This window comes from Bizionia saleffrena (assembly GCF_008086175.1).
GTDB classification, from domain to species: domain Bacteria; phylum Bacteroidota; class Bacteroidia; order Flavobacteriales; family Flavobacteriaceae; genus Bizionia; species Bizionia saleffrena.
Genome location: NZ_VSKM01000009.1, coordinates 57672 through 115342 on the forward strand (window position 1 = coordinate 57672; position 57671 = coordinate 115342).

Below are 57671 nucleotides of genomic sequence, written 5' to 3' on the forward strand. Positions count from 1 at the left end.
ATTATAACGCGAAATACCACTAAATTTTATTTTTTATTACGTTTGTTGTAATTTTTATCACCTCGAGTTTTTGGCTTTTTATACTTGGCAGCAATTTTAAATTTATAAGAACCTCCTAAGTTTTCTTTAGAGTTTTTTGCCGATCTTTCGTGGAAAGCTTCCCCGCGCTCTTCTAACGTTTTACGTTTATGAGGATTATTTCTTTCTTTTATTTGCGGACGTTCCTCTTCGATGAGTTCGGTAGAAATCTCTACGGTTTCAGGAATTTCTAATCGCTCGATTTTCATTTGCATTAAATCTTCAATAGCTTCTAAAGATTCCTGCTCTTTTTCAGTTGAAAATAAAATAGCCTTTCCTTCGCGTTCTGCACGACCGGTTCTACCAATTCTGTGCATATAGTTTTCAGGGTATTCTGGCGTATCAAAATTAACAACGTGTGTAATATTATCAATATCTAATCCACGCGCCATAACATCGGTAGCGACCAAAATTCTGTTAAATCCTTCTCTAAATTGTTCAATACTTCGCAGTCTGTAATTTTGTGTTTTGTTAGAGTGAATCACACACAATTCGTCGTGATAAAATGCGTCTAAACTTTCGAATAGACGATCGGCCATTTTTTTGTAAGCCACAAACACCAACACTTTATTATAGGTCTCTTTATCGCGAAGTAATTCTTTTAATAAATTAAATTTCGTGTAGTAATTGGGTACATCATAACGTGTTTGGTTAATGTTTTCTAATGGTGTCCCAGAAGTCGCAACCGATACTTTTTCAGGATGAATAAAGAAATCTGAAATTAACTCATCCACATCTGTCGTCATCGTTGCCGAGAACATAATATTTTGACGACGCTCTGGTAAAATATCGAAAATATTAATGAGTTGGTGTCTAAACCCTAAGTCGAGCATTACATCCACTTCATCAATCACTAATTTTTTAATCGATTTTAATTGTAATACACGGCTTAATGCCAAATCGTATAAACGCCCAGGAGTCGCCACAATAATGTCTTGACCTTGCGCAATCGCTTGTTTTTGCGTATTAATATTGGTGCCTCCATAAACACCAAGCACGCGCGTATTAATATATTTCGCTAGTTTTTCGATTTCGTCTACTACTTGCACCACCAATTCTCGGGTAGGCACTAAGATTAAAATACGCGGGTTTTCTTGCTTAGAATACGGTAAACTTTTAAGAATAGGCAGCATATACGCAAAGGTTTTACCCGTTCCGGTTTGTGCAATTCCCACCATATCTTTCCCGCCAGCGATAACGCCGTAAGCTTCGGACTGAATGGGCGTTGGCGTGGTAAAGCCTAAGTCGTTAAGTCCGTTGTATAATGAGGTATTTAAATTTAAATCTTGAAAAGTCACGCTATTATATTTTAATTATGCTGCAAAGGTAACTTTTAAAACTTAATCTGTTTTACATTCTTGCGTTTTTGGTGAAAATGGTGTTAAATACTATTTAAAATGGTAGTATGCGTTATATTCTATTCCATTTAAAATCCAAAATAAGGCAATCTCTAAACGGTTTAGACCTACAAATATTGAAACGATTATACCATAAATCACAAATGTCCGATTTTAAATAGTTTAATTTTATTAATCTTAGTAAAATCCGGGAGTGCTAAGCTCTTAAAAGAATAACTTTCTTAGTAGTAATTGATTTAAGTAGGATGGCGTGCACATTTTTTAAAAATTCTATTTACTTTTTGGAAATTTAGAACCCCGTCGTCATTCTTGATTTTAAAAGTGAAGCGGTATTGTGTCTTTTATTGGACAATAATGAGCATAAATAGCTTAATTCTTAATAAATTTGTCATCAACAGTTATAAAATAGTAGTATTGAGGAATAAGTCGGTATATAATAAGGAGGACATTGCTGCCTTTAAGTGTAAACTTTTAGTATGGTCGCAACAATTTGACGATGTCGTTTGGTTAGATTCTAATAACTACACGCAACAGTATTCTAGTTATGACGCCGTTTTAGCGGTCGATGCGTTTACAGCCATCCAAACCGATTATCAAGAGGCCTTCAATACTTTAGATGAGTACCAAAAAAGTACTAAAGATTGGATTTTTGGCTATTTAACCTACGATTTAAAGAATGATACCGAAGCGTTACAATCTCGTAATTTCGACGGATTAGGCTTTCCTGATTTGTATTTTTTTCAGCCGAAGAAACTCTTTTTAATCAAAGGAAATACCGTAGAAACACAATATTTAAAGGCTGTTGAAGACGAGCTGGAAAAGGACTTGTTAGCGATTGAAGACCAAAAAGAAAATCCAACAACTTCCGAAACGTCTACGCTAAAAATGAAGCAACGCATTCCTGAAAAGGCTTATTACGATAAGTTAAACACACTGTTAACTCACATTCACCGTGGCGATATTTACGAGGCTAATTTTTGTCAGGAGTTTTATGCCGAAAATGCCACCATAAATCCATTAGAAACGTATTTAAAACTGAATGCCATTTCAAAACCGCCATTTGCAACCTTCTTAAAATCGGGAGATAAATTCTTACTATCGGCAACACCAGAGCGGTATTTAAAAAAGGAAGGCACCAAAATAATTTCGCAACCTATAAAAGGAACTTCAAAACGAGAGCAAGATAGTACTAAAGATGAAGCTTTAAAAAACGCATTAGGGTCCGATGAAAAAGAACGCAGCGAGAATATAATGATTGTCGATTTAGTACGTAACGATTTATCGCATACAGCAAGGCGTGGCAGCGTAAAAGTGGAAGAATTGTGCAAAATATATTCTTTCGAGCAAGTGCATCAAATGATTTCTACGGTAGTTTCAGAAGTTGAAGAAACCACAAGCCCTATAAAAATTCTTCAAACGACGTTCCCAATGGGAAGTATGACAGGCGTTCCAAAAATTTCAGCCTTAACTATTATTGAAAAACTTGAAGAAACTAAACGGGGATTGTATTCTGGAGCCGTAGGTTATATTACGCCAGATGGTGATTTTGATTTTAATGTGGTAATCCGGAGTATTCTATATAATACAACCAAAAAATACGTCTCCTATTCCGTTGGTGGTGCGATTACAGCAAAAAGCAATCCTCAAAAAGAATATGAAGAGTGCGGTATTAAGGCTAAAGCAATGCGCGACGTACTCGAAAACTAGTTTAACTTACAATGCTTTCTTACATTTGTAATAGGGATAATTAATTCTAATATTTAAATCCATACCGTGGAAAACACCTTTAAAAACCATATAAACAAACAGCTCCCTTTTTTAAAAGACAGCCGCCTATTAATCGCTATTTCTGGGGGATTAGATAGTGTGGTACTTACACATTTGTGCAAAAATGCAGGATTGAATGTCGCTTTGGCACATTGCAATTTTAATTTACGACCCGGAGATTGCGACCAAGACGAAACTTTTGTGGTGGCCCTTGCCGATGCCTTGGATACAGAAGTGTTTGTACAAAGTTTTGATACCAATGCGTTTTCCGAGGCACATAAAATATCGACGCAAATGGCAGCGCGTGACTTGCGTTATACGTGGTTTAACGAACTCATTACGTTGTTAAAATTCGATTATGTATTAACTGCGCATCATGCGGACGATGCTCTAGAAACGGTTTTGATTAATTTATCTCGGGGCACTGGCTTAGATGGTTTAACGGGAATCCCGGAAGTTAATGAGACTGTTGTAAGACCATTATTACCCTTTTCAAGAGCTGAAATTGAAAATTATGCTAAAATAAATAATATAGAATGGCGAGAGGATAGCAGCAATGCATCTACAAAATATCTACGCAATAAATTACGTCACGATATTATTCCACAGTTAAAAGAAATTAATCCGCAATTTTTAAGCAATTTCAAAAATACGTTGTCGCATTTGAAAGCGAGTCAGGCGATTGTAAACGAGAGTTTAGATTTAGTATTAAAAGAAGCGGTGTTGTTTTCGGATGCTGTTACCACGAAATTCAGTATTTCTGTTTTACAAGACTTAAAGTCTACAGAAGCCTTCTTATATGAAATATTTAAAGATTTTGGGTTTAATAGTGGTGCTGCAATTGGCGATTTAATGACAGCGCAATCTGGAAAGCAATTATTAAGCGACACACATCTCCTTTTAAAAAATAGAGCGGAATTAGTATTGACGTTAAAATCGGAAAGCGATGGCGAAGATTGTATTACAATAACACAAGGTGTCGAGCGGATTAAAATAAATAGTGGAACTTTAGTTATTACGGAAGTCGCTTCTATTTCAGAGCATAACGCAAACACTGTTTTTGTTGATAAAGACTCACTTCAATTTCCATTAACTGTTAGAGCTTGGGAAAATGGGGATTACTTTTATCCTTTAGGAATGCAAGGGAAAAAGAAACTGAGCAAATTTTTTAAGGATGAAAAACTATCTGTTTTAGAGAAAGAAAGAGCTGAATTATTGTGCACTAACGACGACATTGTCTGGGTGATTAACAAGCGCTTGGATAACAGGTTTAAAGTGACAGAAAATACAACCCAGATTTTAAAAATAACCATTGAAGCGTAAACAATACTGCGCATTTATAAACACTGTCTTAGTTTAAACGGCAGTAATAATATAAAAATTACCGAAAATGACACTACAAGGGCAAATCGTCGATATACAAAATAAACGCATATACAAAGGAGAAATTACAATTGAAGGGGGGAAAATAGCAGCGATTGAAGCGAAAGATCACGCCATTGAGACTTACATTTTGCCTGGCTTTGTAGATGCGCATATTCATATTGAAAGCTCGATGCTAGTGCCTAGTGAGTTCGCAAAATTGGCAGTGACACACGGTACCGTTTCTACAGTTTCCGATCCTCACGAAATCGCCAATGTGTTGGGTGTTAAAGGTGTGGCGTTTATGATTGAAAACGGAAAGCAAACGCCCTTTAAATTTAATTTTGGCGCTCCGTCTTGTGTGCCAGCAACCGATTTCGAGTCGGCTGGCGCCAGTATCGATGCCGATGCGATTAAAACCTTAATGGCGAATCCAGATATAAAATACCTCGCCGAAATGATGAATTATCCGGGTGTTTTATTCGATGATGCGCAGGTTTTAGAAAAAATAAAGTGGGCAAAACACTATAATAAACCCGTCGATGGACACGCGCCAGGTTTAAAAGGAGAGGCGATTACAAAGTATATTGCGGCAGGAATTTCTACCGATCACGAATGTTTTACGTACGATGAGGCTTTAGAAAAACTTCAAAAAGGAATGACAGTGATTATTCGCGAGGGGAGTGCCGCTAAAAACTTTGAAGCTTTAATCGATTTGCTACCAGAGCATTTTGAAAATATGATGTTTTGTAGTGACGATAAGCATCCGGACGATTTAATAGTGAGTCATATTAATGCGTTGTGTGCTCGCGCGGTGGCAAAAAAAATGGATCTATTTAATGTTTTGCAAGTGGCATGCATTAATCCGGTGAAACATTACAATCTTGATGTTGGCTTACTTCAAAAAGGCGATGCTGCCGATTTTATAGTAGTCGAAGATTTAAAGGACTTCAAAACAGTAACGACTTACATTAATGGAAACGCCGTCTTTTCAGAAGGTGTCGCACATATTAAAGACGTGGCCTTTCAAAATCTGAATAACTTTAATACCGACCCTAAAACGGTTCAGGAATTTAAATACACGTCTTCAGCAAAAAAAATAAGAGTTATTGAATGTTTAGATGGCGCATTAGTCACCAACGAAATTATTGCCGATGCCGTAATTGAAAATGGAAATTTGGTGTCTAATACCGAAAATGACGTCTTAAAAATGACAGTTGTTAACCGGTATCAAAATCAAAAACCGGCGATTGCGTTTATAAAGAATTTTGGATTAAAAGAAGGAGCGATTGCGAGCTCCGTGGGGCACGATTCTCATAATATAATTGCAGTTGGCGCTACAGATGCCGCCATTTGCGAAGCGGTAAATGCTATTATCGACGCCAAAGGTGGTATTTGCGCGGTTAAAAACGATACTGTTAAAACCGTCGCTTTACCCGTAGCGGGAATTATGAGTGATAAAGATGGGTACACGATTGGTAAGCAATACGCAGCACTGGATGCGATGGCAAAAACAATGGGGTGCACGCTAAATGCACCATATATGACCTTATCTTTTATGGCGTTGTTGGTTATTCCAGCTCTAAAATTAAGTGATAAAGGCTTATTTAACGGCACCGATTTTAAATTTACACCATTAGAAGTGTAAGCAAATAGTAGTATCTTAACCGTTTTAAATACAGGAGTACAATGCCCATTATTACCTCGCAATACAAGCCGCCATTTTTTACTAAAAACCCGCATATAGCGACCATATATTCTGGCCTATTTCGCAGGGTTCGTGGTGTTGTACAAAAGCGTGAACGCGTGACGCTTGCCGATGGCGATTTTATGGATTTAGATTGGAGTTTTTCAAAACAAAAATCTAATAAATTAATTGTTTTGCTTCACGGTTTAGAAGGTGATGCTCAACGACATTATATGTTGGGTGCCGCAAAACTGTTTAATGAAGCGGAAGGCGATGCGGTTTGCGTCAATTTTAGAGGATGCAGTGGTGAGGAAAATAGTAAATTTCGCTCGTACCATTCTGGGGTTGCCGAAGATTTAGAAGAAGTTATTCAATTTATTTTAAATGAAAAGCAATACACTCATATTTACTTAAATGGCTTTAGTTTAGGTGGTAACGTTATCTTAAAATACTTGGGCGAAACCCCTAATATACCGTCTGAAATTAAAGGAGCTGTCGCCGTTTCTGTGCCTATTCATTTAAAAGGGTCGATGCTAGAGCTGCACACCTTTAAAAACATCTTGTACAACATTCGCTTTAAACAGCATCTTTTAGATAAATTGAAACGGAAACATAAATATTTTCCCGAAGAATTATCCGCAAAAACCATTAAGAAAGTGAAAACACTAAAGGATTTTGATGATGTTTATACCTCTAAAGCACACGGTTTTAAAGATGCTTACGATTATTATAAAAAAAGTAGTAGCCTTCAATTTTTGCCAAATATTTCGGTACCTACGTTATTGCTAAATGCCTTAAACGATTCTTTTTTATCTTCCGAATGTTATCCCATTAAAGAAGCAATGGCCAATCCGAATTTATACTTAGAAATGCCTGATTACGGAGGACACGTTGGGTTTTATGAAAAAAACAGCTTGTATTACAGCGAAAAACGCACATTAGAATTTATTCAATCTATTTAAATCTTATTTTTTACTAACTTTAAGGGAATCAATACGTTTCGCTATGTTAGTGCTTTTAGATAATGGTCACGGCGGTCTTATAAATGGTGTTTACCAAACTGCTGGTAAGCAAAAAGATTGGTGTGAAAATGGTGTGTTTTATGAAGGTGAATTTAATCGCGCCATTGTAAATGGTATTATCGAACAGCTTACACGGTTAACTATTTCTTACGTTAATATTGCTCCCGAATATCGCGACGTCACCTTACGAACACGCGTAAATAGAGCGAATGTCTATAATTCTAATAACGCTTTTTTATTAAGTATTCACTCTAATGCTGGAGGAGGTTCCGGTTTCGAAGTATTTACCACGCCCGGAGAAACACGCAGCGATCCTATCGCGACTATTTTTGGCCATGCTTTTAAATCTGAATTTCCAGAGCAAACGCTTCGAGAGGACTATACCGATGGTGATTTAGATAAGGAGCGCCGCTTTTATATATTGAGGAAAACCAATATGCCCGCAATATTAACCGAGAATTTCTTTATGGATAATATTAAAGACTTCCAATCCTTTTTAGACACTAGAGAAGGTCGGCAACGCATCGTTAATTTTCACGTTAATGCGATAGTAACCGTTAAAAATAATCTATACAAAACCTAAATAGTATGCTTTTAAAAAAACAATATTCTCGGTCTCTTTTAGTAGTTGTATTAACTTTTTTAGCGCTGTCGTGCCAGAGTTTAAAAACGGCTGTTTACGACCAATATTCGTATCAACAAGCGATTTCTTTAAAAGTAGAAAGTGATGCGTTAATAGATCAAGCGACAAACATTTTTTCCGATCACGAAGAAGCGGTAGCAACTTTACGTTTAGAATTGAAGAAATTAGTAGAGTACGAGAAAAATAAACCGAGTAACTCGATTTCGTATGCTATGCTTCAGTTAATGGCTAATGAAGACAGAAATCTTTTAGCCGGTTTTTTAAAACGATGGGAAGATGAAGAGCAATTGTCTGAAGCTTTTACTACTGAAGCTAAAGCACAAATTAGGGAAGCTTTCGATTTAATTATTAAGTACGAAGCTGATAAAAATAAAACCAACACGACCAATATTCTTGATTTTTTAGAAGACTAACCGCATGTAAAATACTTCATTTAACACCTTAAACTTATGGATTTCGAAGAACTATTAAAACTGATAAAAGAAGAATTGATTCGCGTTTTAGGTGAAAGCTATTCAGAATATAAAGAAGAAACAAAGGAAGATATTGAAGCTTTTTTGGCCGCTTCACGCGTAAAATTAGAACGTTGGACAACACTTTTAGTGTCTGAAGATTTAACCGTTACGGATTATGAATGGTTAGTGAAAAGTCAAAAAGACATTTTAGTATTGGAAGCTTTGTATAAAGCAGGCGCTTCAAAACGCAGATTGGGGCATTTAAAAAATAAAATAATTAAAACGGTGGTCGATACCGTTGTTCGTGCAGTATTATAAAATTTTTCTTACATTGTTATCAAAACCAACCGTTTATGCTGAAAAAAGTTTTTGGAAGTGCCGTTTTTGGTGTCGAAGCGACAACAATTACCGTAGAAGTTAATGTGAATGGCGGCATTGGCTATCATTTAGTAGGCTTGCCCGATAATGCCATTAAAGAAAGTAATTACCGTATTGCTGCGGCACTGCAAAATAACGGCTATAAAATACCCGGAAAGAAAATAACAATTAATATGGCGCCTGCCGATTTACGCAAGGAGGGAAGTGCCTACGATTTAACGTTGGCTATTGGCATTCTCGTAGCGTCTAAGCAAATTAAAGCCGACGCTTTAGGCGATTATATCATTATGGGAGAATTGTCTTTAGATGGCGGTTTACAGCCTATTCGGGGTGTGTTACCAATCGCTATTAAAGCAAAAGAAGAGGGGTTTAAAGGGTTTATTTTACCCACGCAAAATGCTAAAGAAGCAGCCATTGTAAATGGACTCACGGTTTACGGCGTGGATAATATAAATCAGGTCATTCAGTTTTTTGATAAGAATGAACCGCTGGAGCAAACCATAATAGATACGAAAGAAGAGTTCGAAAAGAATTTAAACTTCCCTGAATTCGATTTTAGCGATGTTAAAGGTCAGGAATCCATTAAGCGTTGTATGGAAATTGCGGCTGCTGGCGGACATAATATTATTTTAATTGGACCGCCGGGTGCAGGAAAAACGATGCTAGCGAAACGCTTACCCAGTATTTTACCACCAATGACATTAAACGAAGCATTAGAAACAACCAAAATACATTCGGTTGCTGGGCGTATCAAAGCAAATATTGGTATTATGGCGCAACGGCCATTTCGGAGCCCACACCACACAATTTCTAATGTAGCCCTCGTCGGTGGAGGAAGTTATCCGCAACCCGGAGAAATATCATTATCGCACAACGGCGTTTTATTTCTTGATGAATTACCCGAATTTAAACGCGAAGTCCTCGAGGTAATGCGGCAACCGCTAGAAGATAGGGAGGTGACAATCTCTAGAGCGAAATTTACGGTAACCTATCCCTCGTCTTTTATGTTAGTAGCGAGTATGAACCCGAGTCCCAGTGGTTATTTTAACGATCCTAGTGCGCCGGTCACTTCTAGTCCTGCCGAAATGCAACGGTACCTTAGTAAAGTTTCTGGGCCGTTGTTAGACAGAATAGATATTCATATTGAAGTGACGCCAGTGCCGTTTGAAAAATTAAGTGACGAGCGCAAAGGGGAATCTTCAGTAGAGATTAGAAAACGCGTTACACTGGCGAGAGCACTGCAAACACAACGTTTCGAAGACTCTTTAACGGTGCATTACAACGCGCAAATGAATACCAAACAGATTAGAAAACATTGCGAGCTAGACGAACCGTCCAAAGGGCTCTTAAAAACAGCTATGGAACGTTTAAATCTTTCTGCTCGTGCGTACGACCGTATTTTAAAAGTATCGCGAACCATTGCCGATTTAGAGGGCGCTACTTCAATTAACGGCGCACATATAAGTGAGGCCATCCAATATAGAAGTTTAGACCGCGAAGGCTGGTTAGGATAAAAGCGTATTAAACTAGAACTGTTAAAAAAAACTTTTCTATTTTTGGTCTCTAAATAATTAACAATTAAACGCTATTAATCAATTATGTTGACATTAGGGATTTTAGTACTCGGTATTATTATAGGAGGAGGAATTACTTACCTATTATTAAAAAACTCATTAAGCTCTCAAGGTCCTGGAGTGCCTATTGTTCCTGCGGGAGTAATTACGCCAGTACAAGCAAGAGATCTTGACGAAAACTGGACAACATTAAGAAAAGTAGCAAACGATACCGCTGCAGCAAAACCAGACAATCGCTCGTCGTGGTATTCGTTGGCAGATATGGAAAATTTTATTACGCTTACAAAATCTGAAAACGCAAAAACAAATGGGTTTCGTATGTATTTAGGTGTTAAAACCACAGAAACTGACGAAACAGGTTACACAACAATTTTTATGGTAGCTACCGAAGATGATCGCGGTGCAAATAAAGATATTCCAACCGCTAAAGTTCTAGATATGGGTGGTGCTGGTTACCCACCACAAGCTAATTACCCACAATAATTTAATTTTGGAAGATTTTATACTAAAAAATTACATCTCTTTAGTTTATTTTTTTGAAGCAACGGTGATTGTAATAGGATTAATAAATTTCAAGAAATATAAGGGTACTGCGGCTAAATATTTTATATACTTTACAATCTACGCTTTAATTGTAGAGTTATTAGGGCTTTATACGGAATGGATTGAACAAAATGATTCTTTATGTTGGATTTATTATCTTGTAGAAGGTACTATTTTTAGTAGAAACTATTGGTTCTTTCAATTTTTTTGGATTATTGTTAGTCCTTTATTTTATTCTTTTTATTATTTCAAGGTTGCTAAAAGCGCTCTCTTAAAAAAAAGCATTAAATATGTCGCTCTTATTTTTGCTGTAGTATCGATAGCATTGCTTTTTATTAACTATAAGGTGTTTTATACTAACTTTTATTCCCCAATAAGTTTATTAGGGTTGCTTATTATTTTGTTTTTAGTGTTCTCTTTCTTTATAGAACTTATACAATCAGATTCGATTTTGGTTTTCTATAGGTCGTTGTCTTTTTATATAAGTGTAGGGATTTTAGTCTTCTGGTTATTAACAATACCACTAGAATTTTATGAAAAGTATTATAATATTTATGACTATGGTTATATTTATTTAAAATTTAAAGTGTATCTCTTTTCAATTTTATTTATGAATTTAAGTTTTGCAGTAGGTTTAATTGTTTCAAATACTAAAAATGAATAACGTTTTACTTTTTTTTATAAATCAAAATGTGTCTACTGCTTCCGAGCGATACTTGCTCGTTTATATGATTGGCGTTTTGTTTACCGTCTGTGCACTTATTATAATCTTTTTTATAGTGTTTCAAAAGCGGAAAAATAAATTGCTTTTAGAAAAAATAGAACGTGAGCAAGCATTTCAAGAGGAGATTTCTATTACCCAAATTGAAATTCAAGAGCAAACACTAAAAAATATAGGTCAAGAATTACACGATAATGTGGGCCAAATTTTATCGGTTGCGAATATGAATATGAGTATTTTGGCGATGCAAGTACCTGCAGAGCTTAAAGGATCATTTTCCGATACTAAAAATGCCGTAAAAGATAGTTTAAGCGAATTACGTGCCTTATCTAAAACCTTGAATAGCGATGTCATTTCTAATCGAGGATTTCAAGAGTCTATTACAGGTGAAATTAACCGATTAAATAAATTAAAATTAGTAAACGCCACTATAGAAATTGTGGGCGATCCAATGCTTTTTACGGAAGGGAAACAGAGTATTATCTTATTTAGAATTCTTCAGGAATGTATTTCAAATACCGTAAAATATGCCCAGGCAACAGTCTTTAAAGTGGTTTTAAACTATACTGAAGAAGCGCTGCTAATTTCAGCAGAAGATAACGGAAAAGGTTTCGACATGGCTTCCGCGGAAAAAGGATCGGGTTTAATTAATATGAAAAATAGAGCAGAACTTATAAATTCAGAATTTAAGTTAACGTCTTCTGAAGGTAATGGAATGCAATTACAATTAGAATACCCGTATCAAGAAGCTTTTTTAAATGTCTCGAAAAGATAAACGCTCTTTTGCAAAAGATGCAAGAGTGCTTTGCATTTAGAGTCAAGAATCAACATTTTTATAAGACACAAAATAGTTTTGCATTTAGAGTCAAAATGTAACTAGCTTAAAATAGTGTCTACGCTAGCGCAGTTGGGAGATTTTTAAAGACGAAAAATACTAATGTATCGCTGAAGACTACAACCATTTTAGAATTCGTTTTATAAAACTAAGCTTGTTATTATAGGGCGCATAACGCAACGGTAAATCCAGCCAATTCGATTTTTTAACAATCGCTTTTTGATGCGAAAAAGTATCGAAAGATAATTTACCATGATAGGCTCCAATACCGCTATTTCCTACACCTCCAAATGGCAATCTGTGGTTTATAAAATGGATAATCGTATCGTTAATAACCCCGCCACCAAAACTGTATTTAGCAATAATTTCTTTGTAAAAAGCAGTGTTTTTGGTAAATACGTAAAGCGACAGCGGTTTATCGTAGCTTAAAATAATAGCGTCTAATTCTGAAGTCTTTGTATACGAAATAACCGGAAGAATAGGGCCGAAGATTTCATCTTTCATCACTTCGCTACCCAAAGTCGGTTCGTCGATAATAGTCGGAGAAATGTATAATGCCTCACTAGAGGTTATTCCGCCAATAACGCAGTTTTCATTTTTTAGCATTGTGTTCAACCGCTCAAAGTTTTTAGCATTAATAATGCGTGCATAATCGTGAGACGCTTGTGGGTTTTTAGAATATGCTTTTTGTATTTCGGCTTTTAGTGCGGTGTAAAACGCCTCTTTTTTGGAGTGATGGATTAAAACATAATCGGGAGCAATACACGTTTGGCCTGCATTTAAAAATTTACCCCAAACAATACGTTTTGCCGTTAATGCGATAGGAGCGGTTTCGTCTATAATACATGGGTTTTTACCACCCAGCTCTAAGGTGGTAGGCGTTAAATGATGGGCAGCAGCTTTAGCCACAATTTTACCCACGTTTACGCTGCCGGTAAAAAAGATATAATCCCAACGCTGTGCCAGTAATTCTTCCGAAACGTCTACGCCACCTTCAATCACTACCACGTGTTCCGGTTTAAAGACTTTAGAGACGATCTCGTTAAGTAATGCTGAGGTGTTTGGCGTGAGTTCGCTAGGTTTTAATACGGCAGTGTTTCCGGCGGCTATTGCAGCAATTAACGGTGCCATTGCCAATTGATACGGATAATTCCACGGCGCGATGATTAAAACGGTACCGTAAGGCTCAGAATAAATTTTATCGGTAGAAGGGAAGTTCAATAACGATGGGAACACGCGTTCCGGTTTTGCCCAGCCGCTTAGCTTTTTCAACGTCATATCAATTTCTGAAATGACAACAGCAGTTTCAGATAATACACTTTCAAACGCAGGCTTATTAAAATCTTTTTTTAAGGCTGAAATTATGGCGTCTTCCCGTTGAATTAATGTCGTTTTTAAAGCTTTTAACTTCTCTTTTCTAAAGGAAACAGATTTGGTTTCACCCGATAGAAAATAGCTTTTTTGAGACTGCACACTGTTTGAAATCATACTCGTTTTATTAACTGAATTAATTGTGGTAGTAATCGCTGTTTTAACTGAGGAAAAGATACTGATTTAAAGTTTAATGTGCTTAAAAGGAACAGAAATCAAAACTATTCACCAATAACCATTCACTTTTAAAGCTTCTAGTGTTTCGCAAAAGCATTCAAAATGAAGAGGAAATTAAATAAAAAAAGAAACTACAAACACGCGTTCCAAATCGGATCGTTTGGTAACGGTGCTTCAATAGTTAAATCGACATTAGATACCGGATGTTTAAAAGCAATCGCTCTAGCGTGTAAACTAATGCTCGCATCTCTATTACTGCGATCAAATCCGTATTTTAAATCGCCTTTTATAGGAGAACCAATACGCGACAATTGCGAACGAATTTGATGATGACGCCCGGTTTCTAGATTCACTTCCAATACATAATAATTATCTAAAGCTTTTAAAATGGTGTAATGTAAAATGGCTTTTTTACTTTCTGGCACTTCCTTAATATAGGCCGTAGACTTATTGTTTTTAGGATTCTTTTTAAGATAATGAATTAAGGTATCGGCCTCTTTTTCGGGTTTATTCTTTACTAGAGCCCAATACGTTTTGGAGATGTCTTTAGAAACAAATAACTTGTTTAGTCGTGGTAATGCTTTCGAGGTTTTCGAAAAAATAACCAAACCCGTTGTTGGTCTGTCTAAGCGATGCACCGTGCCTAAATACACCTTGCCGGGCTTATCGTGCTTTATGGCAATATATTCTTTAACGACATCGCTAAGCGGTTTATCGCCCGTTTTATCGCCTTGTACAATATCTCCCGCGCGCTTATTAACCACGATTATATGGTTGTCTTCGTAAAGCACTTGTAAGTTGGAGGCGTTAGATAAAATTTTGGACACTACGTAAATAATTTAGAAAATCAATAGACCATAAAAAAAGCAAACTATTAAAGTTGAATAGCGCTTTTAAAATTAATACTGTTCGGTATCGTTAGGGAAATCTCCGCTTTTAATATCTTCTTTATAGTGCTGGAAAGCAGAAGTCATCTCTTCATAAAGATTCATATAACGACGTAAAAATCGCGGATTGAATTCGTGTGTCATCCCGATCATATCGTGCGTTACTAGCACTTGTCCGTCTACACCATTTCCAGCACCAATACCAATAACAGGAATCGAAACACTCTCGGCAACTTCTTTCGCTAGCTTTGCAGGGATTTTCTCTAAAACAATGGCAAAACAGCCCGCTTTTTCTAATAAAAGAGCATCTTCTTTTAAGCGCTCTGCTTCTTCATCTTCTTTAGCACGCACGGTGTAGGTACCAAATTTATAAATAGATTGCGGCGTTAAACCTAAATGGCCCATAACCGGAATACCGGCGTTTATAATACGCTTAATAGATTCTTTAATTTCTTTACCACCCTCAATTTTCACGGCGTGTCCGCCACTTTCTTTCATAATTCTAATCGAAGAACGCAGCGCCTCTTTCGGGTCACTTTGGTAACTTCCAAAAGGCAAATCGACTACCACTAAAGCGCGTTCTACGGCTCTCACCACCGATGAGGCATGATAAATCATTTGGTCTAAAGTAATAGGTAACGTCGTTTCGTGACCCGCCATAACATTACTCGCAGAATCGCCCACTAAAATAACATCTATACCCGCGCCATCAACAATTTTTGCCATAGTATAATCGTAGGCCGTAAGCATCGATATTTTTTCGCCGTTAGTCTTCATATCGACTAACGATTTTACGGTAATTCTTTTGTATTGTTTTTTAGCTACAGACATAGTCTTGAATATTGTGTTTTAATTGTAGTGTAAAAGTAGTAAATTATGAATAACCAGTTGCATTTATTTATTTGCGCAAGCGGAATCGCTAATCGTTCAATTTACAAGTGATTATACTTTTTGAATAGGTGAAACGAGTTTCAGCATTTTTAAAAACCTCATTTTTCTGAAGCTTTATGGGCTAGTTTACATAATTCCGACCCTTAAAAATGGCGCTTAACAATCTGATAAATTCACACGAACTGCCAGTCCGCCTTCGCTAGTTTCCTTATATTTTGTGTTCATATCTTTTGCGGTTTCCCACATAGTATCGACTACTTTATCCAACGGCACTTTTACGTTTTTAGGATCGGTTTCTAGCGCTAATTCGGCGGCATTAATCGCTTTAATAGCTCCCATAGAATTCCGTTCTATACACGGTATTTGCACCAAGCCACCAATAGGGTCGCAGGTTAAACCTAGGTGGTGTTCCATTGCAATTTCGGCAGCAATCATAACCTGTTCTGGCGAACCTCCTAACAATTCACATAGTGCTGCGGCAGCCATTGCCGACGATACGCCAATTTCTGCTTGGCAACCGCCCATTGCGGCACTAATCGTTGCTCCTTTTTTAAAGATGCTTCCAATTTCTCCAGCAACCAATAAGAATTGTTTAATTTCTTTAAAACCAGCATTGTGGTCTTCAATAACTAAATAGTACATCAATACCGAAGGAATAACACCCGCGCTTCCGTTTGTTGGAGCTGTTACAACGCGACCTAAAGACGCATTGACTTCGTTTACACTCAACGCAAAACAGCTTACCCATTTTAGTATTTGTCTAAACTTAACTTCACTCTGTCTAATGCTATGCATCCATTCGGTAGCGTTAACATAAGGCACTTCAATATTTAAGTTTTTATGCATATCGAACGCACGACGACGTACATTTAAACCACCCGGTAAATGCCCCTCTGTATGGCAGCCTAAAAACATACACTCTAGCATAGTGTCCCAGATTCTGTTAAACTCAAAATCTATCTCTTCATCGCTACGCAGTGAGCGTTCGTTTTCTAAAACAATTTCAGAAATCGATTTATTTTCGGCAATACAAAACGCTAAGAGTTCGGTTGCTTTATCAACAGGAAACGGGAAATCTTTCTTTAATTCCTTCTTTTCTTTATCAACAGTACGTTCTTCTTTTACTACAAAACCACCACCAATAGAGTAGAAGGTAGACTGGTGTAATACTTCGTTTTGTGCATTAAAAGCCGTAAAACACATACCGTTAGCATGAAAAGGTAAGAACGATTTATTATAAACAATATCCGTTTCCGGATTAAAATTAATAGCGCGCTCGTTGTTTAAAATCAGCGTATGTGTATTCTTAATGGAAGCGATTATACTGTCCATAGTATCTGTTGGTATAGATTCTGGATCAGAACCATTTAAACCAAGCATTGTTGCTAGATCTGTAGCGTGGCCTTTTCCTGTTAAAGACAAAGAGCCATATAGATCAATTTTAACGTGGTCAATTGAGCTAAAAACATCCTCCGATTTTAATTCATAAATCCATCGTTCACCAGCACGCCAAGGGCCTAAAGTATGCGAACTTGATGGTCCAACGCCTATTTTTAACATGTCAAAAACCGAAATGCACTCCATTATATTAAATCCTTTTACAGTTATAAACACAAAGATAGATTTTAGATCTGTAGAAACTAATTATTTTGGTTAATTACTACTTATATATGGGCTGTATTTTAGGGCTACCTAAATGGGCTAAAAAAAATAACTGACACGATGTCACATTTGTTTTGTTGGCATAATCATTGTTTTAAACAGACCGTAACATTTACAAGGCAAAATAAAAAAATATAAAATTATGAGTAAGATTATTGGAATCGATTTAGGTACAACCAACTCTTGTGTTTCTGTAATGGAAGGAAACGAGCCAGTTGTAATCCCAAACGCAGAAGGTAAACGAACAACACCTTCAGTAATCGCTTTTGTTGAAGGAGGCGAAATTAAAGTTGGTGATCCAGCAAAAAGACAAGCAGTAACTAACCCTACAAAAACAGTTTATTCTATTAAACGTTTTATGGGAACTAAGTTTTCTGATGCTAAAGAGGAATCAGGTCGCGTACCTTACAAAGTAGTAAAAGGAGATAACGATACACCAAGAGTAGATATTGATGGTCGTTTATACAGTCCTCAAGAATTATCTGCAATGATTCTTCAGAAAATGAAGAAAACTGCTGAAGATTATTTAGGAACTACAGTAACTGAAGCTGTTATTACAGTACCAGCATATTTTAACGATGCACAACGTCAAGCAACTAAAGAAGCAGGAGAAATTGCAGGTTTAAAAGTACGTCGTATTATCAACGAGCCTACAGCAGCAGCTTTAGCTTATGGTATGGACAAAAAAGGAACAGATCAAAAAATCGTTGTATTCGATTTTGGTGGAGGTACACATGATGTGTCTGTCTTAGAATTAGGAGATGGCGTATTCGAAGTATTGTCTACAGAAGGAGATACACACTTAGGTGGTGATGATGTTGATAATAAAATTATCAATTGGTTAGCAGACGAGTTTAACGCAGAAGAGTCTATGGATTTAAGAAAAGATCCTATGTCACTTCAACGTTTAAAAGAAGCTGCTGAAAAAGCGAAGATCGAATTATCATCTTCAGAGCAAACAGAAATCAACTTACCTTATATTACAGCAACTGCAAGCGGACCAAAACACTTAGTACGTACTTTAACACGTTCTAAATTCGAGCAGTTAATTGATGATTTAGTAAAGAGAACTATCAATCCTTGTCAATCCGCTTTAAAAGCAGCAGGATTATCAAAAAGTGATATCGACGAAGTTATTTTAGTAGGAGGTTCAACACGTATTCCAGCAGTACAAAAAGCTGTAGAATCGTTCTTCGGAAAAACACCTAGTAAAGGAGTAAATCCAGATGAGGTTGTTTCTTTAGGAGCAGGAATTCAAGGTGGTGTATTATCAGGAGATGTTAAAGATGTTTTACTTTTAGACGTAACACCTTTATCTCTTGGTATTGAAACAATGGGTAACGTAATGACGAAACTTATTGAAGCGAATACAACTATTCCAACTAAAAAATCACAAGTATTCTCTACGGCAGCCGATAATCAACCATCGGTAGAAATTCACGTATTACAAGGTGAACGCGCTATGGCAGCAGATAACAATACAATTGGACGTTTTCACTTAGACGGTATTCCACCATCACAAAGAGGAACACCACAAATTGAAGTAACATTCGATATCGATGCCAACGGAATCATTAAAGTTTCTGCAACAGATAAAGCAACAAACAAGTCACAAGATATTCGTATTGAAGCGTCTTCTGGTTTAACCGAAGAAGAAATTAAGAAAATGAAAGCAGATGCTGAAGCTAATGCTGAATCTGATGCTAAAGCCGCAGAAAATGCTAAGAAATTAAACGAAGCAGATTCTATGATTTTCCAAACGGAAAAGCAATTAAAAGAATTTGGTGATAAATTATCTGATGATAAAAAAGCACCAATTGAAGACGCTTTAGAGGAATTGAAAAAAGCATACGAATCTAAAGATCTTGCAGTAATAGATCCAGCTTTAGAAAAAATTAATGAAGCTTGGAAAGTAGCAAGTGAAGAAATGTACAAAGCACAGGCAGATGCTGAAGGCGGAGCGCAACCAGGACCAGATACAAATGCAGAAGGTAACGCAGACGAAAGTAGCGATGTAGAAGATGTAGATTTCGAAGAAGTTAAGTAAGCAGAGAACCAAATTTTGCATAGCAAAAATTGAGTAAATCGCTTATCTCAAATTTATTTTGGGAGATTAACGAAAGCACATTAAATATTAAAAACGCAATCATTAATTTGATTGCGTTTTTTTGTTTGATTTTTTTTAAATTGTAAGAGAACCAATACCTTCGTAAGCAGGACTCTAGTGAATCACTAATGCTCAGTTTAACTAAGTATCTTTTTAAAATAACGTTCTCTTTTTTTAGAATAGTAGGTTAGTGAAAACGCAATCATTAATTGGGTTACGTTTTTTTTATTCCCAAGCTAGGATTCAACATAAAACTATGCACGCATAATAAATTATTAGTTATATTTGTGATAGCTTTTTTAAAAGGAAGTAACATATTTCGTTTAATTTAATAAAATTTCTAATTTCTCAGGACATAAATATGCAAACAAAACTCACACAACTACTAAATATAAAACACCCAATTATTCAAGCACCAATGTTTTTAGTGTCTAATGTAGCTATGGTTACAGAAGCTATGAAAGCTGGAATTGCAGGTTGTATTCCTGCTCTAAACTATAGAACTTTAGAGGAGTTAAAAACAGCGGCACAAGAATTGAAAGCAGCAAAAGTAGAGGGTGGTGCGTTTGGTTTTAACTTAATTGTAAACAAATCTAATCTAAAATACAAAGAGCAACTTCGGGTGCTTTGCGAAGAGGGATGCGATTTTATTATTACCTCATTAGGAAGTCCGGAAGAAACTATAAATGCAGCGCACAAAGTGGGTATAAAAGTGTTTTGCGATGTCACCGATTTGCATTTTGGAGAGAAAGTACAGCGTTTAGGAGCCGACGCTGCAATTGCTGTAAATAATGAAGCTGGTGGTCACCGAGGCGATCTATCGCCAGAAGAACTTACCCGCTTATTAAGCGACACGTTAACTATCCCTGTTATTTCTGCTGGAGGTGTAGGGCATAAAGCAGATATTGATAAAATGCTTAGCTATGGTGCCGAGGGGGTGTCTGTAGGGAGTCCGTTTATTGCTTCGGTTGAAGCAGGAGTAACAGACGACTATAAACAAGCGTGTGTAGATTACGGTGCAAAAGATATTGTAATGACGCAACGTATTTCTGGAACACCTTGTACCGTAATTAATACACCTTACGTTCAGAAAATAGGAACTAAAGAAACGTGGTTAGAATCGGTTTTAAATAGAAATAAAAAGCTTAAGAAATGGGTTAAAATGATTCGTTTTGGAATAGGTATGCGCGCCACAGAAAAAGCGGCGACGCAAGCAACCTATAAAACCGTTTGGGTAGCAGGACCAAGTATAGAACATACCAAAGCCGTATTACCTGTAAAAGATATTATCTATAAATTGACTAATAATTAAGTGTTTCAACGTTTTTTTTCTCTTATGATTTGATAGTTTTACAAATTAATAGTACTTTTTAATTCAACTTAAAAAAACGTTTGTAATTGAATGAAGAAATTATTAGTTGTTCTCGGGGTGCTTATAGTCATTTTTATGGCGTTGTTATATTGGTCTGTTCTAAGTACAAATACCACGGAGCAACACTCTTTATTAATTAATAGCGATACTGTAGACACCATAAATTTTAAAGATCACGACTCTGTTATCATTGCGGCAAGTACGTTATACAAAGCCAATCCGATTAAAACGGTGATACAAGGTGAGCAATATAGAAAGGCTTGGGAAACAGCAATAAAAGTGCCTATCGTATTTCTAGATACATTGTATGGTGGTGTAAGGATAACGAAAGAAGGAGGAGGCAAGCAAACGCACTCACTTAAATTGGAGTGTAAAAACAATATTCAATACACTTTACGGAGTATAAATAAAGATCCCGAAGCACTTATTCCCGATCTATTAAAAACACTCAGTCTGGAGAATATTGTTGTCGATGGTATTTCGGCACAACACCCCTATGGAGCTATTTTAGTAGCTGAATTAGCAACTTATGCTAATGTTTTAAATACACATCCTAAAGTGGTTTTTGTACCCAAACAAAACGTTTTAGGGAAAGAGTATAACGAAAAATATGGAAATCGACTTTTTCTATTGGAATACGAAACCGAAAGCGATCACAATTGGACAGACCTAAATGATGTTGAAACAATATTAGAAACCGACGACCTTCAAGAGCTTAAGCAAAAGCACAAAGACTCTATCCTTATAGATGAAAGACAATTAGTACGCGCACGACTTTTCGATTTAATTATAGGGGATTGGGACAGGCACGCTAAACAATGGGGATGGGTAATGCAGCGCACTGACGGGAAGTTAAAAGGGGTTCCAATTCCTGGGGATCGCGATAATGCCTTTTTTAAAGCGGAAGGGCTAATTCCAACACTTTTATCTAATGAAAACGTAGTGCCTAGATTACGACCTTTCGAAGAACAAATTAAATTTATGCCTGGTTTAGTATATCCATTCGATCGCTATTTTTTATTGAAAACCCCGAAATCTGTTTTTGTTGAAGAAGCTAAAGCGCTCCAAAGTCTGTTAACTGATGCTAATATTGAAGCGGCTTTTAAAGTTTGGCCAAAAGCAATTTCAGAATTAGATAAAAAAGAGATTAAAGACAAACTCATTAAACGCCGAAACGATATAGTTAAATACGCCATAGAATTTAAAAAAGAAATAGAACGTAAAGGCGGGTTAACCGAGCCCTTAAAAGGATCGGAAGATATTGAGCTTTCAGAGAATTTAAAACACTGTTTTAGTTGTGAATAATCTATATCTATACTTAGACTAAGGCATTAATAAGTTTTATACTAACCACGTGCTTTCCTTTAAACGGAAGAATTTGTAATCGGTTACCAAAAAGGGTTTCGGCTTTGTGCAGCTCTTCTTTAATTCTTGTTTCGTTTAAATATTCATCTTCTGTACCGTAAATTAAAGTAACCCGAGTGTTTTCATCTAAATAAGAAAAGTCATCTGGCGTTAATTCTTTTGGTATGCCTCCAGAATGTAGTACCAATTGCGCACATTGTAATTTATTCTTTACAAGATATCTAGCAGCTACACTTACGCCTTGGGAGTAGCCAAAAAAGAGGAGGTTTATGTTATCTGGCAGTTGTTCTGCTTTTAAAACAGCATTAAAATAGGCGTATATATTTTCGGTTTCTATCGCTGTATTTTCCTTCGTTAACCAACTTGCACCAACGTGTTTAAAATTTTTACTTTGGTAATATTTACTTTGCGCTTGTGGTGCGATAATGTAATTTTCTTCCGGATTTAATTGTGAAAAATATTTAATAAAATAACGACTTAAATAGCCCATCCCGTGGCAAACAAACCATACGTTTTTAGTGTTTTCGGTTAACGTGTTTAAAGTGGAATAAGAATTTTTAGAAACGTAAGAAATTTCTTTTTCAGTAGAATTCATTTTAGGCTTAGGTTTTGTTTCGTATTTTTACAGAACAAAAATACTTTAATTTGATGAATTTATCAAAAGCTGAAATTTTAGCGCAAGCAAATGCGGCGTCTAAGAATACATTAATGGAAACATTAAACATTGAAATGGTAGATTATGGTCCAGATTTTCTAGTGGCGAGGATGCCAGTAGATTCTCGAGTGTATCAACCAGACGGTGTTCTACACGGTGGTGCAACGGCAGCTCTAGCTGAAAGTGTGGGGAGTTTTGCATCGCATATTTTTATGGACGTCGACAACAAATTTGTTCGAGGTATTGAAATTACCGCGAATCATTTAAAAAGTGTTACCGAAGGTTATATCTACGCCAAAGCCACTTTTTTACACAAAGGAAGCACGACGCAACTACTGGATATTAGAGTCACCGATGACAATGATAATTTAGTGTCTATTTGCAGGCTTTCAACTATTTCTTTACCTAGAAAGAAGTAAACCTTAAACTAAATTCAATGACTTTTAGCTCGCTTTTAAATAGTGCCGAAGTATATTTTAACGACGCGCTACCATTTGTTATCTATAGAGAGCCCAATGCTACAAATGTAAAAGGGTTGTTTCAAAACAATGATACTGTTTATAATACCATAGATTATAGCGAGAGAGGTTTTGTATTTGCTCCTTTTGATACTATCGAAAAATCTATTCTAATTCCTTTTGATAATTCTGAATTTTACGCGGTTCCTGTAGCCTACGCTGAGGTCTCTTTGAATACAACAATAAGCGATTCGACCACTAAAATTGATAAAGAAGTACATATTAATCGTGTTAAAAAAGCGATTGGAGCGATGCAGTCGGGAGCTTTACAGAAAGTAGTCATATCCCGAAAAGAACGTGTAGATGTTAAAGCAGCCGATTTTATTTCTATTTATAAACGGTTACTCAATAATTACAAAACGGCTTTTGTATACTGTTGGTACCATCCCAAAGTAGGTATGTGGTTGGGTGCAACTCCAGAAACTTTATTAAAGACTCAAGGGAATAGGTTTACAACAATGTCTTTAGCCGGCACCCAAAAATATGAAGGCACTGAAGCTGTAGAATGGCAAGCCAAAGAAAAGGAAGAGCAACACATTGTTACCCAATTTATAACTTCCAATTTGGAGGCGGTCTCAAATAATTTAAAGGTCTCCGAGTTACAAACAGTTAGAGCAGGCGGTGTATTACATTTAAAAACGGAAATTTCAGGGAGCGCAAACACTCGTTTTTTAGACCTGCACGCGGTACTTAACGCACTGCATCCTACACCGGCGGTTTGTGGAGTTCCTAAGTTATTGGCAAAACGTTTTATTTTGGACAACGAAAACTACAACCGCGAATTTTACGCCGGTTTTTTAGGTGAATTAAACTACCAGGAAAAAACCAATAGAAACCCCAAATTACGCAACGTAGAAAATAGCGCGTATGGCACGGTAAAAACGGTTTCTAATGTCTACGTTAACTTGCGCTGCATACAACTAAAAGAGTCCGAGGGCTTTATTTATGTTGGGGGAGGCATCACAGCCCGTTCTAATCCAGAGTTAGAATGGGAGGAAACGATTAATAAATCTAAAACCATTAAAAATAGCTTGTAAACATTTTAAATCGTTGCCCTTTTCCGTAAATTTACACAACGATTTATTGTGATATGAAATACCCGAAAATTCCGTTAGCTCAAACGGTTCTTGCGCTTTGCAAAGCTAAAAATATTAAGCACATTGTCTTATCTCCAGGCAGCCGAAACGCCCCATTAACTATTGGGTTTACGCACGACCCTTTTTTTAAGTGTTATAGTATTGTAGACGAGCGCTGTGCTGGTTTTTTTGCATTGGGAATTGCTCAGCAATTACAAGAGCCCGTGGCTGTAGTCTGTACGTCGGGGAGCGCTTTGCTTAATTATTACCCAGCGGTTTCCGAAGCTTTTTATAGCACTATTCCTTTGGTGGTTTTATCTACGGATAGACCGCAATCTAGAATAGGCATCGGCGATGGACAAACGATTAATCAGCAAAATGTTTACGCAAATCATATTTTATATTCGGCTAATTTAACCGAAGATAGTAATGAAAATATGTCGGATGCTGAAAAAACGTCAATTAAAGACGGTATCTATGAGCAATCTATTATTCAGAAAAAAAATGAAATTGGCATTAATGAAGCGCTAAATAGGGCGATTTTAAAACAAGGCCCTGTTCATATTAATATTCCATTCAATGAGCCGTTATATGATATAGTTGAAGAATTATCGGTAGCACCAAAAAATAGTATTCCCACTGAAAGCACTGCGAAAGATGAAGATTTATCGTCTTTTGTAAATGACTGGAATACAGCCAAGCGTAAGTTGGTGTTGGTGGGTGTAAGTGCACCAAATATAGTCGAACAACAGTACTTAGACCAATTAGCAGCCGATGAAAGTGTATTGGTTTTAACGGAAAGCACATCGAATATTCATCATAAAAATTTTATTCCGGGAATCGATAAATTAATTGGCGCACTAACTTGCGAGGAGTTTGAAACGCTTCAGCCAGACCTATTATTAACTTTTGGAGGTCTGGTCATTTCAAAAAAGATAAAACAATTCCTACGTAAATATCAGCCAAAACAACATTGGCATATTGGCGAACATACTGCTAATGACACCTTTTTTATCTTAAATAAAGTGTTTAAATACCCAGAAAACGAGTTCTTTTCTAAGTTTTTAGGTGCAACAAAATCAGTTGAAAGTAATTATCAGTTGGTTTGGTTACGTGAAATGGAAAGCAGACGAGAGAAGCATAGTGCATATGTAAAAGCGATTCCGTTTTCAGATTTTAAAGTTTTTGATTCTGTTTTAGAAAGTATTCCTAGTCATAGTCAGTTGCAAATCGGGAACAGTTCGGCTATTCGCTACGCACAATTATTCGATTTGGACCCTACTTTAAAAGTGTTTTGTAATCGCGGAACGAGTGGTATAGATGGAAGTACGAGTACCGCTATAGGTGCCGCAGTGGCTTCGAAAGTACAAACGGTTTTTATAACAGGAGATTTAAGTTTTTTCTATGATAGCAATGCGTTATGGAATAATTATATCCCAAACAATTTCAGAATAATTATTATAAATAATAGTGGTGGCGGAATTTTTAGAATTTTACCGGGACATAAAAACACAGAGAATTTTGATACTTATTTTGAAACTAAACACCATTTAACGGCTAAGCAGTTGTGCGAGATGTACCATTTAGATTACCAGTCGGTTTCTAATAATGATGAGGTGCAAACAGCATTAAAAACTTTTTACGAGCAAACCGATAAACCACGGGTGCTAGAAATTGCCACACCGAGTACACAAAACGACGAAATTTTACTAAAATATTTCAGTGCAATCAAGTAAATTAATGTTTATGTACATTTTTAGCTTTTATAAAAAAAGCATCGTAAAATATTGTATATTTAACACATTAAACAACTAAAAATCAATAATTATGAGTAAACGTGACGAACTAATCACTAAATATGCCGCAGATTTAAAAGACAAATGTGGTGTTAGTCCAGATATGGATTTTTTAACCAAGGTAACTATTGGCTGCGGACCTTCAATTTATAATAAAGATGCAGCGACTGTTTCCGGTACCGATGAGTCGGAATTATTAACGGTTAAAAATAACTTCTTAATTAAAAAATTAGGTCTTAATGACAATGCAGATTTAGATAAAGGTATAGATTCGGTTATGGAAACGTACGGGCGTTCTAACAGAAACAAGTACAGAGCTGTGGTTTACTATTTATTGGCAAAACACTTTAAAAAAGAATCTGTTTACAAATAAAAAATATAATAATTTGTTATAAGCGGTGCAACATTTGTTGTAGCGCTTTTTTTATATAACTATCTTTGCAAAATGATACAAGTAGGAAAATATAATACTCTAGAAATATTAAGAGACACAGAACCGGGATTGTTCTTGGGCGATGAAGATGATAATGAAGTGTTGTTACCCAACAGATATGTTCCAGAAACCTTTGAATTAGGAGATACTTTAGAGGTTTTTATCTATTTAGATAATAATGAGCGATTAGTTGCTGTAACCGATAGACCCTATATTTTAAGAGACCAATATGCAGTTTTACGTTGTAACGCTGTAACGCCGCATGGTGCGTTTTTAGATTGGGGAATGGTTAAAGAATTATTCTGCCCGTTTAAAGAGCAGGCGTTTCCAATGAAAAAAGGAGGATGGTATCTTGTACACTGTTATTTAGATGAAAAAACAGAGCGATTAGCAGCTTCAAGTAAAACAAATCGTTTTTTAGACAATACAGAATTAACAGTTGCTGAGTTTGATGAAGTCGATTTAATCGTTTCTCATCCTAGTGATATCGGGATGAATGTTATAGTAAATAACAAACATACGGGCTTAATTTATAAAGATAATATTTATAAAGAGTTAAGTATTGGCGATAACATAAAAGGAATCGTTAAAAAAATTAGACCAGGTAATAAAATTGATATCGCTTTAGGGCAAATAGGGTATAGAAACATAGAGCCAAATGCACAACGAGTTGTTGAAGAACTTCAAAATAATTCTGGATTTATTGCTTTAACTGATAAATCTACTCCCGTGGCTATAAAGGACGTACTTCAAATGAGTAAAAAGAATTTTAAAAAGGCTGTCGGATCTTTATACAAAGAAAAAACAATCACTATTAAACCCGATGGTATTTATTTAAATGAAAACCAATCATAAATCGCTAGTTTGTGAATTTTAGTGTTCAAAAAAACAGAAAGTAATGAGCGAAATAAAATGGATAAAAGTTAAAGACTTTGAAGACATCACTTATAATAAATGTAACGGAGTAGCACGAATAGCGTTTAACAGACCTAATGTAAGAAATGCATTTAGACCAAAAACAACAAAAGAATTATACGAAGCTTTTTACGATGCGCAAGAAGATATAAGTATAGGTGTTGTTTTATTATCTGCGGAAGGCCCTTCAACAAAAGACGGAATTTATTCGTTCTGTTCTGGAGGCGATCAAAAAGCGAGAGGTCACCAAGGCTATGTTGGCGAAGATGGTTACCATCGTTTAAATATATTAGAAGTACAGCGTCTTATCCGTTTTATGCCAAAGGCAGTTATTGCTGTTGTTCCGGGTTGGGCCGTTGGAGGCGGACACAGTTTACACGTGGTTTGCGATTTAACGTTAGCTAGTAAAGAACACGCTATTTTTAAACAAACGGATGCCGATGTTACGAGTTTTGATGGCGGTTACGGTTCTGCCTATTTAGCAAAAATGGTAGGACAGAAAAAAGCACGTGAAATTTTCTTTTTAGGTCGCGACTATTCTGCTCAGGAAGCTTACGATATGGGAATGGTGAATGCTGTAATTCCTCATGACGAATTAGAAACGACGGCTTACGAATGGGCACAAGAAATTTTAGAAAAGTCCCCAACGTCCATCAGAATGCTTAAATTCGCTATGAATTTAACAGACGATGGTATGGTAGGACAACAGGTATTTGCAGGCGAAGCAACACGTTTGGCCTATATGACAGAGGAAGCTAAAGAAGGAAGAGACGCCTTTTTAGAGAAAAGAAAGCCTAATTTCCCGAAACAGTGGATTCCATAGTCGGTTATTTATGAATAGATTTTCCATTTGGTTATCTGCAATTAGATTAAGAACGTTACCACTTTCTATTTCGGGCATTATTGTAGCCGGTTGTCTGGCCGAATACAATGGTGTTTTCGATTGGTTAATTTTCTTACTTGCCATTTTGGTAACTTTAAGTTATCAAATTCTATCTAATTTAGCTAACGATTACGGCGATGGTGTAAAAGGAACAGATAACAACGACCGTATTGGTCCGCAACGGGTTATACAAAGTGGTGCAATCACTCCAAAAAGTATGCTTAATGCTATTAGACTGAATGTTTTTATAAGTATCATTTTAACTATACTTTTAATATTCATGGCTTTTGGCTCTGAAAATCTATTGTTGATTCTTTTATTTTTTGTGTTAGGTATTCTGTCTGTAATAGCCGCAATAAAATACACGGTTGGCGATAGTGCTTATGGTTACAAGGGTTTGGGTGATATTTTTGTATTTATATTTTTTGGGCTGGTTAGCGTTATTGGTGGTTACTTTTTATTTGCCAAACAAATAGATCACGTAACGTTTTTACCAGCGATTAGTATTGGTTTGTTAAGCGCAGGAGTTTTAAACCTCAATAATATGCGTGATATCGAGAGTGATATTAAATCTAATAAAATTACTAAAGCGGTTAAATTAGGAGTTAAGCGCTCTAAAAATTATCACTACTTTTTAGTGGTTGGAGCACTTATTAGTTCTTTTGTATTTGGTGTTTTATACTATACCTCGCCATTTAATTTGGTGTTTATTCTAGCTTACGTTCCCATAATTAAGCATATAATCACAGTTAAGAATAATACACGCCCCAGAGATCTAGATTCCGAATTAAAAAAATTAGCACTTTCTACCGTTTTGCTATCTCTTTTATTGGGTGTAGGGCATTTATTTTAATTGGTCTTTAAGCCATTCTTCTTTTAGATCTTGCGAAGATTTCCCCGTACCATTATGTTTCCATCCCGGCGGTTTTAAAAAATACAGTACTCGATGTTTCAGTGACTTTTTGCCGGTAAACATATCTGTAAACAAATGCGACCACTCTAAAAACGCGATTTTTAAAGGATTATAAGTGTTTATATTTGTTACTAAACCGTACACTACTTTTTCGGTGTTTAACTCCGGCTGAAAAGTGCCAAAGAACTTATCCCAAATAATCAATATCCCAGCGTGATTTTTGTCTAAATACAACGGATTGCTACCGTGATGTACTCGATGATGCGATGGGGTGTTAAACACAGCTTCAAACCATTTAGGTGTTTTATCGATAGCTTCGGTATGAATCCAAAACTGATAAATTAAACTCACGGACATCTGTAAGGCTATTAACCCGGGATGAAATCCTAAGAACGGTAGCCAACACCAAAAGATGAAAGAGTAAAATCCGCCCGACCACGTTTGCCGTAATGCCGTACTTAAATTATAGTATTGCGACGAATGATGCACCACGTGCGAGGCCCAAAACAAGCGACATTTGTGCGAAACTCTATGAAACCAATAATAAGACAAATCATCCAAAAAAAACAGGATAACAAAACTCCACCACGTTATAGGAATGGTAAACAGTCTAAAATTTTCATAGATAAAGAACAACGCGGCAAAAATAATAAGTTTGCTAAAAAAGCCTAGAAATACATTTCCTAATCCCATAGCAATAGACGATGCGGCGTCTTTAGTATGGTATCCCTTTAATCCACGCTTAGTAACAACGTAAATTTCCACGCCCATTGCGATTACAAAAAAGGGAATAGCGTATAAAATAGGATCAGGAAAATCTGCCATTTAAAGTTTGTGCTTATCTCACTAAAGTACAAAAAATATTAACTATTTTTGATAGACTTATGAAAGCAAATTATTACAAGCATATTTTAGAATTTAAACAGCCTAGCGGGACATCGCGAGGCGTTTTGAAAACGAAGGAAACGTGGTTCATTATTTTAAAAAAGGACAATCAAACGGGAGTAGGCGAATGTGGTATTTTAAGAGGATTGTCTATAGATGACCGTCCGGATTACGAACCACAATTAAAATACACCTGCGAAAATATTGGAGAGGGATTAGCTTCTCTATGGTCTAAAAACATGGAGTTCCCAAGTATTCAAATAGGTTTAGAAATGGCTTTTAAATCTTTAGAAGCGTCGCATCCTTTTCAATTATTTCCTTCAGAATTTACAAAAGGAAAAGCATCGATTCCTATAAACGGATTGATTTGGATGGGTACAAAAACGTTTATGAGTAAACAAATAAAAGCTAAAATTGACGCTGGATTTTCGTGTATTAAAATGAAAATTGGAGCCATCGATTTTGAAACAGAAATAGAATTATTGAAGTCTATTCGGCAAGAGTTTTTACCTAGCGATATTGAATTACGTGTGGATGCGAACGGTGCATTTACAGCAGAAAATGCGTTAGAGAAATTAAAACGCTTAGCAGAGTTACAATTACATTCTATCGAGCAGCCTATAAAACAACATCAAAAGGATGCTATGGCACATTTGTGTGCACACGCTCCTTTGCCGATTGCTTTAGACGAAGAATTAATTGGCGTGTTTTCAAAAGAAAAAAAGCAAGAGTTATTGCACTATATTAAGCCGCAATACATCATTTTAAAACCTAGTTTTGTCGGCGGTTTTAAAGGTACGGATGAATGGATTGAGTTAGCCAAAAACCAAAATATAGACTGGTGGATTACGAGTGCGTTAGAAAGTAATGTCGGTTTAAACGCTATTGCACAATACACGCATTTAAAACAGAATAATAAGCCTCAAGGTTTAGGGACAGGGAATTTATTTACTAATAATTTCGACTCGCCTCTGGAAGTGAAAAAAGGAGCTTTACATTATAGTACAACTAAGACATGGGATTTTAACTTAGATTAATATGAATTACATTCAACAAGCATATACGGGGAAATTAGGATATTGGAAATATTTTATTATTCCAGGGTTATTTTTAGGAATGATGGCACTTCAGTTTTTAATGATACAAGTGTTAGACTTAGATGTCGATGCTATTATTAGAAAAGAAGTGGCAAGTAAAGGCAAAAACCGATTTCTAATTGAAAGTTTAGTGCCTATGGCAATTGCTTTAGGAGCTTTGTTTTTCTGGGTAAAATACATTCACGGACAGACCATAACGTCGCTTACAACCTCTAGAAAAAAGATTGATTGGAAACGCATCTGGTTTTCCTTTTTCTTATGGGGTATTTTGTCCTCGGCATTAGTTTTAGTCGATTATATCGTATCTCCGGAGCATTATTTATTCAATTTCGAGTTGGTTCCCTTCTTATTCTTGGCGGCTATTGCTATTGTATTAGTACCAATTCAAACCAGTTTTGAAGAGTATTTATTTCGTGGTTATTTAATGCAAGGTATTGGTGTTATGGCAAAAAACCGATGGTTGCCATTGGTGATTACATCGGTAATTTTTGGCGTGATGCATATTGCTAACCCCGAAGTAGGGAAAATAGGCTACTTTATTATGGTGTATTATATTGGGACTGGTTTTTTCTTGGGAATAATAACGTTAATGGACGAAGGTTTGGAGCTCGCTTTGGGTTTTCACGCGGCGAATAACTTGTTTACGGCGTTATTAGTTACAGCCGATTGGACGGCGTTTCAAACACATTCTATTTTAAAAGATGTGTCAGACCCTTTAGAGTTTAGTGTTTTTCAAATTATTCTACCTGTTTTTGTAGTGTTCCCGATACTACTATTCATATTTAGTAAACGCTATAAATGGAATAATTGGCAGGATAAGCTTTTCGGAAAAATTGAAGAAGTACCAACGGAAGCGGTAAATAATGATATAGAGAATGCCCGATTATAAAACGATACATCCTCATTTTAAACTGAATGGAAGCGCATTCACGACTACAACTTTAAAAGAAAAGGCTCACTTTTTTATTGAAGAAGGCGCAGTTTTTGAAAAGGAAATAGGTGAATTTCTCTTGCAATGGTTAGAAGATAGTCCCGTTTTACACGCGAAAACATCGGGTTCTACGGGCGCGCCGAAAGCGATTGAGATACAAAAGCAAGCGATGGTTAATTCGGCTTTAGCAACGGGACTTTATTTCAATTTAAAACCGAAAAGCACAGCATTGTTGTGTTTACCTGCGACCTATATTGCAGGAAAAATGATGTTGGTTCGTGCTATGGTTTTAGGCTTGGAAATAGATGGCGTCTCGCCACAATCGGACGTTGATTTTAATAGAGATACGGTCTACGATTTCGTTGCAATGGTACCAATGCAGCTCTTAAAAACTAAGGATAGATTACAGAATATAAAACAACTTATTGTGGGTGGCGCACCAGTCTCTAACGCTTTATTAGATAAAATACAGCCGTTAAAAACCACTATTTACGAAACGTATGGAATGACAGAAACAGTCTCTCATATTGCCGTGAAACAGCTCAATAATTTATCGACTATAACCGAGGTTTCAACTGTAAACACCGCTCTTTTAAGTTTTGAAATTCTACCAAATATTATAATTTATCAAGACGATCGCGAATGTTTAGTTATTGAAGCTCCTCTTTTATTAGATAGTAAAATTGTGACGAATGATATTGTCGAATTACAGTCCACAACCACATTTAAATGGTTGGGACGTTTTGATAATGTAATTAATTCTGGTGGTGTAAAAATGCATCCCGAACAAATTGAAGCGGCTTTAAAACGCCAAATTCATTCTCGTTTTTTTATAGCTTCAGAAGCAGATGATCGCTTAGGTGAAGCGTTAATTCTTGTTATTGAAGGTGATGAAATGATTATAACCCCTTCAGTATTTGCAGTATTGGAAAATTATAAAAAACCGAAAGCTATTTATTTTATAGACGCTTTTGCTGAAACGACGTCAGGAAAAATTCAACGTCAAAAAACGTTAGCCCTTTTAAAAAAGGCATAAAATTTATCAGTATTTTATTAAAAACAGTTTCATTTCTAGTGTATTTCTAAGACCTTTTTAAGGTAAAGCGATTCAATAGCTTTACGAAATCAAGTCGTACTTTTATTAATGATTTTGAGGCGATAGCAAAGCAGCTTTTTCTTCTAAATTCATCTGTGTGTCCGAAAGCGTAAGTCAATTCTTTGTTCTTGATTATAAACGTGAAACGGTATTGTATCTTTTATCAGACATTATTGAATAGTTAATAATTTAGCGTTCACTCATTCAAACACGCGTTTCACTCATTATCGGTTTTATTCTAGCGTCTTTGGTTATAGTTTTACTATAAACTTTAAAACCATAGATTATGAAAACAGGACTCTATACATTATTTATTTTTCTCATTTCGGTGCAATTATACGCACAAAATCAACAAACCGTTTCTGGAATTATTTCGGATGAAGGCGGACTCGCGTTGCCCGGTGTTACTATAGTGGCTAAAGGCACAACTTCTGGAACGCAAACTAATTTTGACGGGGAATATACTATTTCAGTGGAACGCGGTGTTGTTTTAGTGTTTTCGTTTGTTGGTTATAGTACCGAAGAACGAAAAATAAGAAGACAATCAACGTTAAGTTTTGCGATGCAACTTGATAAAGAGTCGTTAGATGAAGTTGTGATCACGGCCTTGGGGACAAAAAGAAAAAAAGATAGAATTAGGTACAGCACGCAAGTAGTACGTACGGAGCAATTAACGCGAGCTAACCATCCTAATGTTGTTCAATCCCTATCGGGTAAAGTGTCTGGTGTAAAGATTAATAGTGGTACAAGAAAAATTGTACTTCGTGGTAACAGATCTATTAAAGGAGAGGGTACTAAGGCTTTGGTTGTTATAAATGGTGTGATTTCTACAGATGATACACTGAACTCTTTAAACCCAAATGAAATCAATAACGTTGATGTAATTAAAGGTGCTGCAGGTAGCGCGTTGTATGGTAGTCAAGGGAAGAATGGGGTTATAGTTATTACCACTAAAAACAGCCAATTTAAAGCGCCTAATTCACCTAATACCACTTTTCATACAGAAGCCTTAAGCAACGAAGAATACACTAAAATTCACGAAAATAAGTTTAAACGTACAAAACTATCTCCGTTATCTACGTTTTCTATAGATGTTGATAAAGCGTCGTATAGCAATGTAAGACGATTAATTAATAACGGACAAGATATTCCTGCAAATGCGGTAAAAATAGAGGAAATGGTGAACTATTTTAGTTATAACTATCCACAACCTCAAAATGAAGCTCCGTTTTCTATTAATACAGAGCAGATAAAAACACCTTGGAATGCAAACACACGATTAGTAAAAATTGGTTTGCAGGGTAAAACGTATGAAAATGAGGCTATCCCGGCGTCAAATCTCACTTTTTTAATTGATGTTTCGGGATCAATGAATTCAGCAAATAAATTGCCGTTATTAAAATCGGCGTTTAGTTTGTTAGTTAATCAGCTAAGAGAAAAAGATAACGTATCTATTGTTGTTTATGCTGGAGCTGCAGGCGTTGTTTTAAAACCGACTTCTGGAAAACATAAAGATAAAATCTTAAAAGCTTTAAACGATTTAGCGGCCGGAGGGAGTACTGCTGGTGGCCAAGGCATAGAATTAGCCTATAAATTAGCTACTGATAACTTTAAGAAAAACGGAAACAATCGTGTTATTTTGGCTACCGATGGCGATTTTAATGTTGGCGCTTCAAGTAATTTGGCGATGGAAGAATTAATCACAGAAAAAAGAAAAACAGGTGTATTTTTATCGGTTTTAGGTTTCGGAATGGGGAACTATAAAGATGATAAGTTAGAATTACTAGCTAATAAAGGCAACGGAAATCACGCGTATATCGATACTATGCAAGAAGCCAAATTAATCTTTGGAAAGGAATTTGGCGGCACGCTATATACGATTGCTAAAGATGTAAAAATTCAAGTGGAATTCAACCCGAGTAAGGTACAAGCCTACCGATTAATAGGATATGAAAACCGATTATTGGAAGATGAAGATTTTGTAAACGACGCTATCGATGCTGGCGAATTGGGAAGCGGTCACTCGGTAACGGCATTGTACGAAGTGATGCCTGTAGGCGTGAAAAGTGAGTACTTAGAAGTATTTAACGATTTAAAATACACGAAAAATGAAACAAATACAGCGTTTTCTGATGAATTGCTAACGGTAAAATTTAGATACAAAAAACCCGACGGAGATAAAAGTATCGAGATGATTCACGTGGCTTCAGATACTACTGAATCACCTTCCGAAGATATGAGTTTTGCGGCTTCGGTAGTTTTATTCGGAATGCAATTAAGAGACTCTCAGTTTTATAATAGCACCACAGCAAAAGATGTTGTTGCTTTAGCAAAAGCAGGAAGAGGAGCAGATAAAGCAGGGTATAGGGCAGAATTTATACGATTAGTAGAAGCTATAAAATAAGAGTAGAGATTAATAGCAACAAAAAAAGGAACGCCAATGCGTTCCTTTTTTTTCTATAACTAATTGCGTCTTAAATGCTACTCAATATTAAACCTGAATAACACCTAAATTAAATTTCTTCTCTATAGGCGCGTGGTTTGCTGCTTCAATACCCATACTTATCCAAGTACGCGTGTCTAAAGGATCGATTACACCGTCGGTCCAAATACGAGATGCCGCATAATATGGCGAAACTTGCTCATCGTAACGTTTTTTAATTTTATTAAAAAGTTCTTCTTCTTTTTCTTTAGTAATGGTTTCGCCTTTCTTTTTTAGCGATGCCGTTTCAATTTGTAACAATACTTTGGCAGCACTTTTACCACTCATTACTGCTAACTCAGCACTTGGCCACGCCGCGATTAATCTTGGATCGTAAGCTTTACCGCACATTGCGTAATTTCCAGCTCCATAACTATTACCAATAATTATCGTAAATTTAGGGACCACACTATTACTAACAGCATTTACCATTTTGGCACCATCTTTAATAATTCCGCCGTGCTCACTTTTACTTCCTACCATAAAACCGGTAACATCTTGTAAAAACACTAAAGGAATTTTCTTTTGGTTGCAGTTAGCTATAAATCGTGTAGATTTGTCTGCGCTATCGTTATAAATAACACCTCCAAATTGCATTTCACCTCTTTTTGTTTTTACCAATTTACGTTGATTGGCAACAATACCAACAGCCCAACCGTCAATTCTAGCGTACGCTGTAATAATGGTTTTTCCGTAATCTGCTTTATATTCTTCAAATTCTGAGTTATCTACTAAGCGTTTAATCACTTCATACATATCGTATTGATCGGCACGCGATTTAGGTAAAATACCATAAATATCTTCAGGATTTTCAGTAGGTTTTTTAGCGTCAATTCTATTAAAACCAGCTTTGTCAAAATCACCGATTTTATCAATAATATTTTTAATTTTATCTAAAGCATCTTTATCATCTTTAGCTTTGTAATCGGTTACCCCAGAAATTTCGCAGTGCGTTGTTGCACCACCAAGTGTTTCATTATCTATAGATTCACCAATGGCCGCTTTTACTAAATAGCTTCCCGCAAGAAAAATACTTCCTGTTTTTTCTACAATTATAGCCTCGTCGCTCATAATTGGTAAATAGGCCCCACCAGCAACACAACTTCCCATAATTGCAGCAATCTGGGTAATTCCCATACTACTCATTATCGCATTATTTCTAAAAATTCGACCAAAATGCTCTTTATCAGGGAAAATTTCATCCTGCAGTGGTAAATAAACTCCCGCAGAATCCACTAGATATATAATAGGAAGTCTATTTTCTATAGCAATTTCTTGTGCTCTTAAATTCTTTTTTCCTGTAATAGGGAACCACGCACCGGCTTTAACCGTGGCATCGTTGGCAACAACAATACATTGTTTTCCTTTTACATAACCCATTTTAACAACTACACCACCAGATGGGCAACCCCCGTGCTCTTCGTACATACCGTCTCCGGCAAAAGCACCAATTTCAATAGATTGTTTCTTCGAATCTAATAAATAATTAATACGTTCTCTAGCCGTTAATTTATTTTGAGCGTGTAATTTTTCGATGCGTTTCTTTCCGCCACCAAGTTTTACATGTACAAGACGTTTTTTTAAATCTGAAACTAGAAGCTTATTATGATCCTCGTTTTTATTGAAGTTGATATCCATTAGTGTGAAATTGTATATTTTGGCTAAAGTACGAAAGTTGAAACACCTACGAAAGTCCTAAAAGTGGATTTAGTATATTTAAAGAAACAAAGTATTTTGTTTACTTTTGCTATTAAAATTTCGAAATATTATGAAGAAAATTATTGCCTTTGCGGGAAGTACTAGTCAACAATCTATAAATAAGCAATTAGTAGAATACACTTGCTCTTTAATAGAAAAGGAAACGACCGAAGTTTTAGATTTAAACGATTATAAAATGCCTCTATTTGGAGTCGATAAAGAAGTGAAAGAGTGGTTTCCTGAAAATGCTAAGCGCTTATTAGAAAAAATAAAAACAGCCGATGGGTTGGTCATTTCTTTAGCAGAACATAATGGCGCGTATTCAGCAGCTTTTAAAAATGCCTTCGATTGGATGTCTCGTATCGAGTCAAAAACGTTTTTTAATAAACCAATGCTTCTTATGGCAACCTCGCCTGGTAGTCGTGGTGGCTCTTCAGTATTAGCAATGGCCAAAGAACGCTTTCCTTTACATAATGCAACAATAACAGAAACGTTTTCACTGCCATTTTTTAACGATAATTTTTCCGAAGATAAAATCATAAATGAAGCATTAAATACGGAGTTAAAAAAAGCTGTAGCGACCTTTAAGAGTGCACTATAATTGGTTATTACCCCTTGGTTATTAACTATAAATTTTAAAAATTAAGCCCTATAAAATGTGCGTATTATCACTAAAACAACGATATTTGTGGTTGCACTAATTTTAAAAGAAGACTGTAATGGCAATGAATAAAAATACGGTACTAGCTTGGGCTACTACAATAATGATAATAGTAGGACTAGGGCTTATCGCTTTAGGCGCTTTTAGATACGATGATGTGGCAGGATGGGGTTTTGCATCGGTAGGAATTGGTTTCTTTGCTATTGCATGGGTTTTTAATGCCTTGAAGGGAAGAGTATAGAGAATGTAAATTGAAGCGTTTGGAATAAAGCGGAGTAATGAATAATAAATTATAAATAAATATGTCTGACGATAAAAAAGTAATTTTTTCGATGTCTGGTTTAACCAAGACATTTCCTGGTGCGAATACGCCAGTTCTAAAAAATATATATTTAAGTTTTTTCTATGGGGCTAAAATTGGAATTTTAGGTCTTAATGGTTCGGGAAAATCTACATTATTAAAAATTATAGCAGGGGTTGATAATAATTTTCAAGGTGATGTTACGTTTTTGCAAGATTATACAGTAGGTTATTTAGAGCAAGAACCAAAACTAGACGAAGAGAAAACAGTTTTAGAAATTGTAAAAGAAGGAGCGGCAGAAACTGTTGCTATTCTTGACGAATATAATAAAATTAACGACCAGTTTGGCTTAGAAGAAGTGTATAGCGATGCCGATAAAATGGATAAGTTAATGGCTAGACAATCTGTGCTTCAAGATCAAATTGATGCGTCGAACGCTTGGGAATTAGATACCAAATTAGAAATTGCTATGGATGCGTTACGTACGCCAGATGGTGATAAAAAAATTAGTGTGCTTTCTGGTGGAGAGCGTCGTCGTGTCGCATTGTGTCGCTTATTATTACAAGAGCCAGATGTGTTATTGCTAGATGAGCCTACCAATCACTTAGATGCAGAATCTGTACATTGGCTAGAGCACCATTTAGCACAATATAAGGGAACTGTTATCGCTGTAACGCACGATAGATATTTCTTAGATAATGTGGCAGGTTGGATTTTAGAATTGGATAGAGGTGAAGGTATCCCGTGGAAAGGAAACTACTCGTCTTGGTTAGATCAAAAATCGAAACGTATGGCGCAAGAAAGCAAAACAGCTTCTAAACGTCAAAAAACATTAGAACGCGAGTTAGACTGGGTACGTCAGGGTGCAAAAGGAAGACAAACAAAGCAGAAGGCCAGACTTAATAACTACGATAAGTTAATGAGTCAAGACCAAAAACAACTGGACGAAAAGCTTGAGATTTACATTCCTAACGGACCGCGTTTAGGTACAAATGTAATTGAAGCTGTGGGCGTTAGTAAGGCTTACGATGACAAATTGCTATATGAAGATTTAAACTTTAATTTACCACAAGCAGGTATTGTTGGAGTTATCGGACCAAACGGTGCAGGTAAAACAACCATTTTCAGAATGATTATGGGTGAAGAAAAGGCAGATAAAGGAGAGTTTAAAGTGGGGGATACAGCAAAAATAGCTTACGTAGACCAGAAACACTCTAATATTGATCCAGAAAAAACAATTTGGCAAAACTTTAGCGACGAGCAAGAGTTGGTAATGATGGGCGGAAAAGAAGTGAATTCCCGCGCTTATTTAAGTCGTTTTAATTTCTCTGGAGGCGAACAAAATAAAAAAGTAAAATTATTGTCTGGTGGAGAGCGTAACCGTTTACACTTAGCAATGACTTTAAAAGAAGAAGGAAACGTATTGTTATTAGATGAGCCTACTAACGATTTAGATGTGAATACGCTTCGTGCGTTAGAGGAAGGATTAGAAAACTTTGCAGGATGTGCCGTAGTTATTTCTCACGACCGTTGGTTTTTAGACCGTATCTGTACGCATATCTTAGCATTTGAAGGCGATTCGCAAGTGTATTTCTTTGAAGGTGGATTTAGTGAATACGAAGAAAATAAAAAGAAGCGATTGGGTGGTGATTTAATGCCTAAACGTCTTAAGTATAAAAAGTTAGTACGCTAATTTTAAGAGCGCTAAATACTAATTGTATATAAAAAAAGACGGTCTGAAAAGACCGTCTTTTTGCATTTAAAAGCTAAAGTTATTTATTACAAACCTTAGGTATTTAGACTATTACTATTCTTTAGTTTTATACCAATCCCACTGGATTACTTCAATATTATTATTTCTTTGTAATACTAATTCTCTAAATAATTCAACATTGCTTAAACCCTCTGTACCTCTGTAATGGTAAGGGTATACCTCTCTTGGAGCAAAAGCAACAACAGCGTCTGCCGCACTTTTAACCGTCATAGTGTACGGTAAATTCATGCAAATAAATGCTTTGTCAATATTCTTTAACGCTCTCATTTCAGGAATATCTTCCGTATCACCAGAGATATAAATACGCTGTTCACCCAAGGTTAAAATATAACCGTTACCTCGTCCTTTCGGGTGGTATTTAAGCGCTTCTTCTCTTAGATTGTACATTGGTACCGCTTCAACCGAGAAATTTCGTGCTTCTTGTATTTCTCCATTATTTAATACAATGGTCTGTGCTGCCAAGTTTTTGCTCATTTTTTCTTTTACAGCCGCAGGTGCTATAATTTTAGTACCCTGTAAATTAAAAGATTCTAAGGTTTGTAAACTAAAATGATCTTCGTGAATATCAGTTATCAAGATATAACTTGGAGACATATTAAGGTTTTTAGCTTTAAAATCGCCAACAGGATCAACGTAAATAATATCGACACCGTACTCAATGCTCATCGTGGCGTGGTTTATTGGAATAATCTCTAAAGGTGTTTTTCTTGGTGCCTCTACTACTGTTTTTGTAGTGTCTTCCGTTTTAACGTCCGTTTTTTCGTCTGTTTTGCAGCTGCTAAAACTTAATAATGCCGCTAATACTATAATATTGGTGGTTCTCATTTAACTATTTTTTATTTGAGGATAAATATAATTTGTTTATTTCAGACTAAAAATTAGTAGCTTATAAATATATTGCACTTTACAACAAATTAAATCGTTCTGCTATGACACACAAAGTGAAAAATGTTGAAATTATCACATTATCTAATGAATGGGCTCTTTTAAATCGGATAAATTTCGATTTTCAGTTCAAAAATAAAGAATGGCGAACGGTATCTCGCGAAGTCTATAATCGCAGTGATGCCGCGTGTGTTTTATTATATAATTCAGAAAAGCGAACGGTTATTTTAACGGCACAATTTAGAATGCCTGCGTATTTGAATACTAAAAATGAAGGGACGTCGATTGAAGTTTGTGCAGGGCTTATAGATGGAAATGAAAAGCCGCTTGAGTGCGTACTTCGAGAAACGGAGGAAGAAGTGGGCTACCGACTACCAACCGCTATAAAAATAATGGAAGTTTATATGTCACCAGGTGCCATTACCGAAAAAATGCATTTATTTGTTGCCGAATATACACCAGAAATGAAAATAAATTCTGGCGGCGGATTGGAGGGTGAAAATGAAGAGATAGCCGTTTTGGAAATGCCATTCACTGAAGCGTTACAACTTTTAAAAGATAACAGCATTCGAGATGCTAAAACGGTTATTTTACTTCAATATGTGCAATTACAGAACCTTATTTAATTTGGCTTATATTCCATTTTAATATCACAGCGCTCATAAACACAGTGGTCTTCAACAGGAATTTCTTTAAAACCATATTTTCTATACAAATGAATAGCATTTTCTAACTTACGGCTAGAATATAACAGTAATCGGAAATCGTTTTTTCGGGTCGCAAAATCGATACAAAATTCTAAAAGCTGCTGACCAATTTTTTGTCCGCGATAATCTGGTGAGACCGCCATTTTTGTGAGTTCGTAAGCGTCTTGATTAGGTAAAGGTATTAGTGCAAAAGTCCCTACAATGGTACCCTCAAGTTTAGCGAAAAAGATAAATCCGCCTTTATTAATTATATACGTTTCAGGATTCGAGAGCACTTTTTCATCGTAAGGCTCTACTTCAAATAATGCGCTAAGCCATTCTATATTTAAGTTATAAAAAGCTGCAGCGTTATCGGGCGTAAAAGGAACTATTGTTAAAGACATTTAGTCATTGGGAATTTAAAGTATAATGTGTTGTCATTGCGAAGCACAAAATGATAGGTGACAAATTTACAACTATTATTTTACTCGTTTTTTGTATTTGCGTTTATAAAATCGGTAATGAAATAGGTGATTAGTTTCCCTACGGTAGTGGCTTGTTTTTTCTTTGGTGCGGCTTCGCAAATGTGTAAATATGTTGCATTTTTATGTTTTCCGAAGAAATGAATCACCTGTCGTGCTTTTTCTACCGAAAAACCGCTGGGCGTTTTTGCACTGCTGGGTATGTTTTTTATAGCATCGCAATCTATTTCAATTCCGAAAGGCTTTTTGCCGATGTGTTCTAACGCCCGTTTCAACTCGTTTTTGAAACTTAAACTTTTTCGCACTTCCAGGTCTTCAAACGTATTATAATTTAAGGCCTTTTTTGAGTTTAAGGAGTCATAGATAGCATTTGATATGTAATTTTCGTGTAACCCGAACATAAAGTATTTATCTAAAAATCCTTCCGCGTAGGCGTAGCTAAAACCATTACCACTATGTCGGCCTTCGAGCGCTCTAAAATCGGTATGTGCATCAAGATTTAGGGCGTTAACAGATTGGTTGAGTGCGAGAGATGCGCCTTTAATATTACCATAGGCATTATTATGTCCGCCACCAATAATAATAGGCGTTTTGCCCGCTTTAACAATGGTATAAATGGCGTCGCTAACCTCTTTATCAATTTGATCAACCAATCGCCTTAACTTTTTTAATTCTTTCGGGTTTTCTCTATCAAAAGCAGGCATCGCCATTATTTCCTCTGAAAAGTCTAAATGACCCAAAACAAGAACTTTATCGGCGTGAGTAAAAGGGTTACTTTGTATATTTAACAAAACTTTAATTGTAGCTTCAAAAGCCTTCGAAGTTCCGGTGTTACCGAGATTGGCATAAACCCCGACATCTTCAGGTATACCTAATATAACATAATTAACGTCTAAATTTTTTATATTATCGTATATTTCGTTAGTTGAAGCTAATACTTTACAATGTTCGCCGAATTTAGTTTCTCCCGAACGTGTTTTTGTAAGCAATTCGAGTGTCGTGTTAGTTAATAAAACAAGTTTATCCATACAAATAATAACTGCGTTTAATGAAATTTAAAATTACAGTTTTATTTATTGAAAACCTTAAAAAGATAGCGTATTAATTCATTAAATTTATCACTAACTAAACTATATTAAATATTTCATTATGACAAATAATACAGCAAATACTGGCTTAAAAGTCGCTTTAGGAATTGCTATTGTACTTTTTATTGGCTTAAGTATCTTTTCATCTTCATTGTACAAAAACAGTAAAGAGACGGAAAAACAATTAACGGAAGAAAAAGCAACTGTACTTAAAGATTTAACCGCAATGTCTGCCCAATATGAGGTTGCAATGGGTGAAAGCAGGGTGGCAAATCAGAACTTAGTCGAAGCTAAAGCTAGAATTGATGGTTTAATCGACTCGCTAAAGGTGTCTGAAACCAATATTAAAAGCCTTTGGCGCTACAAAAGCAAGTATATTGCTTTACAAAAAGAAATGGATATTGTTCTAGCCGAAAATGATGAATTAAAGGTGCGTAATGTATTGTTATCTTCTTCTTTAGACAGTACTAAAGTGCGTTTAGAAGAACGTACAATGTTTACCGATTCGTTATTAATGCAAAATACAGAACTAGCAAATGTCGTAGAGAATGCGTCCGTTTTAAACGCTTTAAATTTGAAAGGTTTTGGTGTTATCGAACGTTCATCGGGAAAGTTAATTCCTACTGAGCGTGCAAGACGTAGCGATAAACTAAGAATCTGTTTTACTGTGGCTAAAAATAAATTAGTAAAAGCAGGAGATAAAGAGTTGTATGTACAAGTTATAGATCCTAAAAACAATATTTTAGGTGCGAATGAACAAATTACTTTTGGTGAGGATATTTTGAACTATAGTGTAATTAGTAAATTTAATTATGAAGACGTTAACTTAGATATTTGCGAATTTATAATAAATAAAACAGATAACGATTTCGAGGAAGGACGTTATAGAGTAAACGTTTTTAATGGTGCCGATTTAGTTTCTAGTTCTCAATTTATATTAAAATAATTGTTTTAATTTAAAGAAATAGATAGTACAATACAACCATAAAGCATAAAATAAAAAGACCTGAAACGCGTTAGTTTTAGGTCTTTTTTTTATATGAATCTAGTGTTTAATATGTAAAGTGGGGCAGAAGCTATTCTAGTAATTTTCCATTTATAATAACGTTTTCAATCAAGTTTTCTCCAAACGAATAGGGCAAATAGTTATAACTAGGCACTTGTTTTGTAATAATTAAATTTGCTTTTTTACCTTTTGTAATACTGCCATAAGCGTTAGAAATCCCCATGGCATACGCACCATTAATTGTTGCCGCGTTAATAGCTTCTTCTGGTGTTAATCTCATTTTTATGCATGCGGTGCTAACTACAAAATTCATATTTCCTGACGGCGTTGACCCCGGATTATAATCGGAGGCTAAGGCAAGCGGTAAACCAGCGTCTATGATTTTTCGGCCAGGTGTGTATGGAATACTTAAAAAGTAAGAGCACGATGGCAAGGCCACTGGCATGGTATTACTTCCTTTTAGAGCAGCAATATCATCGTCATTTAACTCTTCTAAATGATCTACACTTAACGCGTTGTGTTTTACAGATAAAGCGATACCACCAAAAGCATTAAATTGATTCACGTGAATTTTAGAGACCAAATTGTATTTTTTTCCAGCTTCCATAATACGCTCGGTATCTTCTAAAGAGAAATAGCCTTTTTCGCAAAAAACATCGACATAATCTGCCAAATTTTCTTCAGCGATCTTTGGCAGCATTTCATCAATAATTAAATCAATATAACCGTCTTTATTCTCTTTATATTCTTTTGGTAAAGCGTGTGCGCCTAAAAAAGTCGCTTTTATTTTAATAGGGAAATCGTTTTTTATACGTTGTACAACACGTAGCATTTTTATTTCGGCCGCGGTTGTTAGTCCGTAACCCGATTTAATTTCCAATGCTCCAGTTCCTAATTTCATAACGCTTTTTACACGCCCTACAGACTGTTCGTAAAGAGCGTCTTCGGTAGTGTTTTGTAATTTTTCGGCAGAATTTACAATGCCGCCACCGCGATTAGCAATGTCCGCGTAACTTAATCCATTAATTCTATCTACAAAATCTTGCTCGCGATTTCCTGCGTAAACAATATGAGTATGAGAATCGCACCAGGTGGGCATAACGATTTTTCCTGACGCATCAATGGTGGTATCGGCTGTAATACCTTTACAATTATCCATTGTGCCAAAATCTATAATCGTATCTTTTTCGATTAACAAATAAGCGTTTTGTAATGTTGGAAGTGTTTTCATTTCTTCACCAGAAACCTTTAAAACATTAGGTTCTCTAACTTGAAGAAGTTCTTGTATGTTAATTATTAATATAGACATAGTGTATAACTGTTTTATAGCGTTTGTGAAAAATCGGTACCATAGATAGTGAGTGCCGCATATAACATTAAAATAATTCCTAAAATCGTAATAATCCAGTTCAGTTTCTTGATGAAAAGTCTAGAAACAAAATAAACAAAAAGGGTAGAAATACCGATTATTGCTGGTGTCCACTTAATAATTGTCGACATAATACTATGGTCGCTAAAATTTGCTGAAAACGAAATACTACACGTAATTATTTCGAAGATAATAATAGCAATAATGTTATATTTTGAATTGTTTAATGCGTTTTTCATACCTCAAATATAAGACAAATAGAAGAGTTTCTAGGGGTTTGAAGGTGGGGTTTTTGGTGATCATTACAACAGTACAATAAAAATGGAATACAGATTTTTGAGTCAGAAGTCAAGAGTTAAAAAATAAGGTTATAGTTTCAATTTCTTATTAAAGAGAATAGAATATGTAAACAAGATATGTCGCTTTGTAACCTTCGTCTGCCTCTTAAAATAAACGAAACTTACTGAAACTAAAAAAGCCAAAATGCAGTGATGCATTTTGGCTTTTAATATAATAGTCTAGTCGATTATTTAAGTGACCCCACCATTTCTTCTGGTTTTACCCATTCGTCATATTCTTCAGCAGTAACGTAACCTAAGTTTACAGCTTCCGTTTTTAAGGTTGTACCATTTTTGTGTGCTGTGTTAGCTATTTCAGCTGCTTTATAATATCCTATTTTAGTATTTAAAGCGGTAACAAGCATTAAAGAGTTATTTAATAACTGCTTAATGACATCGTAGTTTGGCTCAATTCCGCTAGCACAATGCGCGTTAAAACTCGAACACGCATCACCTATTAATTGAGCAGATTGTAAAAGGTTTGCAGCCATCATAGGTTTAAAGACGTTAAGTTCGTAATGTCCTTGCATACCACCAACAGTTACAGCAACGTCGTTACCCATAACTTGTGCACAAACCATTGTTAAAGCCTCACATTGTGTAGGATTTACTTTTCCTGGCATAATAGAGCTACCTGGCTCGTTTGCTGGAATATTAATCTCACCAATACCACTTCTTGGGCCCGAAGCCATCATTCTAATATCGTTAGCAATTTTATTTAATGATACGGCTAATTGTTTTAATGCGCCGTGCGTTTCTACAATAGCATCGTGAGCCGCTAAAGCTTCAAATTTATTTGGCGCTGTAATAAAAGGTTTCCCTGTAAACTCCGAGATATATTTCGCTACCAAAACATCGTATCCTTTTGGCGTGTTTAATCCCGTACCAACAGCGGTTCCGCCTAAAGCAATTTCGCTTAAATGTGGTAATGTGTTTTCTAAAGCTTTTAAGCCGTAGTCTAATTGCGCCACATAACCAGAAAATTCCTGACCAAGTGTTAAAGGTGTCGCATCCATCAAGTGTGTTCTACCAATTTTTACAACCTCTTTAAAAGCAATTGCTTTTTCGTTGATGGTGTTTCTTAATTTAATAACCCCAGGAATCGTGTTTTCTACTACTTTTTTATAGGCAGCAATATGCATTCCTGTTGGAAAGGTATCGTTAGACGATTGCGATTTGTTAACATCGTCGTTTGGCTGAATCGTTTTTTCTCCTTCACCAACCACATGTCCTGCCAATTGGTGAGCTCTATTTGCAATCACCTCATTCACGTTCATATTACTTTGCGTACCAGAACCCGTTTGCCAAATGACTAATGGAAACTGGTCGTCGTGTTTACCTTCTAAAATCTCATCACACACAGTAGCAATTAAGTCTCTTTTTTCGCTAGATAAAACGCCAAGTTCACAGTTTGTATAAGCGGCCGCTTTTTTTAAGTAAGCAAATCCGTGAACAATCTCTAAGGGCATTGAGGCTGCTGGACCAATTTTAAAGTTGTTTTTAGAGCGTTCCGTTTGTGCGCCCCAAAGTTTATCTGCAGGCACTTTTACATCGCCCATTGTGTCTTTTTCTATTCTAAATTCCATAATTTGTGGTTTATTTTAGTCCCACAAATTTACAATTTTAAGTGCATTTATTATTTACAAACATAAGATATTTAGCACTATTCAGTTTTTTTCTTCGGAATTTATCCCGTTTCAAAAAAGGTAACGATTTTACATATTGAAAGTTAAATGTAAAACTAGAGAGGGCTTTCTTCATCTGAAAAAATCTAGTGTATTTAAACAATTAATTAATGAGACCCTATAATCTGAAGCATAGAGTAGTGGTCTAATTAAATTTAAAAAGTATCATTTTAAGACCACTAAAAGGCGCTATAACCGGACGGCTCTTTTTTTTTAAACTAGAATTTTTAGCGCCTTTCACAAAATCTGTTAATAATTATTGACTTTGTATTGTTTAAAAAAGCAGTTTATCTTATCTTTGCTTTACATATAAAACAAGACACAATCAATTATGTTCGAATTTGACCAATATTTAGGCTTTTTAGCATTCGTAACTATTTTAACCATAGGGTTTTGGTTAATGATATTTTTAACAGCTTTTATTATTCCTTACTGGATTGGTGGAAGTATTATGGAGCGCTTAAAAGAAATTAGAGATGAAAAGAAAGCTAAGCGCGATGCTTAATTTTTAAATTATATATATTTATAAAGGGAAACTATTCAGTTTCCCTTTTTTTATGTTCTAGCGTGAGAGGCATACTTTTTCAGGTCTGAGGTTTGCCTTAAACGGTTGTTAAACGTGCCATCGAAATAACAATTAGAGTCTTAAAGTTTCTCTAGCTATACAGTTCTATCTTAAATTTAATCACTTTGTTGCAAATCAAATTGGTGTATAGATTGCCAACAAGCCGGATTGCAATTAAAAACCCACAAAACAAAAAACCTGAACAGTAATTCTACTGTTCAGGTTTTAATATGTGTTGGTAATCCTTATAAGAATTTATAGTAATTCTTTAGTATTTAATTGTATTAAGGCGATTAGCCTTCAAACTCTTCCCCACCACCATTTGAATTTCTTTGGCGCTCCTGTCTGTTTTTTTGCTGATTAAATCTGTAAGTAAACGATAAGTTAAAACTACGTTCTCTCCATTGAAATTCGCTCTCTGCATAAAACGTAGGCGTTGTTGTTGTTTGAACACGTTTTCTACTATTAAACAAATCACTCACATTAAAGGAAATAGAAGCTCTTTCGTTGAACACATCTTTACTAAAGGCTAAATTTGTAGAGAATGATCCTTCTCTAGTATTTTGCGCATCTTCACTAGGGCCTCTATAGAATAATTGTGTTTGAGATTCTACGCCACCTGGCAATGTGTATTTATTGTTAATTCTTGCAAACCAACTCGTACTTTTATTACTTAAATCTAAACCGTTTGGTGTGATACCTTCAGTTTCATTCTGGAAAAAGTTAAAGTTTCCGTTAATGTTCCATTTTTTCGATGCACGATAGCCTAGCGTAAATTCAAACCCAAGACGATCTTCCGTTGATAAGTTTATAGGACCACGGTTAATAACAGGTACTTGCTCACCTTCTATTAACACGGTGTTTCCTGAATCGTAACTTATAAAGTTAAAGACATCTGTGGCGTGTGCATAATAGGCAGAGGTATCGAAAGTAAATTTGCCAAAACGTTTTATGTAACCTAAATCAACTTGGCCAGAGTAACTCGGGTCTAAGTCCGGGTTTCCTTGAAACACGTTCGTAATACTAGAGCGCGATGGGAACGGGTTTAAGAAAAATGACCAAGGTCTTCTTAAACGTCTGCTATAGGCTAAGGTTACACTTTCTTTCTCGGTTAATTGATAACTTAAATTTACAGTTGGGAATAAGCCGGTGTAGTCTTTCTTACTAAAATCTCCACTGGTTGGTTGGTCTAAAGTAATTTGAGTATTTTCTAAACGCAGACCTAAAAGGTAAGAAAATTTTCCTATTTTACTACCAAATTGAGTGTAAACAGCAGTTAAGTATTCTCTGTATTTAAAGACGTTTGTTAAGTCGGAACTACTCTCAAACGTATTGGTGTCGGTGTCTAAAAAAGCAACCGAGTAATCTGTAGTGGTGTTATTAAAGTTTCCACGGTATCCTAATTCGAATTGCGATTTTTCGCCAATAGGTAACACGTAATCCGTTTGTAATAAAATACGTTGTTGATCTTCTAAATTACCTACTTTTTCAGAAATTAATCCGTTAGTGTTAACTAAAGAGTTTTCATTCTCCTGAGTATCTTCATATTGAAAATCGAAAGTTAATTTATGGCCGCTATCATTAAATCGTTTATCGAAATTTAAAGCATATTGAATTGTTTTATCATCTTCTAATTCTGGATCTAAACGTAAACTAGTGGATGTTAAGTTTCTATTCTCATCAAAACGTTGTACCGTATTAGCGGTATTACTTTCATTATCATTATTTCTGTAAAAAACAGAGGTTGTTAATGACGCAGAATCATCGACATACCATTCCACTCCAAAATTCGTATTGAATCCTTTTCTTATTCTATCGTATTCACTACTTTCATCTAAATAGGTGTCTGGATTATCGGCAATAAGTATTCCGTTGGCATCATAATCTTTATTAAAATAACGGTTAGACGTTGTCGATTGTCCCGGCACTTCTCGGTAGCTATATCCTGTCGTGTTAAAAATATTTATATTTCCAGTTCTATAGTTTATATTTCCAGAGAGTCCGGCAGCTGGTGCATAACCTGCGTTGGCAGTAATGGCACCATTTAGACCTTGTAATTTACTACGTTTTAGAATAATATTTAAAATACCACCAGTACCTTCAGCATCGTATCGTGCAGATGGGGACGTAATTACTTCTACGCGTTCTATAGATTCTGCTGGTAATTGACGTAAGGCTTCAGAGGAATTTAATCCTACTAAACCAGAGGGTTTACCATTAATAAGAATGCGTACGTTATCGTTACCACGTAAAGCGACATTACCTTCAACGTCTACAGAAACCGAAGGGATATTGTCTAATACGTCACTTACAGTACCACCGCGAACGGTTAAATCTTTTCCTACGTTATAGATTTTTTTATCCAGTTTTATTTCAACGGTTGTTTTTTCAGCAATAATTTCAACCTCGCCTAACGCCTGGGCATCTTCGGATAAATATGTTATACCAAAATTAATATCTTTAGTAATGATTTTATCGGCAACCGCTTGTGTTTTAAAGCCTATATACTCAAACGAAACGGTATAGGTTCCTGTTTCAACAGAAAAATTAAATTCTCCATTTTCGTTGGTTATACCTCCAGTTGCTAATTTGCCCGGAATATTACTTTTTAACACTACAGTAGCATATTCTAAAGGTGTTTTCGTGTCTTTGTCTTGAATTTTTCCTGAGACAATAACTTCGCTGTTACTTTTATTTTGCGCCCAACTTGTTGTTGAAAAGAGGGCAATAAAAATAAATGATAAAAATACTTTTTGCATTATTTTGTTTTAATTTCGATAGGTTTAGTGAGTAAGACGGCAAAATTAAAGATTGGTTTAATCGTGTTTGGTTAAAGATTTGTTAAAATAAAAAAGCTGCAAATGTATAAATTTTGCAGCTTTTTTAAATTAAATTATTTTTAGTATAGCACTGGGTGGTCGTCCAATAACAGCTTTTTTGCCGTTAATAACTATGGGCCGCTCTATAAGTTTAGGGTGTGCGACCATTGCCGCTATAATTTCGCTATCGGTTAGCGTTTTATCTTTGTAGGAGTCTTTCCAAACCGCTTCGTTTTTTCTTACGAGTTCTAAAGGTGAAATATTTAGTAATTTAATTACGGCGTTTAATTCACTTTCGTTAGGAACGGTGTCTAAATATTTTATAATTTCAAATTCCTTTCCAGAATTTTCTAAGATTTCTAAGCCTTGTCTAGATTTGCTACATCTAGGGTTGTGGTATATTTTTATCATAATCGGTGTATAATTATAGTGTTGCTAATTATAAGATGTTACTCTCGGTTTCTTGTTGCCCCATCTTCATTAAATACGCTTTCAAAAATGCCGAAATATCGCCGTCCATAACTGCATCTACGTTTCCAGTTTCGTGAGCCGTTCTTACATCTTTTACTAATTTATAAGGATGCATCACGTAGTTTCTAATTTGGCTTCCCCATTCAATTTTCATTTTGCCGGCCTCAATATCGTCACGTTGTGCCAGTTGCTTTTGAAGTTCGATTTCGTAAAGTTGAGATTTTAGCATTTGCATAGCTCGCGACCGGTTATCGTGTTGCGAGCGCGTTTCACTGCAAGAAATCTGAATGCCCGATGGTTTATGCGTTAATTGCACCTTAGTTTCCACTTTATTTACGTTTTGACCTCCAGCACCACTAGAACGAGCTGTTGTAATGTCTATGTCTGCAGGGTTTATGTCTATTTCAATAGTATCATCGACTAAAGGATACACATACACCGATGCAAAACTTGTGTGGCGTTTTGCGTTACTATCAAAAGGAGAAATACGTACCAAACGGTGTACACCATTTTCACCTTTTAACCAACCAAAAGCATAATCGCCTTCAATTTCTAAAGTCACTGTTTTTATACCGGCAACATCGCCTTCTTGAAAATTTAGTTCTTTAACTTTAAATCCGTTTTTTTCGGCGTACATTAAATACATGCGCATTAGCATTTGCGCCCAATCGCAGCTTTCGGTACCGCCAGCACCAGCTGTAATTTGTAGCACTGCACTTAAACTATCGCCTTCTTCAGACAACATGTTTTTAAATTCTAAATCTTCAATAACAGTTTGGGCGTGTTCGAATTTAGCTTCAACCTCTTTTAAAGTGGCTTCCTCTTCTTTATAAAAATCGTAAAGCACCTCTAAATCTTCAACTAAAGTTTTAGACTTAGCATACTCTTGAACCCATTGTTTTTTATTCCGAAGAGATTTCATAATGATTTCGGCAGCTTTAGAATCATTCCAAAAATTAGGATCGAACGTTTGCTCTTCTTCATTATTAATTTCTATACGTTTGGCATCTATGTCAAAGATATTGCCTTAGCGCTGTAAGGCGGGATGAAAGATCTTTAATTTGATCGGATGTTATCATTTATTTTCTGTTTTAAACAAAATTAGAATTATAAGTCATAACCTAAAAGAATTACCGAGTTATTTTATAATTTTATACTCTAAATTTTTAATGATGATAATAGATTTAAGAAGTGATACGGTAACCAAGCCTACGAAAGAAATGTTGGAGGCTATGATGCAAGCAAAAGTAGGGGACGATGTCTATGCCGAAGATGAAACCGTAAATGCGTTAGAGTCTAAAGTAGCAAAACTATTTGGAAAACAGAAAGCAGTGTTTTTTCCTAGTGGAACGATGGCTAACCAAACGGCTATTAAGTTGCACACCAACCCTGGAGATCAAGTAATTTGCGATAAATATGCACATATATATAATTATGAAGGTGGTGGTGCATCGTTTAATAGCGGAGTGTCTTGTAATTTGTTAGATGGACATCGTGGTATGTTTACGGCGCAACAAGTAGAAGAGGCAATTAATCCGCCCGACTTTTACCACAGCCCGTTAACACGATTAGTGGCTTTAGAAAATACGACTAATAAAGGAGGCGGCGCGTGCTGGGATTTTAAGGAGATATTAAAAATTAGAGCGGTTTGCGATACGCATCACTTAGGTTTGCACTTGGACGGCGCTAGATTATGGAATGCTCTAGCCGAGACAAAAGAAACGCCTCAAGATTATGGGCGCATTTTCGATACCATTTCGGTGTGTTTAAGCAAAGGATTGGGGTGCCCCGTAGGATCTATTTTAGTAGGTGATGCGGATATAATGAAAAATGCGATAAGAATTAGAAAGGTTTTTGGTGGCGGTATGCGACAAATAGGTTATTTGGCAGCGGCTGGTCTGTATGCGTTAGATAATAATAGAGAACGGTTAGTGGAAGACCATAAAAAAGCAAAGGAATTAGCAGGTGTTTTAAAGGATTTGCCTCAAGTAAGCAATGTAGAAAAAGTAGATACTAATATTGTTATTTTTAGTTTAAAAAATGAAGAAGAGGAGCGAAAATTTAAAAGTAAATTAAACACCAAAAATGTCCAAATTAGTGCTATGGGTAAAGGTAAATTGCGTCTGGTTACACATTTAGATTATACAAATGAGCAGCACGATTATCTTTTGAGAGTATTGAGAACGATGTAAGCACCGCTTATTAATAGCAGTAAATAGCATAAAGAAAAGGAAGCCGCCAGCTTCCTTTTTTTTATATAATCTATATTTTAATTATTTAAACATTCCGTCCATACCAGGAATATTTGGCATTCCGTCTTTAGCAACTGCAGCAAGTTCGGCTTCGTTAATGGCACTTGCTTTTTCTATTGCTTTGTTTAAGGTTAATACTAAATAATCTTCCAATTGCTCTTTATCTTTAAGTAATGTATCGTCTACTGCAATAGATTTTATCGTTCGGTTTGCGGTAAGTGTCACTTTTAAAAGGCCGTCGCTACTTTGTTCATCTATTAATACAGAATTTAAGCGTGTTTTTGTTTCTTCAACTTTTTGTTGGGTCTCTTTTAATTTACCCATCATTCCCATAATATCACCAAACATAATTTTAGATTTTAAAGTTATTAGACTACAAATTTATAAAATAGATTTGTATTAAAATAGAAACTAGAGATATATCAAAAATGAGCAGCAATTCTTGTTTAGAAGTTTTATTTTTGCATCCATTGAATTAAAAATTATGAGCACTAATATAGCACCATTGCAACCACCAATAGCGAATAAAATTCCTAAGATTTTAGAAAGACATAACGATGTTAGAATTGATAACTATTTTTGGTTAAACGATCGTGAAGACCAGTCGGTTATAGATTATCTAGAAGCCGAAAACACATACACCAAAGGAGTTTTAAAGCATACTGAGAAATTTCAAGCTGATTTGTTCGAGGAAATGAAAGGGCGCATAAAAGAAGACGATACCTCGGTACCTTATAAGTATAATGGATACTGGTACATTACGCGTTACGAAAAAGGAAAAGATTACCCTGTTTACTTACGTAAAAAGGACAGGTTAGATGCCGACGATGAAATCCTTTTCGACTGTAACGAAATGGCCAAAGGCTTTGCTTACTTTAAATTAGGAGGGATTTCTATAAGTCCAGATAATACAATGGCAAGTTTTTGTATTGATACGGTAAGTAGAAGGCAATATACTTTACAGATTAAAAATTTAGTAACCCGTGAAGTGTTCTCTGATAAAATTGAAAACACCACCGGAAGCGCGACATGGGCAAATGATAATAAGACTTTGTTTTACAGTAAGAAAGATGAAGTGACTTTGCGATCGGATACTATTTACAAGCATAAATTATATACTGATGCTTCAAACGACACTCTCGTTTTTACAGAAGAAGACGATACGTTTAACACCTACGTTTATAAGTCGAAATCTAAAAAATATTTAATTATTGGTTCGTCTAGCACGCTAACTTCAGAATATAGAATTTTAAATGCCGATACCCCAGACGAGACCTTTACAGTGTTTCAAGAAAGAGAACGCGAATTAGAATATTCTATCGCACATTATAAGGATAGTTTTTATGTGCTAACTAATAAGGACAACGCGACCAATTTCAAATTACAAAAAACGTTAGAAACTAATACTTCAAAAGAGCATTGGGTAGATGTTTTACCGCATCGTAAAGACGTTTTATTAGAAGATCTTGAGATTTTTAAAGATTATCTTGTGGTAAATGAACGTGAAAATGGATTAAACCAAATCCGTATTATAAGTTGGAATGGAGAAGAGGACTATTATTTACCTTTTGAAAATGAAACCTACACCGCAAGCATTGGAAATAATCCCGATTTTGATAATACCTTTTTAAGATATAGTTATAATTCGCTTACAGATCCTAACTCTGTTATCGATTATAATTTTTTAACGCGTCAGAAAATTGTTCAAAAAGAGCAAGAAGTTCTAGGCGATACTTTCGATAAAAATAATTACGAATCTAAGCGTGTTTGGGCAACGGCGAGAGACGGTGTGAAAATACCAATGTCTATTGTGTATAAAAAAGGAATCGTTTTAGACGGTAGCAACCCACTGTTGCAATATGCCTATGGTTCGTATGGTGCGACGATAGATCCTTATTTTTCTACCATTCGTTTAAGTTTATTAGATCGCGGATTTATATATGTGATTACTCATATTAGAGGGGGCGAATATTTAGGTAGAAATTGGTACGAAGACGGTAAATTGCTGACTAAGAAAAACACTTTTACCGATTTTATAGATTGTTCTGAGTTTTTAATTGATGAAAAATATACGTCTCCCCAACATTTATACGCAATGGGTGGAAGTGCTGGCGGATTGTTAATGGGAGCGATCGTTAATATTAAACCAGAATTATACAATGGCGTTATCGCTGCGGTGCCTTTCGTAGATGTAGTTACCACGATGTTAGATGAAGAAATCCCCTTAACAACCGGAGAATATGACGAATGGGGGAACCCAAATGAAGAGGCATATTACGAGTATATAAAATCGTATTCACCGTACGATAATGTGGAAGCTATAGCGTACCCAAATATGTTAGTGACTACAGGTTTACACGATTCTCAGGTACAATATTGGGAACCAGCAAAATGGGTAGCGAAATTAAGAGAGTTAAAAACGGATACTAATAAATTATTATTTTCTATTGATATGGATGCCGGTCACGGTGGTGCATCAGGGCGTTTTGAAAGTTTAAAAGAGGTCGCTTTAGAATATGCCTTTTTATTAGATCTTGAAGGAATTAAGCATTAAAAAAAAAATGCTTAATTTAGCGGGGTTTAAGTTGCATTTATCTAACTGAAAGTAACCTGTAAAAAATATTTATGGACGATAATAAAAATGTTTATGATAGTGTGTTGGACCTAGTAGGGAACACACCTTTAATTAAACTAAAAAAAATAACTTCTAATTGTAAAGGTAGCTTTTTAGCGAAAGTGGAGGCGTTTAATCCAGGACACTCGTCTAAGGATAGAATTGCTTTATATATTATCGAGCAAGCAGAAAAAGAGGGTGTTTTAAAACCTGGAGATACAATTATAGAGACAACATCTGGAAATACAGGATTTAGTATTGCTATGATGAGTGCTATAAAAGGATACGACTGTATTTTGGCAGTGAGTTCTAAGTCTTCTCCAGACAAAATAGATATGCTTAAAGCAATGGGAGCTAAGGTTTATATTTGTCCCGCAAATGTAGCTGCCGACGACCCAAGATCGTATTACAAAGTGGCACAACGCTTACACGAAGAAAATAAAGGGTCTGTCTATATTAACCAATATTTTAATTCTTTAAATGGTGAAGCTCATTACCAAAGTACCGGGCCAGAAATCTGGGGACAAACAAATGGTAAAATAACGCATCTAATAGCGTGTAGCGGAACAGGAGGAACGATCTCTGGAACGGCTAAGTATTTAAAGGAGCAAAATCCTAACGTAAAAGTTATTGGAGTCGATGCTTACGGTTCTGTATTAAAAAAATACCACGAAACACGCGAATTTGACGAAAAAGAAATTTACCCTTACCGTATTGAAGGTTTAGGTAAAAATTTAATTCCTACAGCTACAGACTTCGATCTTATCGATGAGTTTGTAAAAGTAACAGATGAAGCGAGTGCGCATACTGCACGAGAAATAGCTACCACAGAAGGGTTATTTGTAGGCTACACCTCTGGAGCGGCGATGCAAGCAGTAAAACAACTTAACGAGGCCGGCGAATTTAAAGATAGCGATGTTGTTGTTGTTATTTTTCCAGATCACGGGTCGCGCTATATGAGTAAAGTATACAGCGATAAATGGATGAACGAACAAGGGTTTTTCGATAGTCAAAACGAAGAAGCTGCGCAAACAATACAATA

Annotated in this window: 51 protein-coding genes (1 of these 51 only partly in view); 33 read left to right on the forward strand and 18 right to left on the reverse strand. The window is 35.8% G+C overall.

Annotated features, from left to right (window positions below):
- Positions 1-26: 26 nt before the first annotated feature.
- Positions 27-1376 (reverse strand): DEAD/DEAH box helicase, encoded by a 1350-nt coding sequence (locus tag ES676_RS09890; protein ID WP_148370165.1) that lies wholly within the window; start codon positions 1374-1376, stop codon positions 27-29.
- Between the two features lie 414 nt (positions 1377-1790).
- Here ES676_RS09890 and ES676_RS09895 point away from each other — a divergent pair, with 414 nt between their 5' ends.
- The 10 genes from ES676_RS09895 to ES676_RS09940 all read left to right on the forward strand — a co-directional run bounded on the left by ES676_RS09895 (position 1791) and on the right by ES676_RS09940 (position 12363).
- A complete protein-coding gene (locus ES676_RS09895; protein ID WP_148370166.1) occupies positions 1791-3143 on the forward strand; it encodes an anthranilate synthase component I family protein in 1353 nt (450 codons plus the stop codon).
- Positions 3144-3209: 66 nt separating this feature from the next.
- Positions 3210-4526, forward strand: a complete 1317-nt coding sequence (gene tilS, locus ES676_RS09900; protein ID WP_148370167.1) for a tRNA lysidine(34) synthetase TilS — start codon at positions 3210-3212, stop codon at positions 4524-4526.
- A 67-nt stretch (positions 4527-4593) separates the two neighbouring features.
- Entirely contained in the window at positions 4594-6213 is a 1620-nt protein-coding gene (gene ade, locus ES676_RS09905; protein ID WP_148370168.1) for an adenine deaminase, read from the forward strand.
- Between the two features lie 41 nt (positions 6214-6254).
- Complete coding sequence (locus tag ES676_RS09910) at positions 6255-7214, forward strand: YheT family hydrolase (RefSeq protein ID WP_148370169.1); 960 nt, start codon at positions 6255-6257, stop codon at positions 7212-7214.
- Positions 7215-7257: 43 nt separating this feature from the next.
- Positions 7258-7857, forward strand: coding sequence for an N-acetylmuramoyl-L-alanine amidase (locus ES676_RS09915; RefSeq protein ID WP_148370170.1), 600 nt, complete (start codon positions 7258-7260; stop codon positions 7855-7857).
- A 5-nt stretch (positions 7858-7862) separates the two neighbouring features.
- Complete coding sequence (locus ES676_RS09920; protein ID WP_148370171.1) at positions 7863-8330, forward strand: hypothetical protein; 468 nt, start codon at positions 7863-7865, stop codon at positions 8328-8330.
- Positions 8331-8366: 36 nt separating this feature from the next.
- A complete protein-coding gene (locus ES676_RS09925) occupies positions 8367-8690 on the forward strand; it encodes a hypothetical protein (protein WP_148370172.1) in 324 nt (107 codons plus the stop codon).
- A 35-nt stretch (positions 8691-8725) separates the two neighbouring features.
- Positions 8726-10264 carry a YifB family Mg chelatase-like AAA ATPase gene (locus tag ES676_RS09930; protein ID WP_148370173.1) on the forward strand — a complete coding sequence of 513 codons (1539 nt, stop codon included), beginning with the start codon at positions 8726-8728 and terminating at the stop codon, positions 10262-10264.
- Positions 10265-10348: 84 nt separating this feature from the next.
- The gene (locus ES676_RS09935; protein WP_148370174.1) at positions 10349-10807 is read left to right on the forward strand and encodes a hypothetical protein; all 459 of its coding nucleotides are present in this window, start codon (positions 10349-10351) and stop codon (positions 10805-10807) included.
- A 716-nt stretch (positions 10808-11523) separates the two neighbouring features.
- Positions 11524-12363, forward strand: a complete 840-nt coding sequence (locus ES676_RS09940; RefSeq protein WP_246124378.1) for a sensor histidine kinase — start codon at positions 11524-11526, stop codon at positions 12361-12363.
- A 177-nt stretch (positions 12364-12540) separates the two neighbouring features.
- Here ES676_RS09940 and ES676_RS09945 read toward each other — a convergent pair whose 3' ends face one another.
- The 4 genes from ES676_RS09945 to ES676_RS09960 all read right to left on the reverse strand — a co-directional run bounded on the left by ES676_RS09945 (position 12541) and on the right by ES676_RS09960 (position 17333).
- A complete protein-coding gene (locus ES676_RS09945; RefSeq protein WP_148370175.1) occupies positions 12541-13911 on the reverse strand; it encodes an aldehyde dehydrogenase in 1371 nt (456 codons plus the stop codon).
- A gap of 191 nt (positions 13912-14102) precedes the next feature.
- The gene (locus ES676_RS09950) at positions 14103-14798 is read right to left on the reverse strand and encodes an RluA family pseudouridine synthase (protein ID WP_148370176.1); all 696 of its coding nucleotides are present in this window, start codon (positions 14796-14798) and stop codon (positions 14103-14105) included.
- A gap of 72 nt (positions 14799-14870) precedes the next feature.
- Positions 14871-15689, reverse strand: coding sequence for a 3-methyl-2-oxobutanoate hydroxymethyltransferase (gene panB, locus ES676_RS09955; RefSeq protein ID WP_148370177.1), 819 nt, complete (start codon positions 15687-15689; stop codon positions 14871-14873).
- A 216-nt stretch (positions 15690-15905) separates the two neighbouring features.
- Positions 15906-17333 (reverse strand): L-serine ammonia-lyase, encoded by a 1428-nt coding sequence (locus ES676_RS09960; RefSeq protein WP_148370260.1) that lies wholly within the window; start codon positions 17331-17333, stop codon positions 15906-15908.
- 220 nt (positions 17334-17553) lie between these two features.
- Here ES676_RS09960 and dnaK point away from each other — a divergent pair, with 220 nt between their 5' ends.
- From dnaK to ES676_RS09975, 3 genes are all read left to right on the forward strand, one after another.
- Complete coding sequence (gene dnaK / locus ES676_RS09965; RefSeq protein ID WP_148370178.1) at positions 17554-19458, forward strand: molecular chaperone DnaK; 1905 nt, start codon at positions 17554-17556, stop codon at positions 19456-19458.
- Positions 19459-19879: 421 nt separating this feature from the next.
- Positions 19880-20830 (forward strand): NAD(P)H-dependent flavin oxidoreductase, encoded by a 951-nt coding sequence (locus ES676_RS09970; RefSeq protein ID WP_148370179.1) that lies wholly within the window; start codon positions 19880-19882, stop codon positions 20828-20830.
- A gap of 90 nt (positions 20831-20920) precedes the next feature.
- On the forward strand, positions 20921-22195 hold the full coding sequence (locus tag ES676_RS09975; protein WP_148370180.1) for a hypothetical protein: 1275 nt from the start codon (positions 20921-20923) through the stop codon (positions 22193-22195).
- A gap of 13 nt (positions 22196-22208) precedes the next feature.
- On the opposite strand, the gene ES676_RS09980 is transcribed toward ES676_RS09975, so the two are convergent.
- Positions 22209-22850 carry an alpha/beta hydrolase gene (locus ES676_RS09980; RefSeq protein WP_148370181.1) on the reverse strand — a complete coding sequence of 214 codons (642 nt, stop codon included), beginning with the start codon at positions 22848-22850 and terminating at the stop codon, positions 22209-22211.
- Between the two features lie 53 nt (positions 22851-22903).
- On the opposite strand from ES676_RS09980, the gene ES676_RS09985 reads away from it, so the two are divergent.
- The 7 genes from ES676_RS09985 (at position 22904) to menA (ending at position 29384) form a co-directional block, all read left to right on the forward strand.
- Entirely contained in the window at positions 22904-23329 is a 426-nt protein-coding gene (locus ES676_RS09985; protein ID WP_148370182.1) for a PaaI family thioesterase, read from the forward strand.
- Between the two features lie 17 nt (positions 23330-23346).
- Entirely contained in the window at positions 23347-24465 is a 1119-nt protein-coding gene (locus ES676_RS09990) for a chorismate-binding protein (RefSeq protein WP_148370183.1), read from the forward strand.
- Between the two features lie 53 nt (positions 24466-24518).
- A complete protein-coding gene (gene menD, locus ES676_RS09995; RefSeq protein ID WP_148370184.1) occupies positions 24519-26240 on the forward strand; it encodes a 2-succinyl-5-enolpyruvyl-6-hydroxy-3-cyclohexene-1-carboxylic-acid synthase in 1722 nt (573 codons plus the stop codon).
- 91 nt (positions 26241-26331) lie between these two features.
- A complete protein-coding gene (locus ES676_RS10000; protein WP_148370185.1) occupies positions 26332-26673 on the forward strand; it encodes a DUF2853 family protein in 342 nt (113 codons plus the stop codon).
- A 72-nt stretch (positions 26674-26745) separates the two neighbouring features.
- A complete protein-coding gene (locus tag ES676_RS10005; protein WP_148370186.1) occupies positions 26746-27588 on the forward strand; it encodes a CvfB family protein in 843 nt (280 codons plus the stop codon).
- A 43-nt stretch (positions 27589-27631) separates the two neighbouring features.
- The gene (locus ES676_RS10010; protein ID WP_148370187.1) at positions 27632-28471 is read left to right on the forward strand and encodes a 1,4-dihydroxy-2-naphthoyl-CoA synthase; all 840 of its coding nucleotides are present in this window, start codon (positions 27632-27634) and stop codon (positions 28469-28471) included.
- A 10-nt stretch (positions 28472-28481) separates the two neighbouring features.
- Positions 28482-29384, forward strand: coding sequence for a 1,4-dihydroxy-2-naphthoate octaprenyltransferase (gene menA, locus ES676_RS10015; RefSeq protein ID WP_148370188.1), 903 nt, complete (start codon positions 28482-28484; stop codon positions 29382-29384).
- Here menA and ES676_RS10020 read toward each other — a convergent pair.
- Positions 29376-30269 (reverse strand): sterol desaturase family protein, encoded by an 894-nt coding sequence (locus ES676_RS10020; RefSeq protein WP_148370189.1) that lies wholly within the window; start codon positions 30267-30269, stop codon positions 29376-29378. The two genes, menA and ES676_RS10020, sit on opposite strands and share 9 nt — an antisense overlap.
- 59 nt (positions 30270-30328) lie before the next feature.
- On the opposite strand from ES676_RS10020, the gene ES676_RS10025 reads away from it, so the two are divergent.
- The 4 genes from ES676_RS10025 (at position 30329) to ES676_RS10040 (ending at position 35857) form a co-directional block, all read left to right on the forward strand.
- Positions 30329-31366: an o-succinylbenzoate synthase gene (locus tag ES676_RS10025; RefSeq protein ID WP_148370190.1), complete on the forward strand. Its 1038-nt coding sequence runs from the start codon at positions 30329-30331 to the stop codon at positions 31364-31366.
- Between the two features lies 1 nt (position 31367).
- The gene (locus ES676_RS10030; protein ID WP_148370191.1) at positions 31368-32315 is read left to right on the forward strand and encodes a CPBP family intramembrane glutamic endopeptidase; all 948 of its coding nucleotides are present in this window, start codon (positions 31368-31370) and stop codon (positions 32313-32315) included.
- Positions 32302-33393 carry an AMP-binding protein gene (locus ES676_RS10035; RefSeq protein ID WP_148370192.1) on the forward strand — a complete coding sequence of 364 codons (1092 nt, stop codon included), beginning with the start codon at positions 32302-32304 and terminating at the stop codon, positions 33391-33393. The genes ES676_RS10030 and ES676_RS10035 overlap by 14 nt, the downstream gene beginning before the upstream one ends.
- A gap of 346 nt (positions 33394-33739) precedes the next feature.
- Positions 33740-35857 (forward strand): VWA domain-containing protein, encoded by a 2118-nt coding sequence (locus tag ES676_RS10040; protein WP_148370193.1) that lies wholly within the window; start codon positions 33740-33742, stop codon positions 35855-35857.
- 87 nt (positions 35858-35944) lie between these two features.
- On the opposite strand, the gene ES676_RS10045 is transcribed toward ES676_RS10040, so the two are convergent.
- On the reverse strand, positions 35945-37573 hold the full coding sequence (locus ES676_RS10045; protein WP_148370194.1) for an acyl-CoA carboxylase subunit beta: 1629 nt from the start codon (positions 37571-37573) through the stop codon (positions 35945-35947).
- Between the two features lie 130 nt (positions 37574-37703).
- Between ES676_RS10045 and ES676_RS10050 the strand changes: the two genes are divergently transcribed.
- The 3 genes from ES676_RS10050 (at position 37704) to ettA (ending at position 40288) form a co-directional block, all read left to right on the forward strand.
- The gene (locus ES676_RS10050) at positions 37704-38234 is read left to right on the forward strand and encodes an NADPH-dependent FMN reductase (protein WP_148370195.1); all 531 of its coding nucleotides are present in this window, start codon (positions 37704-37706) and stop codon (positions 38232-38234) included.
- Between the two features lie 118 nt (positions 38235-38352).
- On the forward strand, positions 38353-38535 hold the full coding sequence (locus ES676_RS10055) for a CAL67264 family membrane protein (RefSeq protein WP_148370196.1): 183 nt from the start codon (positions 38353-38355) through the stop codon (positions 38533-38535).
- Between the two features lie 61 nt (positions 38536-38596).
- Complete coding sequence (gene ettA, locus ES676_RS10060) at positions 38597-40288, forward strand: energy-dependent translational throttle protein EttA (RefSeq protein WP_148370197.1); 1692 nt, start codon at positions 38597-38599, stop codon at positions 40286-40288.
- A 114-nt stretch (positions 40289-40402) separates the two neighbouring features.
- Here the strand turns inward: ettA and ES676_RS10065 are convergent, their stop codons facing one another.
- On the reverse strand, positions 40403-41194 hold the full coding sequence (locus ES676_RS10065; protein ID WP_148370198.1) for an MBL fold metallo-hydrolase: 792 nt from the start codon (positions 41192-41194) through the stop codon (positions 40403-40405).
- A gap of 104 nt (positions 41195-41298) precedes the next feature.
- On the opposite strand from ES676_RS10065, the gene ES676_RS10070 reads away from it, so the two are divergent.
- A complete protein-coding gene (locus ES676_RS10070; RefSeq protein ID WP_148370199.1) occupies positions 41299-41880 on the forward strand; it encodes an NUDIX domain-containing protein in 582 nt (193 codons plus the stop codon).
- Here the strand turns inward: ES676_RS10070 and ES676_RS10075 are convergent.
- Together ES676_RS10075 and ES676_RS10080 are read right to left on the reverse strand one after the other, a co-directional pair.
- Positions 41877-42344 carry a GNAT family N-acetyltransferase gene (locus ES676_RS10075; protein ID WP_148370200.1) on the reverse strand — a complete coding sequence of 156 codons (468 nt, stop codon included), beginning with the start codon at positions 42342-42344 and terminating at the stop codon, positions 41877-41879. The genes ES676_RS10070 and ES676_RS10075 overlap by 4 nt on opposite strands.
- Positions 42345-42424: 80 nt before the next feature.
- Positions 42425-43450, reverse strand: a complete 1026-nt coding sequence (locus ES676_RS10080) for a formimidoylglutamase (protein WP_211357862.1) — start codon at positions 43448-43450, stop codon at positions 42425-42427.
- A 121-nt stretch (positions 43451-43571) separates the two neighbouring features.
- Between ES676_RS10080 and ES676_RS10085 the strand changes: the two genes are divergently transcribed.
- Positions 43572-44456, forward strand: a complete 885-nt coding sequence (locus ES676_RS10085; protein ID WP_148370202.1) for a chromosome partitioning protein ParA — start codon at positions 43572-43574, stop codon at positions 44454-44456.
- Positions 44457-44586: 130 nt separating this feature from the next.
- On the opposite strand, the gene hutI is transcribed toward ES676_RS10085, so the two are convergent.
- The 3 genes from hutI to fumC form a co-directional block, all read right to left on the reverse strand.
- Complete coding sequence (hutI, locus tag ES676_RS10090) at positions 44587-45825, reverse strand: imidazolonepropionase (RefSeq protein WP_148370203.1); 1239 nt, start codon at positions 45823-45825, stop codon at positions 44587-44589.
- A 14-nt stretch (positions 45826-45839) separates the two neighbouring features.
- Positions 45840-46124, reverse strand: a complete 285-nt coding sequence (locus ES676_RS10095; protein WP_148370204.1) for a hypothetical protein — start codon at positions 46122-46124, stop codon at positions 45840-45842.
- Between the two features lie 287 nt (positions 46125-46411).
- Positions 46412-47809: a class II fumarate hydratase gene (fumC, locus tag ES676_RS10100; protein ID WP_148370205.1), complete on the reverse strand. Its 1398-nt coding sequence runs from the start codon at positions 47807-47809 to the stop codon at positions 46412-46414.
- A 430-nt stretch (positions 47810-48239) separates the two neighbouring features.
- On the opposite strand from fumC, the gene ES676_RS14720 reads away from it, so the two are divergent.
- Positions 48240-48413 carry a hypothetical protein gene (locus ES676_RS14720; protein WP_170234447.1) on the forward strand — a complete coding sequence of 58 codons (174 nt, stop codon included), beginning with the start codon at positions 48240-48242 and terminating at the stop codon, positions 48411-48413.
- Positions 48414-48766: 353 nt separating this feature from the next.
- Here ES676_RS14720 and ES676_RS10105 read toward each other — a convergent pair whose 3' ends face one another.
- From ES676_RS10105 to prfB, 3 genes are all read right to left on the reverse strand, one after another.
- A complete protein-coding gene (locus ES676_RS10105; RefSeq protein WP_148370206.1) occupies positions 48767-51232 on the reverse strand; it encodes an outer membrane beta-barrel family protein in 2466 nt (821 codons plus the stop codon).
- A gap of 129 nt (positions 51233-51361) precedes the next feature.
- Positions 51362-51703 (reverse strand): arsenate reductase (glutaredoxin), encoded by a 342-nt coding sequence (arsC, locus tag ES676_RS10110; RefSeq protein WP_148370207.1) that lies wholly within the window; start codon positions 51701-51703, stop codon positions 51362-51364.
- A 28-nt stretch (positions 51704-51731) separates the two neighbouring features.
- A protein-coding gene (gene prfB, locus ES676_RS10115; protein ID WP_148370208.1) for a peptide chain release factor 2 occupies positions 51732-52842 on the reverse strand; the annotation gives its coding sequence in 2 pieces (ribosomal slippage) (positions 51732-52778 and positions 52780-52842; 1110 coding nt in all).
- Between the two features lie 93 nt (positions 52843-52935).
- Between prfB and ES676_RS10120 the strand changes: the two genes are divergently transcribed.
- Positions 52936-53955 carry a threonine aldolase family protein gene (locus ES676_RS10120; protein WP_148370261.1) on the forward strand — a complete coding sequence of 340 codons (1020 nt, stop codon included), beginning with the start codon at positions 52936-52938 and terminating at the stop codon, positions 53953-53955.
- Between the two features lie 81 nt (positions 53956-54036).
- Here ES676_RS10120 and ES676_RS10125 read toward each other — a convergent pair whose 3' ends face one another.
- Positions 54037-54363 carry a YbaB/EbfC family nucleoid-associated protein gene (locus ES676_RS10125; protein ID WP_148370209.1) on the reverse strand — a complete coding sequence of 109 codons (327 nt, stop codon included), beginning with the start codon at positions 54361-54363 and terminating at the stop codon, positions 54037-54039.
- 136 nt (positions 54364-54499) lie between these two features.
- Here ES676_RS10125 and ES676_RS10130 point away from each other — a divergent pair, with 136 nt between their 5' ends.
- Both ES676_RS10130 and ES676_RS10135 read left to right on the forward strand, forming a co-directional pair.
- Positions 54500-56569 (forward strand): S9 family peptidase, encoded by a 2070-nt coding sequence (locus ES676_RS10130; RefSeq protein WP_148370210.1) that lies wholly within the window; start codon positions 54500-54502, stop codon positions 56567-56569.
- Between the two features lie 71 nt (positions 56570-56640).
- Positions 56641-57671, forward strand: partial view of a PLP-dependent cysteine synthase family protein gene (locus ES676_RS10135; protein WP_148370211.1) — the 5' portion only. Its footprint extends 10 nt past the window's final position; 1031 of the gene's 1041 nt are visible here — the first part of the coding sequence; it begins with the start codon at positions 56641-56643; its stop codon lies off the right edge, out of view.

What these genes read in the sequence shown, in the direction of transcription:
- ES676_RS09970 (WP_148370179.1), top strand. Translation starts at nt 19,880, where the DNA reads ATGCAAACAAAACTCACACAACTACTAAATATAAAACACCCAATTATT.
- ES676_RS09915 (WP_148370170.1), top strand. Translation starts at nt 7,258, where the DNA reads ATGTTAGTGCTTTTAGATAATGGTCACGGCGGTCTTATAAATGGTGTT.
- ES676_RS10125 (WP_148370209.1), bottom strand. Translation starts at nt 54,363, where the DNA reads ATGTTTGGTGATATTATGGGAATGATGGGTAAATTAAAAGAGACCCAA.
- ES676_RS09895 (WP_148370166.1), top strand. Translation starts at nt 1,791, where the DNA reads ATGAGCATAAATAGCTTAATTCTTAATAAATTTGTCATCAACAGTTAT.
- ade (WP_148370168.1), top strand. Translation starts at nt 4,594, where the DNA reads ATGACACTACAAGGGCAAATCGTCGATATACAAAATAAACGCATATAC.
- ES676_RS10020 (WP_148370189.1), bottom strand. Translation starts at nt 30,269, where the DNA reads ATGGCAGATTTTCCTGATCCTATTTTATACGCTATTCCCTTTTTTGTA.
- ES676_RS10130 (WP_148370210.1), top strand. Translation starts at nt 54,500, where the DNA reads ATGAGCACTAATATAGCACCATTGCAACCACCAATAGCGAATAAAATT.
- ES676_RS10045 (WP_148370194.1), bottom strand. Translation starts at nt 37,573, where the DNA reads ATGGATATCAACTTCAATAAAAACGAGGATCATAATAAGCTTCTAGTT.
- ES676_RS10075 (WP_148370200.1), bottom strand. Translation starts at nt 42,344, where the DNA reads ATGTCTTTAACAATAGTTCCTTTTACGCCCGATAACGCTGCAGCTTTT.
- panB (WP_148370177.1), bottom strand. Translation starts at nt 15,689, where the DNA reads ATGTCTGTAGCTAAAAAACAATACAAAAGAATTACCGTAAAATCGTTA.
- ES676_RS10025 (WP_148370190.1), top strand. Translation starts at nt 30,329, where the DNA reads ATGAAAGCAAATTATTACAAGCATATTTTAGAATTTAAACAGCCTAGC.
- ettA (WP_148370197.1), top strand. Translation starts at nt 38,597, where the DNA reads ATGTCTGACGATAAAAAAGTAATTTTTTCGATGTCTGGTTTAACCAAG.
- ES676_RS10050 (WP_148370195.1), top strand. Translation starts at nt 37,704, where the DNA reads ATGAAGAAAATTATTGCCTTTGCGGGAAGTACTAGTCAACAATCTATA.
- fumC (WP_148370205.1), bottom strand. Translation starts at nt 47,809, where the DNA reads ATGGAATTTAGAATAGAAAAAGACACAATGGGCGATGTAAAAGTGCCT.
- ES676_RS09980 (WP_148370181.1), bottom strand. Translation starts at nt 22,850, where the DNA reads ATGAATTCTACTGAAAAAGAAATTTCTTACGTTTCTAAAAATTCTTAT.
- ES676_RS10040 (WP_148370193.1), top strand. Translation starts at nt 33,740, where the DNA reads ATGAAAACAGGACTCTATACATTATTTATTTTTCTCATTTCGGTGCAA.
- ES676_RS10120 (WP_148370261.1), top strand. Translation starts at nt 52,936, where the DNA reads ATGATAATAGATTTAAGAAGTGATACGGTAACCAAGCCTACGAAAGAA.
- ES676_RS09920 (WP_148370171.1), top strand. Translation starts at nt 7,863, where the DNA reads ATGCTTTTAAAAAAACAATATTCTCGGTCTCTTTTAGTAGTTGTATTA.
- ES676_RS10085 (WP_148370202.1), top strand. Translation starts at nt 43,572, where the DNA reads ATGACAAATAATACAGCAAATACTGGCTTAAAAGTCGCTTTAGGAATT.
- hutI (WP_148370203.1), bottom strand. Translation starts at nt 45,825, where the DNA reads ATGTCTATATTAATAATTAACATACAAGAACTTCTTCAAGTTAGAGAA.
- ES676_RS10030 (WP_148370191.1), top strand. Translation starts at nt 31,368, where the DNA reads ATGAATTACATTCAACAAGCATATACGGGGAAATTAGGATATTGGAAA.
- ES676_RS09925 (WP_148370172.1), top strand. Translation starts at nt 8,367, where the DNA reads ATGGATTTCGAAGAACTATTAAAACTGATAAAAGAAGAATTGATTCGC.
- ES676_RS10105 (WP_148370206.1), bottom strand. Translation starts at nt 51,232, where the DNA reads ATGCAAAAAGTATTTTTATCATTTATTTTTATTGCCCTCTTTTCAACA.
- ES676_RS09945 (WP_148370175.1), bottom strand. Translation starts at nt 13,911, where the DNA reads ATGATTTCAAACAGTGTGCAGTCTCAAAAAAGCTATTTTCTATCGGGT.
- arsC (WP_148370207.1), bottom strand. Translation starts at nt 51,703, where the DNA reads ATGATAAAAATATACCACAACCCTAGATGTAGCAAATCTAGACAAGGC.
- ES676_RS09990 (WP_148370183.1), top strand. Translation starts at nt 23,347, where the DNA reads ATGACTTTTAGCTCGCTTTTAAATAGTGCCGAAGTATATTTTAACGAC.
- ES676_RS10010 (WP_148370187.1), top strand. Translation starts at nt 27,632, where the DNA reads ATGAGCGAAATAAAATGGATAAAAGTTAAAGACTTTGAAGACATCACT.
- menA (WP_148370188.1), top strand. Translation starts at nt 28,482, where the DNA reads ATGAATAGATTTTCCATTTGGTTATCTGCAATTAGATTAAGAACGTTA.
- ES676_RS09975 (WP_148370180.1), top strand. Translation starts at nt 20,921, where the DNA reads ATGAAGAAATTATTAGTTGTTCTCGGGGTGCTTATAGTCATTTTTATG.
- ES676_RS09910 (WP_148370169.1), top strand. Translation starts at nt 6,255, where the DNA reads ATGCCCATTATTACCTCGCAATACAAGCCGCCATTTTTTACTAAAAAC.
- ES676_RS14720 (WP_170234447.1), top strand. Translation starts at nt 48,240, where the DNA reads ATGTTCGAATTTGACCAATATTTAGGCTTTTTAGCATTCGTAACTATT.
- ES676_RS09930 (WP_148370173.1), top strand. Translation starts at nt 8,726, where the DNA reads ATGCTGAAAAAAGTTTTTGGAAGTGCCGTTTTTGGTGTCGAAGCGACA.
- ES676_RS10065 (WP_148370198.1), bottom strand. Translation starts at nt 41,194, where the DNA reads ATGAGAACCACCAATATTATAGTATTAGCGGCATTATTAAGTTTTAGC.
- ES676_RS10095 (WP_148370204.1), bottom strand. Translation starts at nt 46,124, where the DNA reads ATGAAAAACGCATTAAACAATTCAAAATATAACATTATTGCTATTATT.
- ES676_RS10035 (WP_148370192.1), top strand. Translation starts at nt 32,302, where the DNA reads ATGCCCGATTATAAAACGATACATCCTCATTTTAAACTGAATGGAAGC.
- ES676_RS10000 (WP_148370185.1), top strand. Translation starts at nt 26,332, where the DNA reads ATGAGTAAACGTGACGAACTAATCACTAAATATGCCGCAGATTTAAAA.
- ES676_RS10080 (WP_211357862.1), bottom strand. Translation starts at nt 43,450, where the DNA reads ATGGATAAACTTGTTTTATTAACTAACACGACACTCGAATTGCTTACA.
- ES676_RS10005 (WP_148370186.1), top strand. Translation starts at nt 26,746, where the DNA reads ATGATACAAGTAGGAAAATATAATACTCTAGAAATATTAAGAGACACA.
- dnaK (WP_148370178.1), top strand. Translation starts at nt 17,554, where the DNA reads ATGAGTAAGATTATTGGAATCGATTTAGGTACAACCAACTCTTGTGTT.
- ES676_RS09985 (WP_148370182.1), top strand. Translation starts at nt 22,904, where the DNA reads ATGAATTTATCAAAAGCTGAAATTTTAGCGCAAGCAAATGCGGCGTCT.
- ES676_RS09960 (WP_148370260.1), bottom strand. Translation starts at nt 17,333, where the DNA reads ATGGAGTGCATTTCGGTTTTTGACATGTTAAAAATAGGCGTTGGACCA.
- ES676_RS10070 (WP_148370199.1), top strand. Translation starts at nt 41,299, where the DNA reads ATGACACACAAAGTGAAAAATGTTGAAATTATCACATTATCTAATGAA.
- ES676_RS09940 (WP_246124378.1), top strand. Translation starts at nt 11,524, where the DNA reads ATGAATAACGTTTTACTTTTTTTTATAAATCAAAATGTGTCTACTGCT.
- ES676_RS09935 (WP_148370174.1), top strand. Translation starts at nt 10,349, where the DNA reads ATGTTGACATTAGGGATTTTAGTACTCGGTATTATTATAGGAGGAGGA.
- ES676_RS10055 (WP_148370196.1), top strand. Translation starts at nt 38,353, where the DNA reads ATGGCAATGAATAAAAATACGGTACTAGCTTGGGCTACTACAATAATG.
- menD (WP_148370184.1), top strand. Translation starts at nt 24,519, where the DNA reads ATGAAATACCCGAAAATTCCGTTAGCTCAAACGGTTCTTGCGCTTTGC.